A 56,236-nucleotide genomic window follows, 5' to 3' on the forward strand; every position below is an offset into this window, starting at 1 on the left:
GTGCCGTTCCCCCTCCCATACCCCCCCCCGTTTCCCAACAATTCACCACTGTGGGTTCCGGCATTGTCCCCCCGGTAGCCCGCCGGCCCCGCCCCCCCGGGCGCCGCCCCCGATGCCCACCACCGGTGCACTGCGGCACGGCCTTCGCGCCGCTGCAATCGGCTGGGTTGCGAGCGAGGCTGCTGGGCCGTCCCGGCTGAGCGGGTGCCGTACGTCCCCGCCGGTTGCGCGGCCATGGAACTCAGATCTGGTTCAGGCCGCCGTCGACGTACAGGCTCGAACCGGTGATGAAGCTGCTCTGCTCGGAGGCGAGGAAGGCCACGGCGGCGGCTATCTCCTCCGGGCGCCCGAGCCGGCCCAGCGGTACCTGCGCAGCCAGGTCCTGCCTGAGGCCGGCCGCCTGCTCCGGGTCGGGAGCGAGCCCCGACAGGCCAGGGGTATCGGTCGGGCCGGGCGTGACGGTGTTGACCCGGATGCCGCGTCCCTTGAGCTCGTTGGCCCAGGTGCGGGCGAACGATCGGGTGGCGGCCTTGGACGCCGCGTACACGCCGAACGCCTCCGCGCCGACGTCCACGTTGGTGGAGCCGTTCAAGATCACCGAGGCGCCCTCGTTGAGCAGTGGCAGTGCCTTCTGGACGGTGAACATCGTGCCCCGGACGTTGATATCGAAGAGGGCGTCGAAGTGCTGCTCGGTGATCTGTTCCAGCGTCGAGAAGGCGGCGACGGAGGCGTTCGCGAACAGGACGTCCAGGCCCCGTCCCCGGCTGCGGATCGTCTCGTAGAGGCGGTCCAGGTCGGCCAGGTTCGAGATGTCGCCGATCACCGCGGTAGCCGATGGCCCGATTGCTTCGACGGCCGCGTCGAGTTCTGTCTTGCGCCGGCCGGTGATGAACACGTGTGCCCCCTCGGCCCCCAGCCGGGCAGCGCTGGCCAGGCCGATTCCGGTGCCGCCCCCGGTGACGAGAGCGGTCTTACCCTCCAGCAGTCCCATGTGAATAGCCTCCTCGAGCTTCTGCACCGATCGATGCAGAAACGAACCGTACCTCTTCCGCATCGATCGATGCAGAAATTGACCGTACCTCTTCCGCAGCGATCGATGCGGAAGAGGTACGGTGGGGGAGTGGAGAGCAAACAAAGCGGCCCGATCGGCCGGCCGCGAGGATTCGACGTCGACGAAGCTCTCGAGCGCGCCGTGCTGGTCTTCTGGGACCAGGGCTACGAAGGCGCCAGCCTGGCCAACCTGACCGACGCGATGGGCATCTCCACCACCAGCATGTACGCAGCCTTCGGTAACAAGGAGGAGCTGTTCCGTAAGGCGCTGGAGCGCTACACCGAAGGTCCGGGCGGATATCTGACCCGGGCCCTGGAAGAGCCGACCGCCCGAGGCGTCGCCACCGCGATCCTGGCCGGCACGGTCCGAACCACCACCCGCCCTGCCCACCCCCAGGGATGCCTGGGCGTCCAGGGTGCCCTGGCCACCGGCGACCCCGGGCGTGGAGTCCGTGACCTTCTCGTCGCCTGGCGCAACAACGGCTGCTCCTGCGTCCGAGAGCGGTTCCAGCGAGCCGTCGACGACGGCGACTTGCCTCGGGAGACCGATCCGGGGCTACTGGCCCGCTACATCACCACCTTGGCATTCGGCATCGCCGTGCAGGCCGCGAGCGGTGTCGGCCGCGATGAACTCCAGGAGATGGCCGACGCCGCCCTGCGCAACTGGCCGCTCTCCTGAGAACCGACCGGCGTTCGTCTTCGCGAGCTTCGTCTTCGCGAGCAACTGCTCGCCGTAACGGCCGGTTCTCACACGGATCACATCGGGCCCAGCACCTCGCGGGGCTCGGCGTCCAGTTCGAGCGTTTCGAGTACAGCGAGCAGTTGCCGCTCCTCGTAGCGGAAATGGCTCTCCATGATCGCGGCGACGCCGTCGAGGTGCTGATCGAGCTCCTCGGGCGGTGCGGCTCGGTCGACCGCAGCGCGGAGACTGCCGAGCAGATGGGCGATCATCGAGTGATCCTGCTCAAGTGAACGCAGTACCGGCCGCAGCTCCGGGTGCGCGGCCGCGATGGCAGGGAACAGGGTGCGGTCTTCGCCCTGATGGTGGCCGTCGAGAGCCGTGCAGAAGCCGTGGCAGTACAGCAGCAGTTCACGGGTTGCTGCTTCGCCGGGAGTGCCGTCGGCGAGGGAAGCGCGGGTCACGGACAGCGCATCGCGCAGCCGGAGGTGCACCTGACGGAGTTCTTGGCTCCAGGCGACGAGCCTGGTCGTCTCGCGCTCAGTCACGCGAGAGCGAAGGGTTCGACGAGTGCATCGTCGGCCTCCTTCGGTCCGGCGCCTCCATGCCTGACACGGTCTGCCACCGGCACGCGACGCTGCCGGCACTCTACCGCGCCTGTCACGCAGGTCGACATCGCTGCCGCTCCGGTCCAGGAACAGGCACGGAGCGCAGCCGACCGCTGCGTGGTGCCGTCTTCCGCCCCCAGGCGTCACGGGCACGCCCAGCCGCTCAGCGCGGCTCAGTCGCTGCGGGTCCCGCCGGGGTGGGACCGGTGAGGAGCGATTGGGCGAGTGCGCGGAAGGCTGCGACGAGCCGGCTGCGTTCGTCGGCGCGAACGGCGAGTACGACGTGGCTCGGTTCGACATCGCGCAGGGGGACGGTGGTGAGGTAGGGGCGGCTGGGGCCCTCGATTCCCGGCACGATGGACACGGCACGCCCCGAGGCGATGAGTTCGAGCTTGTCCTCCAGATCCTCGACAAGGGGACCGTCGGGGGCGCGGCTCCCGTCAGGGCGAGGGTCGACGCGCCAGAAGGCATCCCGCGCCGGGTCGCTCGCCCGGATCAGGGGCTCGTCCGCGAAGTCGGCGAGAGCGACCGACTCCCTGCCTGCCAGACGGTGGTCGATGGGGACGACGAGGACTCGTGGTTCGTCGTACAGGATTGTCACGTGCAGCTTGGCGGTCTGCAGCGGCAGCCGGGTGACCACGGCGTCCACCCGGCGGTCCAGCAGTGCGGGACGTACTTGGTCCCAGGAGAGGTGCGCGGTGTTCACATCGGCCTCCGGATGCCGGCGCCGCAGTTCGCGTGCCGCAGGAGTGACGATGATGTTCGTGGTGTAGCCGATGGTGATGCGGGCAGGCTCGGCTGCGGCCCGGGCGAGGGCGGCGGTCGTGCCCGCGGTACGCAGCAGCGCCTTGGCCCCGGGCAGGAAGACCTCGCCCGCCGCCGTCAGGCGGCTGCCTTGCGGGGTGCGGTCCAGCAGCCGCGCTCCCAACTGCTGTTCGAGGCGGCGGATCTGCCGGCTCAGGGACGGCTGCGTGAGGTGAAGGGCCTCCGCAGCGCGGGCGAAGGTCCGGTGCTCGGCCAGGGTGACGAAGTACCGCAGCACTCGAAGGTCGAAGTCTGTGTGAGGTGTCGTGTCGGGCACCTTCGCAGCGTAGCCCGGGATGGTCCGACTCTCGTCAGAACGGGCGATGAGCTGTGGCTATGCCTGAAACGTATGTTCTCTTGCGATATGAGCCTTGGACGCGGACCGGCAGAGCTTCTTAGCGTGGAGCCGTGAGCTCAGGGGCCCGAAAGGGCTGCGGCTCGCCGGCCCGTGCGCATCGCGCTGCAAGGGCCGCGGGCAAGCGCCCCAGCCTGCCCGGAACCCAGTTGTGCAAGCAAGGAGAGACACCCCATGTCCGCACCCACAGCATTGATCACCGGTGGAACCAGCGGAATCGGCAGGGCGACCGCCGAACTGCTCCTCGAACGGGGGTACCGGGTGATGGTCACCGGGCTCGGCAACGTCGCCGAGGCGGAGAAGAACCTGCCCTCCGAGATCGCCGTCGTACGCGCCGACGCCCGCTCCCTGACTGACATCGACCATGCCGTGGACGAGGTCAGGGAACGATTCGGCGCTCTCGACGTGCTGTTCCTGAACGCCGGTATCTCACGCGTGAAACCACTGGCGGCCACGGACGAAGCCGACTTCGACGCGCTGTTCGACACCAACGTCAAGGGCAACTTCTTCACGCTGCAGAAGTCTCTTCCCCTGCTCAACGACGGCGCGTCCGTCATCTTCACCATCGGAGCCGGCACCGGCACCGGCGCACCCGCCCTGAGTGCCGCGAAGGGCTCCCTTCTTCCGCTGATGCGCAGCGCGGCCATGGAGCTGGCACCCCGTGGGATCCGCGTCAACGCCGTCAGCCCCGGCATGATCGACACACCGGTCTACAGCCGGATGGGAATCTCCCGGGAGACCCTGGAGCTGTGGAGCGCGGACATCCCCCTCGGCCGGGTGGGCCTGCCCACCGACATCGCCCAGGCCGTGGCCTTCCTGGCCTCCGATGCCTCCAGCTACATCACCGGGGACAACATCGTCGTCGGCGGAGGCATGGGAGTCGGCGCCTGACCGCACGAGCCGGCTCCGCGGGGCCGGCTCCGCGGGGCCGACTCCGGGCATGCCGCCTCGGGGGACGGCCGGAGCGGATGATCGTGCACAGTGGAGGAATGACCGAGTCGTTCCTGCCTGGTGGCTTCATCAACAACGTGGTGCGTGTCGGCGCCACCGTGCGCCGGCCCGCGTCCATCCGTACAGGGTTCACCGGCGAACTGCTTGAGATGCTGGAGGCCGGCGGCTGGTCCGGCGCGCCGCGCTACCGAGGCCTCGACGAGGAGGGCCGGGAGGTGCTCACCTACCTCGACGGGCATGTGGCCTGGGAACCGCGACAGCCGCCGGCCGTGTACTGCGACGAGAGTCTGCGGCGGGTCACGCAGCTTGTGCGGGAGTTCCACGACCTGACGGCGGCATCGGCACTTGCCGGATCACACGAGGTCGTGTGCCATAACGACCTCTCGCCCAAGAACACGGTCTACCGACCTGCTGGCGGCGCTTTGCGCCCAGTGGCTTTCATCGACTGGGATCTGGCGGCACCGGGCGCGCGAATCCATGACGTCGCCCACGTCTGCTGGCAGTACCTACGACTCGGGCCGGACATCAGGGACAGTTCCGAAGCTGCGCGACGCGTGCGGCTGATCGCGGACAGCTATGAGCTCGTGGACCGGCGTGATCTCCCCTCCGTCATCTTGTGGTGGCAGGACAGGTGCTGGCGCGGCATCGAGTCTGCTGCGAACGCCGGCGACCTCGCGATGATCCGGCTCCGTGACGCCGGGGCGGTGACGGAGGTTCAGAAGGCGTACCAATGGGTCTCCGATCAACGGGTCACCCTGGATCGTGCCCTGCGCTGACCAGGGGGCCCAGGCCCGCCAGAAGCCCGGGATCCTGCCGGTCAGGAAGTTCGCCCGGTCCGCGACGGGTTGCGGCAACACCGCATTCCGAGCGATGGGCAGGCGAGCTGACGTCCGGCGATCGGCAGCTCGGTCATGGGGGTTGTGGGTGCGGTGGCAGGATGGCGGCCCCGACGATCCTGAGAGGTCATCCCCGTGTCCACGCCTGCCGCCTACCTCGCACTGGCGCACACCGAGAGGGACGATTCGGCGCTGCGGCGACTCGCGCAGTGTCCGTACCCTTTCGTATGGCAGGCGCTGGCCACCAATCTGCACACTCCGCCCGCGGTTCTCCTGGAACTGAGCGCAGCACGCGACAGCGTCTGGAACGACAACAGGCTTCTGCACCTTCTGGCACAGCACCCCGGCGCGAACCGCACCGTCCTTCGGGCTGTACTCGACGCCGTGGCCGCGAAGCTCGAACAGGGCGAACGGCCCTACGCCGCCGTGCTCGCTCTCGCAGACCGTCCGGAGTTCGAGCCGGAGGAGGTGAGGACGCTCGGAACTCTTCGCGGGGCATCTGCTCGTCTGCGCCGACTGCTTGCCCGGCAGTTGAGCACCCGGGGCTGATCCCACGCCGCTGCCGAGAGGACGGTGACCGCACCGTGCCACTGGCGCGACGGGCACGGCGCGCCAGGGCCGACCGGAGAATCTGCCGTCGCGAACCGGGCCGGGGCCCGCCGCCAGCGGCGTGGGCCGCCGCCCGGATATGGATGATGGGGGGATGCTGGTGCGCACGGAGCAGTTGTCGCAGGCCTCGCGACGGCCGATGAGAGTGCGGGTGCACACACCCGTCGGCGTCGCCGAGACGCTGTGGCGCGGCGATCCGGACGAAGCCGACGGGCACCATCTCATCGAGTGGACCGTCGACGACGCCATCGTCTGGGGGCAGAACACGCAGACAGCCCCACTGGCCCAGCCAGGGCTCCGGCAGGAGGGCGACCGAGTGGTCATGCGCGGCCGGCTCCATCTGACCGAGGACGGCGCCGCGCACCTGGAGATGGGCGGCTCACCGATCCTGTTCGATCTTGCGTCGCCAACGCCTGCCTGCGCAGACGGCGCATGGGTGGAGATCGGCGTCGACGCCGGCAGCATCGCCGTTTACCCCTACCCGGCCTGACGCGACCCGCTGCCGATGCACGTCGCAGCCCCCCGGCGGTCGGAGGCATCGGCCGATGAGGGGTGAGGTTGTCGGCGATCGGGCCGAGGATGAAGCGAATCCGGGCGCATGTCGGTCATCTGTCGGGGGCTGTCGGCACATGTCGGTCCCCTGTCGGCCGTGCCTGACACCTTTCGAGCCTGACCGCCGGAGATCACCGGACGGTCCTGACTCGGAGGAGCTCCCATGCCCATCCCCGTTACGATCATCGGCGCAGGCCTCGGCGGACTCGTGCTGGCCAGGGTTCTGCACGTCCACGGAATCCCCGTCACGGTGTACGAGGCCGAGCGCTCCCCGACAGCACGTGCGCAGGGCGGGATGCTTGACATCCACGACTACAACGGACAGCTCGCCCTCGAAGCGGCCGGCCTGATGGAAGAGTTCCGCGCCATCGTCATCGAGGGCCGTCAGACGATCCGGCTCGTCGAGAAGGACGGGGTTGTCCTGCACGAGATGGCCGACGACGGGACGGGCGGACGCCCTGAGGTGCAGCGCGGTGAGCTGCGGCGGATCCTGCTCGACTCGCTTCCGGCAGGCACTGTCCGGTGGGGCCGGAAGGCGGGCAGTACCCGGACCCTCGGTGGGGGCCGCCACGAGGTGACGTTCGACGACGGCAGCACCGTTGTCACCAACCTGTTGATCGGCGCGGACGGCGCGTGGTCGCGGGTCCGGCCGCTGCTCTCCACCGCCACACCCGAGTACGCCGGCACGTCGTTCGTCGAGACCTACCTGCTCGACGCCGATACGCGGCACGCCGCGACCGCGAAGGTGGTCGGCGGCGGCTCGATGATCGCGCCCTCCCCAGGCATCGAGATCAGCGCTCACCGGGAGAGCGGCGACACCCTGCATGCCTACGTGGCCTTGTCCAGGCCGGAGCAATGGTTCGCCGGGATCGACTTCACGGATGCCGCCGCCGCGACAGCACGGATCGCGCGGGAGTTCGAGGGCTGGGCGCCGGAGCTGACCGCGCTGATCACGGACACCGATACCAATCCCGTTCTGCGCCCGCACTTCGCGCTGCCGGCCGGGCAACGGTGGGACCGGGTACCAGGAGTGACCCTGATCGGCGACGCCGCCCACCTCTCGGTCCCGAACGGCGAGGGAGCCAACCTGGCCATGCTCGACGGCGCCGAACTCGGCAAGAGCCTCGCCGCGCACCCCGACGACATCGGCGCAGCCCTGACCGAGTACGAGCAAGCCATGTTCGCCCGCAGCGCCGAGCCCGTCACCTTCGAAGGCGCCGAGGTCTTCGGAATCGACTCCGAGAACAACACCGCCCAGGCCATGCTCAAGCTGATCACCGACCCGGGCCGACCGGAGGCGTAGGCGTGGGGACGGCACGAGAACGGCCGCCCGCCGGACGCCGCCGCGACCGGCGGGCGAGGGGTACGAGCCGAATGCGGAACTCCCGGCCCTCAGCTGTAATAGGCGATCTTGTCGTCGAGGACCTCCATGGCCCGGGACAGCGCCTTCACCCGTTCCTCCAGAGCGGCACGGCGCTCGCGCAGGAAAACGACCCGGTCCTGCGGAGAGTGTTCGCCGCGCAGGATGGCGACGAACTCCCGCAGATCCGCGATGCCGAGGCCGGCCTCGCGGAAACAGGTGACCAGGCCTATCCAGAAGACGTCGCTCTCCGTGTACTCCCTGCGCCCGCCGACGGAGCGTTGGATCGGCCCGATGAGTCCCTCACGCTCGTAGTACCGCAAGGTGTCGATGGAGACACCGGTGCGGTCGGCGGCCGCCGCCGGCGTGAGGGTGGCCGTGGAGGTCATCGAGGCTCCTTCCGAGACTGCAGCTTCCGTCGTCACCGCGCCTCGACGAAGCGCGCCAGGTGCTCGTCACCGAGACGCACCCGACGTGCGGCGAGTGCCTCCTGGATCTGTTCCGCCCGGCTCGCGCCGACGATGGGATCGATTCCCTGATGCATCAGCCACGCGAGAACGACCTGGTTCCTCGTGGCAGAGAGCTCGCCGGCGATGTCGTCCAGGGCCGCGAGCACCCGGGAGGTCCCGGGGTGATCATAGGTCGGCGGAAGCGGCTTGTCCGGGCGCACATAAGAACCCCACATCAGCGAGCTGTACGACCATACGGCGAGCCCTTCCGACCGGGCGAAGTCCAGATCCTCGGCGGTGAGCATACGGTGGCCGGACTCCGCGACGGGAGTGAACGGGCGCGGTTGGACGAGTGAGTGGCGCAGTTGCAGGGACGTCCACGGTGCGACGCCCTGCTCCCGCGCGAGCGAACGGGCCCGCCCGACGCGCCAGGCGGCGTGGTTGGCCGCCCCCACCTGCAGAGCCACTCCCTTCGCGACCAGCTCACCGAAGGCGCCGACGGTCTCCGCCAGCGGAACGGTGCGGTCCTCGGCGTGAGCCCAGAGCAGATCGACGTGGTCGACGCCGAGACGTTCCAGGCTCTCCTCCACGCCGGTACTGATGGCGCGGCCGGACAGCCCTTCGGCGCTCTCGGGCCAGGAGTGGGGGACAAGTGGGTTCTGCCGGACCTTCGTTGCGATCCGCACCATGTCGCGCGCACCCGGGCGGGCGCTGAGCCACGCGCCGATGACCCGCTCGCTGGCACCACCGACACCACTGGGGTCGGCCCAGAAGGAGTAGCAGTTGGCGGTGTCGAGCCAGACACCGCCGTCGGCGACGAAGGAGTCGAGGATCGCGAAGGCCTGGTCGGGGGAGACCCGGGTACCGAAGTCCATGGTCCCGAGGACGATGTGCGGGTTGCTGGTATCCATGCCGCCCATCCTCGGATCTGGAGCGCGCTCCAGGTCAAGCAGCTGCCGCAAGATCCTGCGTTGGCAGGCCGGCCGGCCGAGGGGGGGGCGGGTGCGTGATGATGCACGGAACGGGACGAGGAGAACACCCCGCTGCTTCTGCTCAGCCGTTTCGCGCCGTCGAAGGTTCGGCTTGCCGGGGACGTTGTCGCTCATCTCCTGCCAGGTGGACACCACCAACGGGGCTGCGGCGCCTCCGCCGTCTTCGGTACCCCCGATTTCAGGGCCGAGCGCTCGGGCCCGGGGGACGGCCCCGAGGCCGACCCGTACGGAGTACGTCGATGGAGACGCGCATGTAGGTGGCCGGCGACGCCGCGAGCGGGACCGCGACCCGTTCCTGAACGCGGCCGGGCCGCCTCCGGTCCTGGACCAGGCGGCCGGATGACAGGGTTCGGCCGTCTCAGCCGCCGGAGTGTGTCCGGTGGCGCGCGGGGCATGACGGCGGCGGCGTCGGCCACGAGACGTACGCGGGGGCGCGAGAGCGTACGAACTCGTCAAAGGACGTCGTAGGTCAGGTGTGTCGCGGTCGACGTCGAGGTCACGCTTCGCTGTACGAGAGTGCGCGGCGACCCTCCGGTGAACAGTGGCGTCCCGGCGCCCAGCACGACGGGGGCGAGGTGCAGGGTCAGCGCATCGACAAGTCCGGCGTCGAGGGCCGACGCGATCGTGGCGCCGCCGCCCATGAGGACGACGTCCAGGTCCTTGCCGTTGCGCATCGATGCCGCCTCGGCGCGCTCGCGCGCAGCGGTCACGGCATCGGGGAGGCCTGTTGTCACGAACGTCCAGTCGAGGCCGGTGAGCCGCACCGACTCCGGCGGTGTGCTCGTCACGACGAGGAACGCGGGCTTGCCGACCTCCCCTGCGCCGTAGCCGGTCGTGTCGTCCCAGCCACCCGGACCGTCGACCACGTCGAAGAGCTGACGGCCCAGGATGACGGCACCCGAGCGGGCGGTCCCCTCCCGCAGATAGCGACGGTCCTCGGGGTCCTCGGAGAACGCCCAGGTGTGCAAGGCCTCGCCGCCGGTGCCCAGACCATTCTGCGGGCCGGGGTCGGGCCCGGTGACGAAGCCGTCGAGAGAGACCGAGATGTCCGCGATAATTCGAGTCATACCAGTGCAGACTTGGTTCGCCGCTCATACTCATCGCTCACCACGGCGTGCACTTCTTCTGAGGATCCTCCGGAAGAAGTGCACGCGAAAGGTACGCGTAGGGGCCCGGCCGGGGCGCGGGTTCGGCAGGTGCCCTGCGGTGGGGCGGCCAACGGGCGGTCCCGGTACGTCCGAGCGGCTCAGACGAACGCACCGAGGCCGGTGATCGCGCGGCCGGTGATGAGGGTGTTGATCTCCCTGGTCCCCTCGTACGAGTACAGCGCCTCCGCGTCGGCGACGAAACGGCCGATGCTGTAGTCGAGCACGATTCCGTTGCCGGCCAGGAGCTCGCGTCCCCAGCCGACGACCTCGCGCATACGCGTGGTGCAGTGAGCCTTGGCCATCGCCGAGTGCTCGTCGCGGAAGGTGCCCGCGTCCTCCAGCTGGGCGAGCCTCACCACCATCCCGAGGCACGAGGTGGCGTCGCTGAGCATGCGGACCAGGAGGTCCTGGACCAGCTGGAAGCGTGCGACGGGGCCACCGAACTGCTCGCGCTCACGGGTGTAGTCCAGGGCGATGCGGTACGCCGCCAGCATCACTCCCACAGCCTCCCAGGCCACGCCGCTCCTGGTGTGCCTGAGGACATCGGCGGTGTCCCGGAACCCGTGAGCCTCCTGGAGCCGGTTCTCCTCGGGGACCCGGCAGTCCTTGAGGACGATGTCGGCGTTCTCCACCGTCCGCAAGGCGATCTTGTTCTCGATGAGACTCGCTGAGAAGCCGGGCGTCGAGCTGTCGACAACGAACCCGAGAACGCCGCCCTCGCCTCCGTCCTCCCTGGCCCAGACGACCACGAGATCGGCGAAGGTGGCGTTGCCGATCCATCGCTTCTCACCGTTGAGCACCCAGGTGTCGCCCTCACGCCTCGCCGTCGTCCGCAGCCCTGCCGCGACATCGGACCCGCCTTGCGGTTCGGTCAGCGCGAACGCGCCGATCTGTTCCATCCGCCCCATCGCGGGCAGCCAGCGGCCGCGCTGCTCGGCGGAACCGCAGCGGGCGATACTGCCCATGGCCAGTCCGGCGTGCACGCCGTAGAACGTGGCCATCGACGCGTCGACGCGCGCCATCTCCATCGCGATGAAGCCGCTCAGCAGACTGCCGGCCGTAGTGGCGCCGCACTCCTCGAACGCCAGACCGGCGATGCCCAGTTCTCCGTACCGCGGGATCAGGTGGTGCGGGAACGACGCCTTCCCCCACCAGGTGTCCGCATGCGGGGCCACCTCCTCACGAAGGAACTCCCGGACGCGGTGGAGCGTCTTGCGCTCTCCGTCGTCCAGCAGTTCCTCGAACCGGTACAGGTCCTCTTCCAGCATGCCGTCAGCCATCTGTCCGCCCTCGTGCCGCGTGATCGGGTCGAGCTCGTACGCTGCCCGACCACCTACCCGGTGATCCACCAGGGATACCGGGCGGCATCCACCCGGACCCACGAGCGCCCGTCGTCGGCGGGTTCGCCCCGACGACGGGCCGGACACAGTGGTCCTCAGTACGGGCGGTCCCCGGCGATGGCGACGCGTTCGGCCACCCGTCGGTGCGGGGCGTAGTCGTTGACCGCGTAGTGCTGGGTGGACCGGTTGTCCCAGAACGCCACGTCGCCCGCGCGCCAGCTGAACCTGACCTGGAACTCCGGGGCATGGGCCTGCTGGAACAGCAGCCGCAGCAGGCGGTCGCTCTCCTCCCTGGCGAAGCCCACGATCCGGGTCGTGAACGAGGCGTTGACGAAGAGGGTCCGGCGTCCCGTACCGGGATGACGTCGTACCACCGGGTGTTCCACCGGAGGGAACTGCTCCTGGTGGGGCACCAGACGGTCAGCCGGGTAGAAGCGGGAGAAGCCGGGGATGAAGTCGTGCACCGCCCGTGCCCCCTCGATGCGCTCCTTCACCTCCTGAGGCAGGTTGTCGTAGGCAGCGGCCATGTCCGCCCACAGGGTGTCGCCGCCGACGGGAGGCACCTCGCGCAGTTGGAGGACCGCCCCGAGGGCGGGACGCTCGCGGAAGGTCACATCGGCGTGCCAGACGTTCTCGAACGTTGGTACGGCTGTCCGGTCCAGTCGGACCACCTCGGGATCGTCGCCCGTGGCGAGCAGCGGGTTGGTCTCCAGTTCCCCCCAGTGTCCGGCGAAGTCACGCTGCTGCCGGGAGGTCAGGTGCTGGTCGCGGAAGAACAGCACCTTCCACTCGAGCAGGGCCCTGTCGAGTTCGGCCTGCAGGTCCGGGCCGACGGGCCGGGACAGGTCGACACCGTGGATCTCGGCGCCGATGACCCGGCCCAAGGGCACCACGGTGAACAGATCGTAGGACCGGTCGGTCCATCCTTCGGGCACCCGCCGCAGAGTGCGCGGGCCTTCGTACAGCCCGTCGGCGGGGATGCGGTGGTCGCGCAGGGCGGGCGGTGTGCCGGTCGCGGTTTCGGTGGTGGCGGTCATGTTGCTCCTCCGGGTTGAGCGGTGTGCGATCAGCGGGCGGCGTTGCGTACCGCCGTTCCGATCTCGGCGCGCAGCGCCGCGTACTCGGGCAGCCCTCGCAGGTCGTCGGGTTCGACGCCGGTACGGGGCAGGCCGATGGGGATGTCGAGGGCGATGGTTCCCGGCCTGCTGGAGAGGACGACGGTGCGGGTGCCGAGGAAGACCGCCTCGTCCACGCTGTGCGTGACGAAGACCGAGGTGGTGCCGGTCTCCGCGCTGACCGTCCGCAGGTCCTCCTGAAGCCGTTCGCGGGTCAGTGCGTCGAGCGCGGCGAAGGGTTCGTCGAGCAGCAGCAGGCGTTTGCCGCCCGCCAGGGCGCGAGCGATGGCCACGCGCTGCTGCTGACCGCCGGAAATCTGCCAGATGCGGCGGCTGGCGGTGTCGGCCAGACCGACACGTTCCAGCAACTCGGCTGTGCGCCCCGCACGTTCCACGCGGGGAACGCCGGCGTACTTGAGGGCCTGGCCGATGTTGTCGCCGACCGTGCGCCACGGGAAGAGGCGGGGCTGCTGGAAGACGATTCCCGCCTGGCGGCCCGGCTCGGGGGTCTCGCCGTTGACGGTGACCTCCCCCTCGGTGGCCCGCTCGAAGCCTGCGATCAGCCGCAACAGGGTGCTCTTGCCGCACCCGGACGGGCCGACGAGGACCAGGAACTCACCGGCCGGTATCTCCAGGGAGACGGGACCGAGAGCGGTCACCGCCTCAGCACCGCGGCCGTACGTATGGCGCACGTCCCGCACGGAGACGGCCGTCGGCGACTCGCTGCCCCCTGCGCCGGCCCGCGCTGTCCCGGCTGCGGCACCCCTCTCCAACGCGCTGTCCTCCCTGCCGACGTGGGCGAACTCCCCGGCGGCGTTGCGGCTGTCCTTGTCGACGTCAGGGAGAGACGGCATCGGTGAGCCCTTCCACGTAGACGGACTTGCGCAGCGTATCGAGGTCCGGAGCCGTGTCGATCTGCTTCTGGTCGACCAGGAACCGGGCGGAGCTCTGCAGGTTGTCCGCCAGTCCACCGACCTTGCCCGGCGTGCCGAGCCACTTTGCGTCAGCCTGGTCGGCCGGCTTGAGGAAGATGCCCTGCTTGATCTGAGCGGCGGCTTCGCCGGAGCTTATACCGAGCTGTCTGCCCACGGCGGTGGAGGCGGCGGTGGGATCGTCGTGGATCAGGTCGAGTGCCTGGGCCTGTGCCTTCCGCCAGGCGGGCAGCACATCGGGGTGTGCCTTGATGAAGGCGGTGGCAGCGACCCCGAGGTCGAGCGTGGGATTGCCGGAGGCGGCGAGCTCGCGGCTGGAGATGAGCACCTTGCCGGTCTTCTTCAGCTCGTCGAGGGTCGGCAGCCAGACATACGAGGCGTCGATGTCGCCCCGCGTCCAGGCCGCCAGGATGTCCTGCGGTTCGAGGTCGAGGAGCTGGACCTTCGAGGCGTCCACCCCGGCCTTGTGGAGTGCGGCGAGCAGGCTGTAGTGCGAGGTGGAGCTGAACGGGGTCGCCACCTTGTGCCCCTCCAGGTCCTTGACCGAGGAGATCTTCGAGCCGTCGCGGGCGACCAGGGCCTCGTTCTCTCCGGCCACATCCAGGACCCAGGTGACCTGGTAGGGAATGTTCAGCGGCTTCGAGAGCCCTCGGGCGACCGGGCTCGAACCGATGGCGGCGAGGTCCACGGCTCCGGCGACGAACGCGGTGTTGATGCTGGCACCCGAGTCGAACTTGGTCCATTTGATCGTGTAGTCCGGCAGCGCCTTCTCCAGCCACCCCTTCTCCTTGACGATCAAGTCGCCGCTGGGGAAGGCCTGGTAGGCGATCCGAACGGTCTTGCCGCCGCCCTTGCCGCCCGCTCCGGAACCGCCCTGGCCGCACGCGGTCACCACCAGCAGGGCTCCCAGTGCCGCGGCGAGCGAGGAGGTGCGGAGCCAACCGCGTGTTCTGGGCATAGGTGTGTCCTTCATACGAGTACGGGTGTGGGCGGGTGTGTTTGCGGGCCGGTCACACGTGCCGCCGCCACGGAGCGAGCCGGTTCTCCAGCGCGCGCAGTGCGGCGTCGATGAGCAGACCGGAGATTCCGATGGCGAAGAGGCCGAGCACGACCGTGTCGGACTGGTTGTAGCGCTGGGCGTCGCGGATCATGCCGCCGATCCCCGGCAGTCCGTTCACCGTCTCGGCGGCCACCACCGAGGAGTACGCGATGCCGAATGCGAGCCGGACACCGATGAGGATCTCGGGCAGTGCGGACGGCAGCACGACCGAGGCGACGACCTGTCCGCGCCCGGCCCCGATCGCTCGGGCGGCCTCCACCAGAGCGGTCGGGGCGGATGCGACGGCCGATGCGGTGGCCACCGCGACCGGCGGCATGGCCGCGATGGCCAGCAGCCAGAGCTTGGGCGCCTCGTCGATGCCGAACCAGATGATCAGCAGGCTGAAGTAGGCGAGCGGCGGCAGCGTACGCAGGAACGCCACCGCGGGCTCCAGCACGACCCGCACCCAGGGCAGCGTGCCCATGAGGAGCCCGATGACGAGACCGGCGACGACCCCCGCGCCGGCGCCGATCAAGATACGGCGCAGACTGATCCCGAGGTGTTCGATCAGGGTGTGACCCTGGTAGCCGCGCACCCCGTCGTGGGTCCCGGAGGTCTCCAGCAGTGCCCGCCACACGGCGGCGGGCGACGGCACGAGCACCGTCGACCACACCTGGAGCGAGACCACCGACTGCCACAGGGCGAGAAGGGCGACCAGCGCCACCAGGCGGAGCCCCACGCGGCGCAACCGGGCGGCACGTTCCGGCCGCCGTACGACCGGAGCCTGCTCACTGGACGGGCCCGCCTCGGCGGACCGCTCCTGTACGGATATGGGCGTGGACATGAAGAGCTCTCCGGGGGGCATGGAGTGGCGCCGGGCCTGAGGACAGATCGGCAGGGCGGATTGCGCGTGCAGAGCAAGGTGAGGGACGCGGCGAAGGCGAGAGGTACGCGGCCTATCGGGAGGCGAGATCCGTACGGCCCGTGAGCATGACGGGCACGTCACTCAGGCATCGCTGAAGATGCCGCGGCAGGCTTCAACAGGAAGCGCTGGAAACACGGCAGAGATCGATGTGGAGACACTCCACCAGAAGACGATCGGCTGTCACGGCAGTTGTTCTAGCACAGTGGCCCAGGTGACACCAGATGACCTCCGAGGACTGAGACGCCGCTGCAGGGCTTCGGCCGGTATGTGCGGCCCTGGATGCGGGGGCGGGCCGGCCCCGAAAGCCGGGGAGCCGACCGCCGACGCAGCGGCATCCATCCGGACCGCCCGTGGGCCTGCAGGACGTGCCCGCGTCCACACCCTCGGTCACGGACGGGGCGTCGAGAGCAAGGGTGCGGTCGGACGGCGCTACGAGAAGGGAGCCGGGCCATCACCCGAAACCGGCACGACGGTGAACTCGCTCTCGTGAGCATGGCTGGCCGGCTCCAGGTGGACCTGCCGTACCTGACCGTCCGGCATGCAGAGGCGCAGCCGGTCACTGTCGTGCAGGTCGAAGATCCGGCTGGTGGGAACACCCCGCAGACTGCCGCGCCACCCGTCGGGCCCAACCCTGACCAGATGAGCCTCCACCGGGATCTGCAGGCGCCCGGCGACAAGCACCGCGTCTCCCTCGTACCGAGTCGTCATAACCACCACGGTCGCGCCGCCCTCACCGCGCAGCAACCGCAGCGCCCGTCACGAGGCGTGGCACGGCCGGGCGCACCGCCCGGGGCGAGTGCCACACGTAGCGAACACCGGCAGATGCCGGTGACATCGGTGGCGAAGCGCCACATGTTCCGGGACCACCTTGTGGTCCAAGGGTGACGGGCATGCAGCCGCCCGGTCCGCGGTCGGCGGGGGAGCGGAACCGCGTGCCATGGGCTGTACTCGGTAGCGACTCTCCGCAAACAGTTCTCGAAGTCTCGTGGAAGGTGGTTCCTCGTGGTCAGCATCAAGGGTGTGTGCACGCGTCGGTTGGTCACGGGTGTTCTGCCGGCGGTGACAGCGGGCGTGGCGCTCGGCGCGTTCTCCCTCGCAGGGTCCGCAAGCGGAGCTCAGCAGGAGGCGGCGACAAGCCGTCCGGGCCAGCCGACCATCGTGCTGGAACACGGCGCGTTCGCGGACGCCTCCAGCTGGAACGGGGTGGTGGGGGAGCTGCGCCGGGACGGCTACCCGGTCGTGGCGGCGGCCAACCCGCTGCGCGGCCCGGCCTACGACGCTGCCGCCCTGCGCGGCGTTCTCGACCATGTCAAGGGCCCCAAGATCGTTGTCGGACACTCGTACGGCGGCAACGTCATCAGTGCGGCCGCCACCGACGATCCGCAGGTGAAGGCCCTCGTCTATGTTGCCGCGTTCCTGCCCGCCCCCGGGGAGAGCGCCCTGGAACTCACCGACAAGTACCCCGGCTCCACCCTCTCCGACACGCTCGACCCCGTCCCGTACACCCTGCCGGACGGCACCACCGGGACCGACCTGTACATCCAGCAGGACAAGTACCGCCACCAGTTCGCCGCCGATGTCCCTCGCGCCACCGCTGACCTCGCCGCCGCCACTCAGCGCCCCGTCGCCCAGGCCGCCCTTGAGGAGAAGGCCACATCTGCCGCGTGGAAGCACAAGCCCGTCTGGGACATCGTCACCACACAGGACCTCAACATTCCCCCGGCTGTCCAGCGCTACATGGCGCGTCGCGCCCATGCGCACACCACTGAGGTCGCCGCCTCCCACGCCGTCGCGGTCTCGCACCCCCACCGGGTCGCCGACGTCATCGAGCAAGCCGCGACCGGCTCCGTCACAGCGTCCTGACACCGGTCCCCGAGGGCGGTACCTCCCCTCCGATGCTGCCGGGTGCCCTTGCCAGGGCACTGGCTGGTCCTGGTAGTTGAGGAATTTCAGGCCCGGTTCCCCGCTGTGGTGGTGGTTCGTGTCCACCACGCCCGGGATGAGCTGGTCGATGGTCAGCGGTGTGTCCGGACCACCGAGTTCGGTGCGGACATGCCTGGGGCGGACGCCCCCTCCTCACCGTGACATAACCCAACCCAACCCGGCCCAGTCGCCCGGTCAGCGCACCAGACCTTCGGCCTTTTGACTGACTAGCCACTCTCCTACATGGTGTCACTCATGCCCAGGCCGAAAAGTGACGACAAACGCGCGGCGATCATGGCCGCCGCCACACAGATCATCGCCACTCAGGGGCTGGGGGCGGCGACGGCGGCGATCGCGAAGGAGGCCGGCGTCTCGAACGGTTCACTGTTCACCTACTTCGACACCAAGGCGGATCTGCTCAATCAGCTCTACCTGGAGCTGAAAGGCGAGATGGGGGCAGCCGCACTCGGCGGCCTGCCCGACGCCGATGGGCGCGCCCAAATGCTGCACATGTGGTCACGCTGGCTGGATTGGGCGACGACCAACCCCCACAAGCGCCGCACCCTTGCGCAGCTCCAAGTCTCCGATGAGATCACGGCGTCCACCCATGGAGTCGCGGGCCAGACGCTGGCGGGCATGGGAGAGATCCTGGAGCGCAGCCGGGCGAGCGGTCCGATGCGCGATGTCCCGGCGGCCTTGGTGTTCACGCTGTGCAATGCCCTGGCCGAGGCCACCATCGATTACATCATCCGCGACCCGGGTCACACCGAGCAGCACAAGCGGTCCGGTTTCGACGCGCTCTGGCGCATGATCGGCTAGCTGACCGCGCGCCCGGTACATCTCCGCCGAGGCGAGCACCCGTGGCGAGTGGAAGCCCGGCGGCCCGAAACTGCCCGGCGGGGACGCATACGCCACTTCCAAGCAATGCAACCTGGCAACGGTGCTTGCCTTCGCCCGCGAGACACCCCGGCTGCGGTTCAACGCCATTGAACCCGGCTTCGCCCGCGGTACGGATCTCGGCCGTGACGCCGGCCTGTTCCTGCGTCTGCTCTCGAAGTACCTGCTCTCACCACTGGCCCCGCTCATCAAGTACTGGACCAACCCGGGCACCGCCGCGCGCATGATCACCCGAGTGCTCACCCACGATTCGGACGCCACCGGCGTCTACTACGACGAGAAAGGACGCCCCATGCAGGGTTCAGCACAGGTGCATGACCCGGCAGTCAGGGCCCGGGTCATCGCCGAGACCCGCGCACTCCTCAAGACAGTTCCCGCCTGAGGGAACGACCTGGGCATGCGCTCCGTCACCATCTGCTCAAGCACATCGGGCTTCTCTTCGAGCCACGTCGGGCCTCGGGCCGATCGTCGCGAACGTCATCTGAACGAGCCCCGCTCGCCCCGCGGTGCCCCCGGCGGTTCAGCAGGCGCGGCCCCGCAGCCGGTGCGCGTGCGCCGGATACGCCCCGAGAATGCGCACCTCGGACGAGAAGAAGTGCAATTCCTGCAGGGCGAGGGCGACGCGGGGCTCGTCGGGGTGGCCCTCGACCTCCACGTAGAACCGGCTGGGGCTCAGCCCGGCGCCGATCTGGTAACTCTCGATCTTGGTGAGGTTCACGGCGTTGCTGGCGAATCCGCCGAGCGCCTTGTAGAGCGCGCTGGGAATGTTCCGCACGCAGAAGAACAGGCTTGTCATCGTCGGCTCGCCCGTGTCCGGTGCGAGGGCCGAGTCCCGGGAGAGCACAACGAAGCGCGTGGTGTTGTCCGGATCGTCCTCGACCTCGGACCGCAGGACGTCCAGCCCGTAGAGCCGTGCAGCGGCAGGCGGTGCGAGCGCAGCGTGCCGTGGATCGCCCAGCTCCGCCACCTCACGCGCCGCCCCGGCCGTGTCATCGCTGACGAGGGTGCGCCAGCCGCCCTCCCGCAGTACTTTCCGGCACTGCCCCAGGGCATGTACGTGGCTGCGAACACACTCCACCTGGTCGAGGGCCGTACCGGGGACCCCCATCAGGTCGAAGCGGATGGCGAGGAAGTATTCGGCGACGATGAACAGCCCCGATTCCGGCAGCAGATGGTGTACGTCGGCCACGCGTCCGGCGGCGGAGTTGTCCACCGGGATCACCGCGACATCGGCGGTACCCAGGGTGACGGCGTCCAGGGCCTGCTCGAATCCCGTGCAGGCGAGCTCGCGGCCTCCGGGAAACAGGACATGGGATGCCATCGACGAGTTGGATCCGGGTTCACCCTGATATGCGACGGTGGTCACCGTGTTCAGCCTTCCGCTGTGGGGCTCTGGGGCAGGGCGGCAGAAGCTCCACCGCGAAGCGTGTGAACTGCAGTATCGGTGAGCTGTCCACTACCGGGCGAACCAGGTGGCTCTGTTCATGAGTGTGCGGTTCTGGCGCAGATCTCCGGGAGCCGTCACGGAGCGTCACCTCGATGTTCAATTGGGAGGGGACTGTTCGCGTAAGACCGCTGCGGGGCCGGCGGACTGCCCGCGCCGGACATGCGCCGAGCCGTTCTCCCGGCTGGAGTTGGCAGCAGAAGACCTCAGACTGCGACGGAGAGCAGGTCCACCACGAAGACGAGTGTCGAGCCCGCCGGGATCAACGGCGAGGGTGACTGGTTGCCGTAGCCGAGGCGCGGGGGAACGATGATCTCGCGCCGGCCGCCGACCTTCATCCCTCTGACTCCGCGGTCCCAGCCCTTGATGACCTTGCCACCGCCCACGGCGAACTTGAACGCCTGTCCCCGGTGCCAGGAGGTGTCGAATTCCTTTCCCGACTCGAAGGTGACCCCGACGTAGTGAACCTGGACAACCCTGCCCGGCTTCGCCTCAAGCCCGTCCCCGACGACCAGGTCGCGGACAGTCAGCTCGGTGGGAGCGTCACCCTCCGGAATGTCGATCTCGGGCTTCGTCACTTCAGTCATTGCAGCCTCATTCGCTCCCCGCCGGGAGCCCTCATGCAGACCAGCCGGGCGCATGGTCACTCCGTAAAGTAGATCATCATGCTGCCGTGAGGGCTGCCGGCTCCGTCAGGTGCCGCATGGTTGGCCGCGATCCACCTCTACTCGCAGCCGGACGTAGTCGCTGTCCATCGGCCCTGCACGGCGCGCACCGTCCGGCCGCCAGCCGTGCCGGGCGTAAAAGCGCTGCGCTCGAGTGTTGGACGCCCAGCACTCGAGCACGCCCTCGGCACACCCGGCGGCGGCCGCCCGCACGATGAACTCCCTGTGCAGGGCCCCGCCGACCCCGTTTCCCCAGGCACGCGGCAGCACCCCGATCTGATACAGCTCATAGTGCGTGGCGGCGTCGAGCTTCTCATGGTGCGGCGGGCCGGCGGTGAGCAGGCCGACCACCGAACCGCCCGGGCCTTCCGCACACAGCGTGGTCCGCGTCGGCGTGGAGAGCACACGCGCCCAGGCATCGCGCCGCTCCGCCCGCCCCGCCGGGTCGGTGAGCTCCTGACCCGGCATGCCGCCCGCGGTGTAGTACGCGGATCGGGCCCGGGTGTGCACCTCTGTCAGGATGTCGACGTCCTGGATGGTTGCCTCGCGGAGGCGGAATCCCTTGTCCATGCCCCTCCGGACGCCCACACCGTTCCGACCGGTTCCCCCGCGTGAAGCCGAGCGGGTCGTCGACGAGGTTACCCAGGGGCCCCGCACCGGGCCGGGCCCCTGGGATACTTCCGTGCTGTGAGTCCCTCAGAAATTGCCCTGCAGATCCGCGCCGCTTCCCACCTGACGGGTGACTTTGTCCTCCGCTCAGGCCGTAGAGCCTCGGAGTACTTCGACAAGTACCGCTTCGAGAGTGACCCCGTTCTGCTCGATTCCATTGCCCGGGCGATGGTTGCGCTCGTGCCGGAGGACACTGAGGTACTGGCCGGCCTCGAGATGGGTGGCATCCCGGTGGTTACCGCGCTGAGCTGGCACACCGGCCTTCCCTGCGCCTTCGTCCGCAAGCAGGCCAAGTCGTATGGAACGTGCCGTCTGGCTGAAGGCGCGGACATCGCCCGGCGGCGAGTGCTGGTCGTGGAAGACGTGGCCACCAGCGGTGGGCAGATTGCGCTCTCCGCCGCCGACTTGCGTGATCTGGGTGCAGATGTACGCGAAGCGCTCTGCGTCATCGACCGCCAACAGGGCGGGGCCGAGGCGCTTGCGTCCGAGCGCATCCAACTGCTGTCACTGCTGACTGCGGACGATCTGAGGACTGGATGAGGGCCGGAACTCAACCACGGACGAAGCTACTGCGTGTACCGACGGACCGGACCCGGGCCCAAGGTCAGGAGCCCGCGCGGTGGGGCAGCTGCCAGCCGGGGCGGGGGAAGTGGCAGGTGTAGCCGTCCGGGTAGCGCTGCAGGTAGTCCTGGTGGTCCGGTTCGGCCTCCCAGAACGCGCCCGCCGGCACGACCTCGGTGACGACCGGACCCGGCCAGAGCCCGGAGGCATCGACATCGGCGATGGTGTCCTGGGCGACCCGCCGCTGCTCGTCGTCCAGATAGAAGACGGCGGACCGGTAGCTGAGGCCCACGTCATTGCCCTGCCGGTTCCTTGTGGACGGATCGTGGATCTGGAAGAAGTACTCCAGGAGGGCCCGGTAGTCGGTGACCACGGGATCGTAGGTGATCTCGATCGCCTCGGCGTGCTTTCCGTGGTTCCGGTAGGTCGGCTCGGGCATGTCGTCGCCGCTGTATCCCACCCGGGTGGTCACCACTCCGGGCAGTGTCCGGATCAGCTCCTGCATTCCCCAGAAGCAGCCACCCGCCAGCAGGGCCTTCTTCTCGCTGTCAGCCATCACAGGTCACCTTTTCTTTCATCCGTGAAACAGCCTTGCATTACCTGACGCAGCCGCTCATCATCCAATGTTCAGCCGCCGGCGGCGGGCCGTGCGGCCCGCTCGGGGACATACGCCGTGCCGATCCCCGTGCGCCTGTGCGTCTGAGGGAGTCCATGCTGACGACGACCGCCGCCGCCGTGGGAGAACCCTGGAGATCGCGTTGCCGCAGACCGTTCATTGAGCGGCCGGGGCGGTAGTGGTCCGCTTTCGGGCACGGTACGCGGCTGCCTTGATCTTGTTCCCGCAGGAGTCCATGCCGCACCACTGCCGCCGCATGCCGCGGGACCTGTCGATGTAGACGCGGGTGCACTCCGGGTTGCCGCATTCCTTCATCAGAGGCACGTCCGGCCCGCTGAGCAGCTCGACGGCGCAGCGGGCGACGCTGGACAGGGCCTGCTCGGGGGTCGCCTCGGTCCGGCGCCCGGTCGCGGTCAGCTGCGGCGTCGCGGGCGGCTTGCGGGCGGCGTCGTTCAGTACTCCGAGCGACTCCGCGTCGAACCCGCCCCCGAGACGACGGTCCGTGACCAGCTGGTAGATGGCTTCTCGTACGGTCGTGGCCTGCTCGACGCCATCCTCCGTACCGGGGACGATCATGTCGACGACTCCGGACTCCAGATACCAGGCGTTCAGCCGGTCCGGCGTCACGAACATCTCGAAACGCGCCGAACGACGGGCGCGGAGGGTCGCCGCGAAGTCGAGGGCGGGGTTTCCGCAGACGAAGACATGATTCAGGTTCACATCACCATTCTGGCAGGTGACTGTCGTGTGGAGCAAGACCATCACCTGTCAAGGCGGTGAACTGTCCGGAAGTCTGCGCTCGCTCCGCCGCCGCGTCAGAGCCTGTCCTTCCCGGCCCCGGGGCAGGCTGCGGAACCAGTGACGGCGCTCTGTGTCCCGCCGGTGTCCAACCGTAGCTCGCGCCCCCGCCAGCGCTTCCGCAGCCAGCGGTCGTGACTCGCGACCACGATCGCGCCGGGGCCCGTACCCATGGCCTCCTCCAGTTCGTCGGACAGGCGCGGAGACAGGTGGTTCGTGGGCTCGTCGAGCAGCAGCAGCTGCGGAGGGTGCGCCACCAGGAGGGCGAGCGCCAGCCGGCGGCGCTGTCCGACCGAAAGAAGCCCGACCGGTTTGTCCATGTCCGCTTCTTGCATCAGACCGAGCGAGCCGAGTGTGACCGCCTCGGCCCGTTCCGCGCCCAGGGACGGCTCGTAGGTGTCCCGGACCGTACGGTCCGGCCGGTCGAACACCGTGTCCTGAGCGAGCATTCCCACCGTCAGCCCCGCCCGTCGGCGGATGTCCCCCTCGGCCGTGAGGCGGCCGGCGAGAACGGCGAGCAGTGTCGACTTGCCCGCCCCGTTGCCTCCCGTGATCAGCAGGCGGTCGTTCGCCGACACCTCCAAGTCGTCCAGCACGAGCCGGCCCGGGACCCGCACACCGTGGAGGGCCACCAGCGGGTCCTGGCTCGCCTCGACGGATACGGAGAGCGTCGGTCCGGAGAAGCGCAGCGGCCGCGGCGGCTCACCGACCTGGGTCCGTTCCAGCTCCTCGAGCCTGCGGCCGGCGTTGCGCACCCGGCGTGAGATCTGGCTCTGCACACGCCCGGCCCGGAGGCCGTACCCCATCTTCTCGTTGTCCCGCCGCCCTCGGTCGGGTGCCACGCGATGCGCCGTGACGCCGGCTGAATGACGTAGCGCCTCCAGGTCCTCCTGTTCCTCGGCGTAGCGCTGCTCCCAGCGTTCCCGCTCCGCACGCTTCTCAGCGAGATAGGCGGTGTAGTTGCCGCCGTAGCGGACGGGGCCGGACACTGCGGGATCGAGGTCGATCAGGTCCGTGCAGACGGCGTCGAGGAAGGCCCGGTCGTGGCTGGCCACCACCACGGCCCCGGGCAGGTCGCTCACCTGCTCCTCGACGAAGGCGGCGGCAGCGTCGTCGAGGTGGTTGGTCGGCTCGTCCAGCAGCAGCGCCGAAGGACGCCGGATCAGCAGCGCTGCGATGGCCAGGCGGCCCCGCTGCCCGCCGGACAGGGAACCGAGCGTCCGCTCGTGTCCGAACGCGCCGAGGCCGAGGCCCTCCAGCACGAGGGTCGCGCGCCGGTCGGCGTCCCAGGCCTCCAAGTGCTGGGCCTCCTCCAGCCGCCTGCCATACGCGTCGAGCAGTTCGGGGTAACCGGGCTCGTCTTCCGCGGCGCGGGCGAGTTCCCCGGTGAGCCGATCGAGGTCGGCGAGGGCCTCGCGGACCTCGGAGAGTGCCTCGTCCAGCACCGCGGCGATCGTCGACGTGGTCTCGAACGGTGTCTCCTGTTGCAGGAAGCCCAGGTCGGGCGGGCGAGTGACGCTGCCCGCGTCGGGCTCGTCCGCCCCTGCGAGCAGCCGCAGCAGGGTGGTTTTGCCGACGCCGTTCTCCCCGATCAGGCCGATGCGGTGGCCGGGGGACGCGGTCAGGGAGACGCCGTCGAGCACCCGGCGGTCGCCAAGGCTGCGGATGAGGTCGTGGGCGGTCAGAGCGGGGTGAGGCATGAGCAGCCATCCAAGGTGTTCGGTGTCTGGCCCGCCGGGCGCGAGCCTCGGACGCGGGTCACATCGGCACACCGGCGGCTCACACCTCGGGAGCCCTCATCTCCCTGAGCGTGCCGTCGGCCAGCCGGAGCCACCGGTTCACGCCGATCCCGGTGAGGAACCGCTCGTCGTGGCTGACCACCACGAACGCGCCCCGGTAGGAGTTCAGGGCGCTCTCCAGCTGACCCGCGCTGACCAGGTCGAGGTTGTTCGTCGGCTCGTCGAGGAGCAGCAGCTGGGGTGCCGGCTCGGCGCACAGCACGCAGGCCAGGGTGGCGCGCAGCAGCTCACCGCCGGAGAGCACCCGTACGGGGAGATGGGCCCGGGCACCCCGGAAGAGGAAGCGGGCGAGCAGATTCATGCGCTCGGCCTCGGGCCGGTCCGGGGCGAACGCGGTGAAGTTCTCGGCGACGGTCCGGTCCACATCCAGTAGATCAAGCCGCTGCGAGAGGTAGGCGGCGCGTCCTTCGGCCCGCTTGATCCGTCCGCTGTCCAGGTCCAGGTCTCCGTTGAGCAGGCGTAGCAGCGTGGTCTTGCCGGCGCCGTTGGGGCCGGTCAGGGCAATGCGTTCGGGACCCCGGACGGACAACTCGACACCTTGGTCCGCGAACACCGCCCGCACGCCGAGGTGGACCTGCATCTCCTCCCCGAGGAAGAGGCCGCGCCCGGCGGGCACGATGGTGTCGGGCAGGTCCAGGGCGATGCGCTGCTCGTCGCGCAGCGAACGCCCGGCCTCGTCGAGGCGGGTCTTCGCCTCACTGACCCGGGAGGCGTGCATCTGCCCCGCCCGGCCCGCCGACTCCTGCGCGCCGCGCTTCATGTTTCCGGCGAAGATGCGCGGGAGGCCGGCGTTCTTGAGGTTGCGTGAGGCGTTGCTCGCGCGGCGCTCGGCGCGTTCACGGGCCTGCTGAAGCTCCCGCTTCTCACGCTTCACCTCCTGCTCGGCGTTGCGGACGTTCTTCTCGGCGACCTCCTGCTCGGCCTGCACGGCCTCCTCGTACGCGGTGAAGCTGCCGCCGTACAGGCGGAGTTCGTCACTTCCGAGCTCGGCGATGCGCTCCATTCGGCCCAGCAGCGCCCGGTCGTGACTGACCAGCAGCAGGCAGCCGCTGAAGTCCTCCAGCACGTCGTAGAGCTTGTGACGGGCGTCGAGGTCGAGGTTGTTGGTGGGCTCGTCGAGCAGCAGCACATCGGGCCGCTTCAACAGCTCGGCGGCCAGGCCGAGCGAGATGACCTGGCCGCCGCTGAGTGTGGTCAGGCTACGGTCGAGAGCGAGGCCGGTCAGGCCGAGGCGGTCGAGCTGGGCGCGTGTGCGTTCCTCGATGTCCCAGTCGTCGCCGATGACGGTGAAGTGTTCCTCGCTGACGTCCCCGGACTCGACGGCGTCCAGAGCCTGGATGACCGATGCGACACCGAGTACCTCGGCGACCGTGAGATCGCGTGACAGCGGGAGGCTCTGCGGGAGGTAGCCCAGTGTGCCGCCTGTGGACACCGACCCGGCGCCGGGCCTGAGTTGGCCGGCGATCAGTTTGAGCAGTGTGCTCTTGCCCGAGCCGTTGGGGGCAACGAGACCCGTACGGCCGGTGCCCATGGTGAAGGACAGGTCATGGAAGACGGGGGTGTCGTCCGGCCACGCGAAGGACAGGTTCGAACAGGTGATGGAAATGTTGGACATGGGAGTGACCTCGGACTGAGTGAGGGCAGACAGACCTCTGCCCAGGGCAGACATGGGAAAAAGGGCACAACGACGAGGCCAGGACAGCGGCGCTCCACGCGCCGGTCGGTGGCCCATCAGATCCGGGTATCACCCGGAGATGTCGTCGTCACCCGCCATGTCGGCTACTCCTTCGGTGCGTGGTCGATGCCGGGAGCAGTTTAGCAGCGTAGGCGCGACGGCTGCCGTGTTCTCTTGGGGTGCAAGGACGCATGCGTGTGAGTCATCCGGTCGGCCTTGTGCTCGGCGGCCGTTCAGAGGGGTTACGGTCCCGATATGAAGGCGATCATTTACAGCAGCAATGGCGGAAGCGACGTCCTGCAGGCAGTGGAGCGACCCGTACTCGAGCCCGGCCCGGGCGAGGTGCGGGTGAAGGTGCACGTCTCCGGCGTCAATCCGACAGACTGGAAATCCCGGCAGGGCTCGACCGGGAGTCTGGCCGAAGGCGACGAGCAGGTGCCCAATCAGGACGGCGCAGGACGGATCGAAGCGGTGGGCGAGGGTGTTGACGCCTCGCGGATCGGCGAGCGGGTCTGGCTCTACGAGGCCGCGCACGGGCGCCCGCACGGTGGCACGGCTCAGGAGTTCACCACCATTCCGGCCGGCCAGGCCGTCCCGCTGCCCGACACCGCAACGTTCGACCTGGGCGCGGGCCTGGGTGTTCCGGCGCTGACCGCGCACCGTGCGTTGACACTGGCCGAGGACGGTCCGCGACGGCTGGCTCCGGGCGCGCTGGCAGGCCGGTCGGTGCTGGTGGCCGGCGGGGCCGGCGCCGTTGGCAACGCGGCCATCCAGCTCGCGCGATGGGCCGGTGCGACTGTGCTGTCCACAGTGAGCAGCCCGCAGAAGGCCGAGCTCGCGACCGCGGCCGGCGCCGAACACGTCGTCAACTACCGCACAGGGCGCGCGGTGGATGCCATCCGCGCCATCGTCCCGGACGGCGTGGACCTGGTCGTGGAGGTTGCCCCGGCGGTGAACGCCGCGCTGGATGCCGGAGTGCTGCGGAACAACGGCACGGTCGCCTACTACGCCAACAACGGCGGCGACAGTCTCACGTTGCCGGTGCGCGACGTCATGGGCCGGAACCTGGCTTGGCACGGGCTGCTGCTCTACACCCTCCCAGCGGCGGCCAAGGCTGACGCGGTGGCCGCCGTCTCGGCGGCTGTCGCCGCAGGCGCGATGCGCATCGGCGAGGACGCGGGGCTGCCGCTGCACCGCTTTCCGCTGGCGGAGACAGCGAAGGCGCACGAGGCCGTCGAGGGTGGCGCGGTGGGCAAGGTCCTCATCGACGTAGCCGACGCCTGACCACGCTCCTGCCGATACGTGGTCGCGACCGACGTGGACGGCGCCCCCGGCGGACGGCCCTGACCAGCTGACACCTGAAGCATGTGTGCGACGGTCGGCCGCGTCCCGTCGGCGGCGCTGACGGGCCGCGCTGCCCGCGTACGACCTGCCATCCGACCATGATCCACTGGTCGGGCGGACGGCGTCCCGCTACGGCAGCGACGTCGACCAGTCGCCGACGTTCCGCCGGTGAGTATGCGGGGAACGGGACCCGGCCTCGTTCGGCGATGACGTTGCCGAGACCGCCGAACAGCACCGCCCGCGCACGCTGCTCTCCTCCTCGGTCAGCGGCGTGAGGTCGCCTTCCTCGGGCTGCGCCCGGACGTCGTACGGGTCTCGGACCACTGGCTTCTCGGAATTCTCCGGGTCTGCGTGGAGAGGATATCGGCGCAGCCGGTGGCCGCAGCTGCCGGAACGGCCGAGCTGCCCCCTCATCGGGTTTCTTCCGCCGCTCGGCCTGCGGCACAGGACGCCATGGGCCTCGCCGATGTCACTTCGACGACGGGTCCTAGAGGCCCAGATCGAAGGCGAGGCAGTTGAAGTGGTTCCACGACCCTTCGGGGTTGTAGCGGTTGTTCACCGAGTCGTTGGGACCGGCCACCTGGTCCTGGACCATGTCCTCGTAGTGGATGCGCTCGGGAAGCCTCCCGAAGCGGGCCTGCCGGGCTGCCGCGGCGCTGTCCGTCGTTTCCTCGCTGATCACGGTTGGTCTCCGCTCGTCTCAGATGCGGATGTGCGCCGTAGCGCTTGGACGATTCAAGAATGCACCTCATCTCGTCACCGGTCAAGGCGGTGATGCGGGTGGTGGCGGGCGCACGACGGCAGCTGCTTTCCCAAGCTCTCGGCCGCGCTCAAGCAGGGGAGACCCCATGCCTGCCGGATGCCGGAACGCCCGAATCCATCCAGGATGCGGACGTCCCTCCGCCGCGCGATGCACCGCATCTGACGCCGTGCCCTGATCCACCAGGGACTACGTGGCAGCCCCTACCCTGCGAGCCTGTCCAGAACTTCTGCGACCGGGATGGGATCCAGAGGGCCGACGTGTGACGCCCCGGGAAAGTCGTGCACGTGGAAGCTGTTGCCGGGCGTGAACGCGTCGGCTTCCGCGATCATTCTGTCCTGGAGTGCGGTGGCGATCGTCCGGTCCTTGCCGAAACGCAGGTAGGTGCGGGGAACGCGTCCCCAGCTGCCGGCCCGGCCGACCGCTCGGCCCGCGTAAGCGGCGATGGGCTCGTCGGTCTGCATTTCGGCCAGGATCCGGCGGAAATCTGCGTCGGGGTAGTCCGCGCAGATCATCTCCTTCAGGAGGGCCAGTTCACGGCTTACGCCTGTCCGGAAGTTCAGTCGTAGTACACCGAGCCGGTCCGGGTCACCCACCGTCAGCCCGACCGGACTGACGGCGTTCGCATTCTCGGGTGCCGCCGTGCAGGCGTCCGCCGTGGGCATGACACGGCTGGGACAGAAGGCCGCCATATAGCAAATGTGGTGAAGCAGATGCGGGACGGCATCGCCGACACGGCTGACCGACACGCCGCCCAGGCTGTGCCCGACCAGTACCACCGGGCCGTTGCGTGCCGCCCGCCGCACGATGCCCGTGACGCGCGCCTCGTAGTCCTCCAGCCCGAGACCCTTCAGCGGGGAAAGCTCGGCCGCCATCGCTTTGAGGTCCTGCCGTTGATACGACTCCGGCACGAAGGCCTCCGCGCCATGCAGCGGCTGGTCCACCATGACGACACGGTGACCGCGCAGCGTCAGCTCACGCGCGATCGGCGTCCAGAACGCGCCGGCGCTGTGGGTGCCGTGCACCAGTACGTAAGTGGTGAGCCCGCGACGCGGGTCCGCCGCGGCCGGCGAGGTTCCCAGCCCGGTGGCCAACGCCGCACCCCCCACCGCGAGTCCCAGCCCACGCAATGCTGACCGCCGGGTGGCACCTGTTCGTTGTTCGTTCGTCGTGTTCTTCATGAGCACGACGCTATGAAAGGCCCAACCGGCCCGCCAGCGGGCCAGCACCACTTCAGGGGTAGACCCAACACCACCTTCGAGTGGAGCCGTTCCGCGTGTTCCGGGGTGTGGAACTCCCGTGGTCACGGACAGAGGTGCCGAACTCGGCGTTCCCTGCGTGGCAGCAGCGGTTCTGTCCGCTCCCACAGGCCATCCGGCACGGCCGGGCCCGCATCGGCAGGTCCGGTCATGCTTCTCCCACAGCCTTCCAGCCGGTCTCGGCGGCCCATCGTTCGGCCACCCCCATCAGCACATCCGTTGCGGGGGCCTTGATCTGCCCGTATTCCGACAGGTCCGGCACGCGCAGGGCCAGCTGCTGTTTGAACGCTCCCCACGCCCGGCACGCAGCCTCGTCCGCGCGCAGGTAGTCCCGGAACAGCAGCGCGAAGCGGGCATTGGGTCCGGTGCCCTCCCGCAGGTGGATGTTGCACGAGCACGCGTCGATCGGCGGCGCGAAGACGAGCTTGTGGCAACGCCGGCCACCGGATACCTCGATGCGGTTCCACGGCTCGGGGCGGCACCGGAAGCCGGCCGCCGCGAGCATCGGTACATCGCGTGCCTCATCGATCGAGCTCATCCGCACCTGCGCATCGATGCAGTCCTTGGCCGGCAGGCCCGGTACCGACGTGGAGCCCACGTGGTCGATTCCCGATGCCAGGTCGCCCAGAACATCGCGCAGGCCCCCGGCAAGCAATTCGAACTCTGCCGGCCACTGGGACCGGTACTCCACCACAGCAACCTGACTGCGCTCATCGGCAAAGGGCATATCGCCACACGCTACAACCCTGAACGGCAATTCTGCCGACATCCGGAGCTATACGAACAAGATCACGATCTACGACGGGAGCGACAGGAATGATCGAGGATATGACGTCCCCTCAGGTCTTGCGTGCGGTTACCAGGGCGAAGGACAGGAATGCTCCTCCGTCTGCGGAAAGCAGTCGATGACAGGCTGGTTTCTGCGTCGGCCGTCCGGCTGGTACTCGGCGCATGCCCGCGCCCACAGACGCCGGTCCTGCCAGGCGTCTTGCTGCAGCGTCGCGGACGTGACCTTCAGCATTTCGGTGATCGCCCGCTGGAAGCGCCACCATTCCGCCGTGTGCCACGCGATCGCTTCCCGCAGGCTTCTGCAATACGCTTCGGGGAGCGTTTGGGAAGGTGACGCATGCTACTGCGGCAAGTAATGGCGGTAGTTCAGTTGCGAGTCGGCCCAGGCGACGCGCGGGTCGATCCGGCGGGTGAGTGTGTAGCGGGCAGGGGTGAAGCCATGACCGCGCCAGAAGGTGTCACTGAGCAGATTCGGCGATGTCCACTCGGTCCCGCAGGTGCTGAAGCCGTGACCTGCAGCCCAGTCCATCACCCCGGACAGCAGGGCAGTACCGATGCCTTCGGCCCGGGCGGCGGCGGTCACGACGGCGATACCGATCGTCGCCGCTTCGGGAGAGCGGTTGTCGGGGTCGGCCACCATCACCCCTGCGGGACGTCCGTCCACCTCGGCGACCAGGACAAGCCGCCGTTCGTTCATGATGGCTGCGTGAAGGTCGTCCTTGACCGCCAGCGGGTCGATCAGAGCGGGCCTGAGCATCGGCGCTGCGGCATGAAACCGCTGCAACTCCAGGGTGAGAAGGACAAGTTCCGCAAGGTCGCCCGGGCGGGCCTGGCGCAGTTGGACCTGCGGCGCGGGGCGGTGTGGCGGGATCAGGGGGCGGAATCCCTTGATCTGATCGATGCCGAAGCCGAGCTCCACGAGGCAGGCGACGGTGTCGTGGTGGCCGGCGGCGACCACCACGGTGTGCTCGAAGCAGCCGATGTCGACAAGGTCCTGGGAGAGAGCCTGGTACAGGCGGCGGTAGGTCGGGCGTACGCCGTTCGCAGCGGCCGCGTGGTGCGGCAGACGAACGCGCCCGAGCTGATCGCCGGGGAGCTTCCCCACGGTGGCTGCCATGAAGCCAATGGGAGTCCCGTCACTCAGCGCAGCCACCGCCGGGCCCGCGGTACTCCACCCGTCCAGCTGCGCACGGGCCGCGCCGGGATCAGCCAGGTCTACGGCGGGCACGTCTTCCCCGGCCGGCGCGTGGGCGGCGGCCAGCAGATCCACGGCCTGGTCAACGAATCGGTCCTCGAACGGAACGATGTGCAGCGTCACCGGTCTCCCCTCGGTTCTCCGTGCCGCGAACCACCCCAAAGGCTGTCCCGTACCCTGCGGGCTCTCGGCGATCTGACGGGTGGACAGGGGGAGCGGCTGGACTCGCTGCGCCGCCGATACCGAAACGGGGACGGCCGTCACGAGACGGTCGGCAGGTCTTCGACGGGATCCGGTGGCGGGCGCGGACCGGATTCGCCCCGGCAGGATATCCCGGAGCGGTCCGCACCTTCCGCACGGGGCGGGTGCGGAGCGTGACGAGACATGTCAGGTGCCGAGGCGATCGGCTGGATCCACCGGCGGCCGGTCAGCGTCTCCCCGAAGCAAACCGGGGGAGACGCTGAACCGCCCGCCGGCCAATGCCGCTACGCCTGTTCCCGGTCCCGCTCCTCGATCGCGGCCGAGCCGAGCTGCGCGGCCCGGATGCGTGCGACGTCGAGCTTGGGGCTGCGGTCGAAGCGGTAGATGCCGTTCTGCTCCTGGAAGACGTCGGTCAACTGGGTGTAGCAGTAGCCGAACATGTCGCGGTCCCGCAGCAGCACTTCGGTGAGTCCGGCGAACCGGGTGTGGAACTCCTCCTCGTTGCGGACCCGCTCACCGTAGCCCCAGGAAAGGCTCCGGTCCTGGCCGGACTGGGCGGCTGCTTCGGGGTCCCACCAGATGCCGCCGAACTCGCTGACGAAGTACGGCTGGCCGCGGTAGGGCTGTGAGTAGGGGCCGCCGTCCTCGTAGGAGTTGACGAAGGGGGTGCCATCGGCGAGCCCCGCCATCAGCTCGCGGAAGGCCGCCGGGTCCTGCTCGTAGTTGTGGGCGTCGTAGATGTCCGTCTCGGCGACCCGGTGTGCGTAGCCGGATGCGTCGATGACCGGGCGGGTGGTGTCCATCGCCTTGCTGGCGAGGAACATCGCACGGGTCACGTCGTCGAGTTGCGTGACCCTGTCGTGCAGCTTCTGGTAGGTCTCGTTGAGCGGGCACCAGCCGATCACCGAGGGGTGCGAGTAGTCGCGTTCCAGAGCTTCCAGCCATTGGGCGACGTAGGAGGCGTCCGGCTTCTGGTTGTCCCCGGAGGAGCCGCCGGTCTCGCATCCCCAGTCACCGAACTCCCCCCAGACCAGGTAGCCGAGGCGGTCGGCGTGGTACAGGAATCGCTCCTCGAACACCTTCTGGTGCAGCCGCGCTCCGTTGAAGCCGGCTGCCATGCCCAGCTCGATGTCCCGTACCAGGGCCTCGTCGGTGGGCGCTGTCATCAGCCCGTCCGGGTACCACCCCTGGTCGAGTACCAGGCGCTGGAAGACCGGGCGGCCGTTGAGGACGACGGCCTTGCCGCGCAGCCCCACCGCACGCAGCCCCGCGTAGCTCCCGGCGCTGTCGGCCACCTGTCCCTCCGCGTCCAGGAGCTCGATACGGAGGCTGTACAGGTGCGGGTCACCGGGCCCCCATTCGCGTCGTCTGCCGGCCGGCACCGGGAGGTGGAGACGTGGCGTCAGGTCCAGGTCGGCACGTGCCTCGGCGCGGGTCACTTCGCCGTCGGCGTCGCTGAGGACAGCACGCACCCGGTATCCGGGACGGTTGCCGGACAGGGGCAGTTCGAGGTGGAAGGCGGAACCGGCGAGGTCGGGAGTGATCCGGGGGCGCCGCAGATGCAGGTCGGGGACGGGTTCCAGCCATACGGTCTGCCAGATGCCGGTCACCCGAGTGTAGTTGCAGTCGTGGTTGGCGTACCGGACGGCCTGCTTGCCACGCGCCTGAGGGCCGGACCTGGGGTCACGGGCCCGTACGGTGATGACGACCTCCTTCCCGGCTCCCGCGATGTCGCCGAGGTCGGCGGTGAAGGGCGTGAAGCCGCCGCGGTGCCGCGCGACCTCCGCCCCGTCGGCCCACACCGTGGTGTCGTGGTCGACCGCGCCGAAGTGCAGGAGCACGCGGCGTCCGGCCCAGGCCGTCGGAAGAGTGAGGGAGCGGCGGTACCAGACCGCCTCCAGGAAGTCGGTTTCACCGACGCCCGACAGCTCGGACTCGGGAGGGAACGGGACAAGGATCTCGTCGCGCAGCTCGCGGCCCAGGAGACCGCGTTCGAGGCCGCTGTCGCCCCGGTCGGTCTCGAACTGCCAGGCGCCGTTCAGATTGAGCCAGTCGCTCCGCACGAACTGCGGGCGCGGGTACTCGGGGCGCGGGATGGGATGAGCGGGCACACAGACTCCTGTTGATCGGATGGCCGGCGGAGAACCGCCCGGCCTGCGTGTACGGGGCCCCGGGCGGGGTCAGGAACCGCCGAGGCCGGTGGTGGCGACGGAGTTGACGATGCGGCGCTGGAAGAGGAGAAACACCACGATCAGCGGGAGAGCCGCGAGCAGCGCGGACGCCATGGACTGCGCGTACTGGATGCCGTAGGCGTCCTTCACGGTGGCCAGGCCGACCGGAAGCGTCATCAGATCGGGGTCGTTGGTGACGATGAACGGCCACATGAAGTTGTTCCAGGCCCCGATGAAGACGAAGATCGACACCGCGGCCATGATGGGCCGCGACAGCGGCAGCACGATCGAGAGGAAGAGCCGGAACTCGGATGCGCCGTCGATGCGGGCCGCGTCCTCCAGCTCCCGGGGGATGCCGTCGAAGAAGCGCTTCAGGACGAACACCATCATCGGGGCGACGACCTGGGGCAGGATGACCGCCGCGTAGGTGTCCACCATGTTGAAGAGAAGCATCTGCTTGAACAGGGGCACGACGAGCAGTTGCGGCGGAACCATGATGGCGGCCACGGTCATGGCCAGCAGGGCCCGGCGCCCGCGGAACGTTCCGCGCGAGAAGCCGTAGGCCGCGAGCGCGGAGACGGCCACCGTGATGAGCGTGACCAGGCCGGCGATGAGGAAGCTGTTGAGAGCCCAGGTGGTCACGTTCCCGCGTTCCAGGATCTGCCGGAACGCCTGCATCGTGAAGGCGCCCTTGAGCGGTGACAGCCCGGGGGCGGACACATCCTCCTCGCTCTGGAACGACGTGGCGATCGCCCACAGGAACGGCAGCAGCCAGACAGCCGCCAGGACGGCCAGCGCGGTCCCGGCGAGCACCCGCGGCAGCCGGCCGTGGCCGAGGAGCAAGGGGGAGCCGGCCGCTTCCCGGGGTGGACGGGGCATTCTGCGGACGGTCGGCGGGTTCATTGCGGACACGGTCAGTCCTCCCGGCGGAAAAGGCGCATCTGTACGAGCGAGGCGACGATGACGAGCGCGAAGAAGAGATAGGAGACGGCGGAGGCGTAACCGAGCCGGTATCCGGTGAATCCGGTGTCGTAGACGTACTCCAGGACCGGCCGGGTCGAGCCGTTCGGTCCGCCCCGGGTCAGGATGTAGATCTGGTCGAACACCTTGAGTGAGGCGAGGATCTGGAGCATGGCCACCAGCGCGGTGGTCCTGCGCAGCTGCGGCAGAGTGATCGACCACAGCCGCCGCCACGCACCGGCACCGTCCAGCGCCGCGGCTTCGTCGTACGTCGAGGGCAGGGACTGCAGTGCCGCGAGGTAGAGCAGGAAGTTGAAGCCGACCGTCCACCAGACGGTGAGGGCGGCGACCGACCACATCGCGACGGATTCGTCGGACAGCCAGCCGACCGAGTCGAAGCCGAGCTTGTTCAGGAGCTGGTTTCCCAGGCCGAGGTCCGGCTGGTACAGCCAGGCCCAGATGAGCGTCACCACGGTCACGGGAAGGAGGTAGGGGGCGAAGAAGGCCAGCCGCCACACCCACTGCCCGGCGAGCCCGCTGTGTACCAGGAGCGCCATCGCCAGCGCGACCAGCACCAGGGGCACGCTGGAGATGGCGGTGAAGAAGACGGTATTGCCCAGGCTGCTCCAGACATCCGGATCGCCCAGGGCCTCGGCGTAGTTGTCGAAGCCGACGAAGGATGGCTCGTGCAGGGCCAGCGAGGTGTCGGTGAAGCTCATCCACAGGCCCTGTACGACGGGCCACACCAGGAACAGACCGAAGACGAGCAGGAACGGCAGGACGAACACCAGCCCCTTGCCGGGGGTTGGCAGCCACCGGCGGGTAGTGGTGCGACGGGAGTCGGCCGGGCGCGCGGGCGGACGGGCCTGAGCCTTGGTGCCAGGGGGTGCGGTGGTGCTCATGTCTTCACTCCTTCTGCTGGTCAGGCCACCGGGTTTGGCTGCTGCAGCAGCGTGTTCGCCTCGCGGACCATCTGGCGTACCGCCTTCTCGGCGGACATGTTGCCCAGCAGCGCCGCCTGGAGCGGCTGGCACATCAGGTTCTGGAAGTTCGAACCGGCACCGGCGAACCAGTTGGGCGGATCCAGCACCGCCACCTTCGCGGCATCGGCGTAGGAGGACTGCGGGTCCAGCGAGGCGTACTCCGGCTCGGCGAGCACGGGCTGATACGCGGGTATGTGGCCGGCACTCGCCCAGGTGAGGCTCTGCTTCAGGATCTCCGCGATGTACCGGTGGGCTTCGCGGCGCCGCGCCGGATCGGGGTTCTCCTGATGGGGCAGCACGAAGCTGTGGCTGTCCGTGTAGACGGCCGGTTTGTCGAAGACCTGAGGAAAGGGGGCGGCGCCGAGGGAGATGCCGGACTTCTTCAGCGTCGGCAGTTCCCACTCGCCGAGCATCGCCATGCCGCCACGGCCGTCGAGGAAGCCGGCCATGGCACCGTTGTAGTCCAGGTTGTTGGGGTTGGTCCTGCCGTCGAACAGCTGCTGCATGAAGGTCACGACCCGCACGGCGGCATCGATGTCGATGCGCGCCGGTCCGCCGTCCGGCAAGGTGAAGGAGGCGCCGGTCTGGGCGTAGAAGGCGGCGAACTGCCGCCAGTTCTGCGCCGTGTCCGTGATGTGGCCGAACAGGATGCCCGACTTTCCGGTCACTTCGGCGAGGGCCTTGCCCGCGTCGAGCAGCGCCTTCGGGGAGCCCATGGGCGCGAGCTTTCCCGACGGATCGAGGAGCCCCGCCTTGGCGGCCACCTTCTTGTCGTAGAACACGATGAACGGGTGGACATCCAGTGGGATGGCGTAGACGGTGTTGTCGTGCTGGGTCCGCGCCCAGACGGCGGCTGTGAAATGGCGGGGTGTGACCCCGAATTCGGCCAGGAGATCCAGATCGATGGGGTCCAGCAGGCCGCCCGGGGCGTACCCGGCGAGCCGGGACAGATGCAGGACCGCCACGTCGGACGCCCGGCCCCCGGCGGCGGACATGGCGAGCTTGGTGTAGTAGGACGGGCCCCAGTCCAGGATCGTTCGATCAATGTCGAAGCCCTGCGCGCCGCCCGAGACAGCCGTGATCATCTCGTCCATCAGCATGCCGTCGCCGCCCTGGAACAGGTCCCAGACGCTCAGTGCCGAGGCATCGTCCGACGCCGAGGCCGGCGACGCGCAGCCGGACAGAGGTCCGGCCGCGATGAGTGTGCCGGCCGCGGCCGCGGTGTTGCGCATCAGACTCCGGCGGGAGAGGCCGCGTGCCGGCCCGGCCGGGCCAACTGCTTCTGGGACAGGGGAGCGGGAAGACATCACAGACCTTTCGACGGCCGGACACGCTTGCCGAACGGAGCAGGGCAGGGGGAGCTCACTGCGCACGGCAGGCGGGGAGACGTCGGCTGCTGCGGCGCGGTGAGATGTTTTTACATCGATGTACATCGGCTGTAAAGAGCCTGGGACATAAGACTGGTAGCCGGGGGCCGGACCGGATCCGGGCAGCCTGAGCCGGGTGCACCGAGTGCCGCGACATAGACTCGGCGACCGCGAGGGGCAGGGAGGTTCCGGTGGCACGACCAAGGATCAAGGACGTCGCACGGCACGCTGGAGTGTCGGAGAAGACGGTGTCCAACGTGATCAACGACTACGAGCACGTGTCCGACCGGACCAGGCGCGTGGTTCAGGAAGCCATCGAACAGCTCGGCTACAAGGTGAACCTGGCGGGGCGACATCTGCGCAGGGGGCGCACCGGCATCATCGCCCTCGTCGTGCCCGAGCTGGACGTCCCGTACTTCGCCGAACTCTCCCGGCACGTCGTTCGCGAGGCCGAGCAGCGCTCTCTGACCGTGCTGATCCACCAGACCGGCGCCGACCGTGATCACGAGCTGAGAGCGCTGGCAGGTCTGGGCACCGCCTTCGTCGACGGGGTCATCCTCAGCCCCCTGGCGCTGACCGCCGACGATCTGCGCGATCACACGGACGGGCCTCCTACCGTGCTGCTCGGGGAGTTGCTGGAAGAGGGCGCCGACCATGTCGCGATCGACAACGAGAAGGCCGCACGGGAAGCGACCGAGCACCTGATCGGCCTCGGACGCCGCACCATCCTCGTCATAGGCGGGTGCGATGAGGCGGGCTTGGGCACGGCCGAGGCCCGGACCCGTGGTTACCGAGCCGCCCTGGCCGAAGCCGGCATCGCCCATGACCCGGCCTCGCTGCTGTCTGTCACGTCCTTTCGGATGCCGGACGGTGCGCAGGCCGTGACCCGTGCACTTCAGGGCGGGGTGCGACCCGACGCGCTCCTGTGCCTGAACGACCAGCTGGCGCTGGGTGCGTTGCGCGCGCTGTACGAACAGGGGGTGCGTGTGCCCGAGGACATTGCCGTCATCGGCTTCGACGACGTGGAGGGCGGACGGTTCAGTGTGCCGACACTGAGCACGGTGGCCCCCGACAAGGTTGCAGTGGCCAGGGTCGCCGTCGAGCTCCTGCAGAGCCGAATGGACGAAGCGGCGGCTACGGCGGGGCCCGGAGCCGGGCCGGCGGGCAGTCGGTCGACGCGCGATCTCGTGGTGCCGCACCAACTCGTACTGCGCGAAAGCACCGAAGGCGCGGAGCGCGCCTGATCCCGGGGGCGCGGACTTGGAGGCGGCGCTCACCACGGACACGCGGTGCTGCTCAGGCGCGGGGCTGACCAGGGGCGAGGTGTTGCTCCCGGTGCCGCGCAGACGGCCCCGACTTCCCGCGCTGCTCCGACCCCTGCCGGTCGCGTGGCCTCCCGGGCGGCACCGATCCCGCCCCGGCGAAGGCGTCGAGTGCGGCGCCGGCTCCAGGGGCTCCGTTGACAGGCCATGGCGCTGTCCTTAGCGTGTGCCCCCGTATTACATCGATGTAATGGCGCCATGTCCCTTCCAGGAGTGAGCATTTCCGGCCAAAGGAGCCGTCCATGCGCCCAGCCCAGACCCCACAGCAGGTTGTCCTCCGCCCCCTCGCGCCCGGCCGCACCCGGGCCTCGCGCCGGGTGGCCGCTGTGGTGATCGCCCTTGTCGCCGTCCTGTCGGCCCTGCTGCCCACATCGACAACTGCTGTGGCGGACGCGGCCCCCGCGGCGGTGCCGGCCGCCGCAGGTACGTTCCGCAATCCGCTGAACACCGGCCCCGACCCGTACATGACGCACTGGAACGGTTCCTACTACCTGACCACCACTCAGGGCGACAGCATCCGCATGTGGCGCTCGCCCTCGCTGAGCACCCTGCTCGACGCCGACCCGGTGACGGTGTGGACGGACTCCGACCCTTCCCGCAACCGCAACATCTGGGCCCCGGAGTTCTACCGCTTCGGCGACCGCTGGTACCTCTACTACACCGCGGACGACGGCGTCGACGATCATCACCGCCTGCACGTCCTGGAGTCCGAGGGCGACGACCCGGCCGGCCCGTACCACTACAAGGCGAAGCTGGCCCCGCCCAACCACGCGGACGAGTTCGCCATCGACGCCGGCATCCTGCAGCACAACGGCCGTCTCTACCTGGCCTACAGCGGCATCAACCAGTACCAGCACAACGGGCTCAACATCGCCCCGATGTCGGACCCGTACACCGTCTCGGGTGACGCGGTCGCGATCGACGGGGCCGGGGGCTGTCCCGAGGTGCGGGAGGGGCCGGAGTTCCTCTACCGCAACGGCCGGACCTGGATGACCTACTCCACCTGTGACACGGGCAAGCCCGACTACCAGATCTGGATGATGTCCCTGCCCGACACCGCCGACCCGCTCGTGCCCGGCAACTGGACCCAGCACCCCGGCCCGGTCTTCTCCCGCGCAGACGACCGCGGCGTGTTCGGCCCCGGCCACCACGCCTTCTTCAGCTCACCCGACGGCACCGAGGACTGGATCGTCTACCACGCCAAGACGACCTCCGCCCTCACCTACTCCAACCGCACCACCAGGGCCCAGCGGTTCACATGGAAGGCCGACGGCAGCCCGGACTTCGGCCGGCCGCTCGCACTCGGCGCCACCCAGGACCTTCCGTCGGGTGACCCCGGGTCCGGCAACTACTGGATCAACGACGACGGCCGCTCCAGCGGCGGGGGAACCGTCTCCTACACCGGCACCTGGAACTCCGGCACCGGCTGCGCCGCCCAGTGCTTCTGGAGCGACGACCACTGGAGCGACGTCGCGGGCAACACAGCAACCTTCACCTTCGACGGCGCCCGCATCGCCCTGCTGTCCGTCCGCGACACCGGCAACGGCATCGCAGCACTGAGCATCGACGGAGGGGCCGAACAACGCGTCGACTTCCACGGGGCCACGCGCACGGGCGAGACGCTCCAGTACCTCAGCCCCCGGCTGCCGGTCGGCCCGCACACACTGCGCGTACGGGTCACCGGTGAGCACAACGCGGATTCGGGCGCCTCCTTCGTGAGTGTGGACCGCGCCGAGGTCTACACCGACTGAGGACGGGACGGGGACGCACGGAAGGGACGACAGGACGACGTCCATACCGAGGGTGCCCGGGCCGGCGCTTCGTACCGGTGTGGACGGCGGCCGTCGATCACGGCGCAACGGCAGCAGCGGCGAACCTCCGGGTCGCCGACCCCTGATGACGTCGCGCCGGTTCAGCGGTCTGCCCGCAAGGCGTGCAGGAGCATCGGCAGCGAGGAGTGCAGCTCACGCTGCCAGTACGCCCAGCCGTGGGTGCCGGGGCCGTAGAAGTGGGTGGTCACGTGCCGTGCGCCGAGCCGTTGGAGTTCGCCGGCAAGGGCATGGTTCTGCCTGTTGAAGTCCGCCTCCAGCGCGCTCGTGGTGCCGGGCGGGTCCAGGGGGCCGGTGGTGCCGTCACCGCAGGACAGGTAGAGGGGGATCGACTTGAGGCGTTTGGCCAGGTGGAACGGGTCATGGGCCGCCCAGACATCGCGTTGCGCGACAGGATCGCCCCAGACCTTCAACGGGTCGTCGCCCTGGCCGGCGAAGAACTCCATGATGCGGTTCACCGACTCGTCGTTGAGCAGCGGGTGCGCGGAGCCGGAGAACGCCGCGGCAGCCTTGAACATGCCGGGGTGCCGGGCCGCGTACAGCAGCGCACCCTGGCCACCCATGGACAGTCCCGCCACGACGCGGTTCCCGCTCGCTCCCCAGCCGTGCTCAAGGAGGACACGCAACTCCTTGGTGTGGAAGGTCTCCCATGCCGGGTCACCGCCCTGGCCGTAGTTCCACCAGTCGCTGTACCAGCCGTTCCAGCCCGCCTCCGGCATGACCACGAGGACGTTGCGCAGGCTGTCGGTCCGTGCGATGTCGGTCTGGGCGGTCCACGACGTGTAGTCGCCGGAGCAGCCGTGCAGGAGCCACAGGGTCGGCCAGTGCCGGCTCCGGTCGCCGGGGCGCCAGCCGTCGGGCGTCAGCAGACGCACGTTCACCGTCCGGCCGCCGAGGGCCGGTGAACGGACCGACAGGTCGACCTGCCGGTCGGCGACCTGCGTGACCGCGACGACCTCGGCCCCCTGCGACGCGGCGGGCGCGTCTGCTCCCGCGGTGGGTGTCACGGCTGCGGCGTCGGCCCGCACCGCCGGGGCCGACACCAAGGTGAGCAGCAGCGCGGCAACAACGAGCAAGAGGCGGGCTCGTGGAATCGGGATGGCGGTCATGGCTTCTCCTGGTGGATGGTCACCGGCTCCGGCCTTCTCGGACCGGACGGGGTGCGTCCCGGGCGGGCGGATCGGGCGGGTCACTCCCGGGCGGGCAGAATCAGCAGCGCGTCCCCGACGGGGCGTTCGCCGGCCGCGTCGGAGGGGTGATTGATCACTTCTGCGCCGACCGTCATGGTGGTCGACCCGCCGCCGTCGAGATTCACTGCGTCGCGCAGGCCGAGGGACCGGGCGACGGCGGCGCTCTCCGGGATGCTCAGCCCGAGTGCGTCCGTGCCGCGTCCGTCGGCCGTGACCAGTACGGTTCGGCCTGCGGCGTCAACTCCCGCCAGTGTGCGCGGATTACGCTTGTGCATCCAGCCGTAGTAGAAGCTCTCGTTGCCGGGCTGCACCATTCCATCGGTCGCGGGCGTGATGTGCACTCGTCCGTCGCGGACCAGTTCGGGACCCCCGTTGAGGATGCTGGTCGTCGATGACGGTGAGATCTTGTGGCCACTGCCGTCCCGCAGAGTCCGCTCGACGCGCAGGGGACGGCCGACTCGAGCCAGCGCGGTCAGCTCGGCGACACTGCTGCCGGTCGCCTGTACGGAGCTGCCTCCGGCCGGCAGTGGCCCGCCGCGTGGTGAGCGCAGCTCCAGGACCCGCCCGCGGGAATCCAGTACGGCCTCGAGTCCGTCGCCCCGCGGCGTCTGCCGGCCGTATTCAGGAGTGAAGGCGACGAGTTCGTCGTCATCGGTGCAGGTCGTGTCGTGCAGGGGCAGCGAGGTCGGTGTGTCGTCGGCGGTGCCGCCGCAGTTCCTGATCAGGCCCGGTACGCGGTCGATGCCGTCCAGGGGGTGCGAAGCGCCCCGGCCGACGACCCGCCCCCGCCAGGTGAGCCTGGAGACAGCGGTGTGCCGGCCGGTGTCGCTGATCACCAGAGCGGGGCGCCCGTTCACCGGTTCGCTCAGCAGCCGCCCGTCGTAGACGCCGACGCCGGCCGGATCGCCGGGTGCCCCGGCTTCCGGGTCGAGGACGAAGAACCCGGCGTTGACCGCCGCGGTGGCGCCGGCCGCGACCGCCAGCTCGCTGGTCCTCTCGCGGTTCTCCAGATCGGGGCCGTATGACGCCTTGAGGCCGCCGCGGAATCGGTCCGGGTCGATGGTGAGCATGTCGACCCGCCACGGTCCGCGGTCTGTGGGGTTCCCGTCCCAGCCGGTGTACGCGGCGGACCCCGCGTATCCGGCCTCTCTCAGCCTGGTGAGCTCGGCCGTCGCGGCGGACTGCGAGCCGAACCGTCCGACCCGGACCCGCCATCCGAGCGATCCACCGGCATAGTCGGCGACGGCCGGAGTCGTGACGTGCTCGACCCGGGCGTCGAAGGCGTCGGCCTGGATGCCGGCTGCGAGCTCGTCGGCGCTGGCCCGGTCCTTGAGCGCCGTAGGCGGCGCGTCGGGGTCCGGCGAGGTTGCACCGCCTGGGATGGAGATCTCGACCGTCCACGAGAGCGCCGGGGCGTCGGCGCCACGCACGATGCGAGTGAGGGTGACACCGGGCTGCAGCGTCCGTGTGCTGCGGGTCTCGGTCAGCCCGACGGCGCCCAGCGGCAGGGCACGAGCCGGGCCCGGACGCGGCTCGGAGGAGGCGGGCGCCGGCAGGCCGCCCACCAGGGCCACCACTGCCAGGGCCATGGACGCGCCGAGAACCTTGCTGTTCATGTGTCCCCCCGGGGAAAGATCGGCTCAGCAAAGGTGCGGGCAGGAGCAGCCGCCAGTCAAGGCATGTGCACGCCAATACTGCGGCTCGTCGACCTGCCTTCGTCGGATCATTTGTGCGAGCCCACGACATCGAGAAGGCTCCCCGGACCCGGCGCAGCGGACGCGGTGCCGATCAGGGCACGCAGACGCCGCCGGCTCACCTCCGGACACGCCGATGCCCTGCCCTGGGCGCCAGGTGCCATCGCGCGCCTCACGTGTGCGGGAGATACGGTGCCCGGATCGGCACGAAGGAGGGCACGGAACATGGCCAACACGGTGACTGCGGGACTGGCGCAGCTTCGCGAGGATCTCGCCGACCTCTATCGGGACCTGCACAGGAATCCGGAGCTGTCGCTGCAGGAGACCCGGACCGCGGCTCTGCTCGCCCGGCGCCTGCGGGATACGGGATTCGACGAGGTCGCCGAGCAGGTCGGTGTCACGGGGGTCGTGGGTGTCCTGCGCAACGGGGACGGTCCGGTGGTGATGCTGCGGGCCGACTTCGACGCGCTGCCGGTGCAGGAGAAGACCGGCCTGGCCTACGCCAGCACGGCCCGTGGCGTGGACGCCGACGGCAACGAAGTACCGGTGATGCACGCCTGCGGACACGACATGCATGCCGTCTGCCTGACCGGTGCCGCCGCACTGCTGGCCCGGAACCGCGAGCAGTGGAGCGGCACGCTGCTGGTGGTGTTCCAGCCGGCCGAGGAGCTGGCGGTCGGCGCCCGCGGAATGGTCGACGACGGCCTGTTCGAGCGCTTTCCCAAGCCGGACATCGTCCTCGGCCAGCACGTGGGGCCCTTGCCGGCAGGCATGATCGGCTACGGCCGCGGTCCGGTGATGGCGGCATCGGACTCCCTGAACGTGACGCTGCACGGCCGCGGTGGGCACGGGTCCCGTCCGGAGGCGACGACCGATCCGGTGCTGATGGCGGCGAACGTGGTCACGCGGCTGCAGGGCATCGTGGCCCGCGAGGTGCCACCGGCAGAGACCGCCGTCGTGACGGTGGGGCGCCTGCAGGCAGGCACGAAGGACAACATCATCCCGGACACGGCCGAACTGGGCATCAACATCCGCACCTTCACCGAGCCTGTGCGGGACCTGGTCCGCACCGCGGTCGAGCGGATCGTGGTGGGGGAGTCGCAGACGAGCGGCTCACAACAGCCGCCGGAACTGAAGTGGTTCGCCCCGGCACCCGCGCTCGTCAGCGATCCGGAGGCCACAGGGGCGACGGTGGCGGCGTTCACGGAGTACTTCGGCGAGCAGCGGATTCTGCCGATGCCACAGGTGAACGCCAGCGAAGACGTCGGCGTGTTCGGTGAGGTGCTCGGCGTGCCGACGGTGTTCTGGTTCTGGGGCGGCCTGGAGGCGGAGTCGACGATCGCCGCGTTCACCGAAGGGCGCATGGACGAACTGCCGAGCAACCACTCCCCGTCCTTCGCACCGGTCGTCGAACCGACGCTGAGCACCGGCGTGGAAGCCCTGGTCGTCGCCGCGTTGACCTGGCTCGACGAAGCGTGAGCGCGAACACGGGCCCTCAGGACCACACATCCAGGTCCTGAGGGCCCGCGTCTTCACTACGGTGCACCCGTGCCCCTGACGCGGGGCCGGACGTGCCGGCACCGGTACGCCGTCCGGCAGTCGGGTGTCACGGACGGAACGACATCATCTGGGCCGCGTCCGCGTCCTGCGGTGCGGTCGAGACCGAGCCGTGGCTGTCGACGCTCAGGGCGAGCCCGCTGTGGCGGTTGACCAAGCGGTACTCACCTGTGGCCTGTGAGGCGCCGCCCGTCGCGGGGGACTTCACGACCTGCTGGAGGTACCACTGGGAGGCGGCCGATACCTTGGCACCCTTCGTGCCGAGCGAGACCTGCGCGCCCCAGGCGCGGCCCTTCGTGCCGTCCGCGACACGCAGCGACCGCCCGTCGTGCCCGGTGACCGTGTAGAAGCCGTCGCCGGTGCCGGCGACCCTCCACTTCTGGTCCCTGCCGCCGGACAGTGCGAGCGGCCTGCCGTTCGCGGCCTTGATCTCCCGTGCCTTGCCACCGGTCGGGGAGACGGGCAGCGCGGTCTTCGACCTGGGCTCGATGGTGATGTCGGCGTACTCACCCGTGTACGTGTCGCAGTAGAAGGAGCAGTACGACCGGAACGTCCTGCCCACCACGCTGGACGTGGTCTTGCTCCCCGAGTCGAGGAACCACCGGTACCACGACGCGTTCTGGTTCTCCGCGACGCTGCCGATGTCCTCCCACTTCTGGGTCGCCAGGTCGTCCGTCGCGTAGAAGTGCAGCGGGGACTTGGTGTCGGTGGCCTGGGCGATGTTGTTCTGCGGGGTGCCGATGTACTTGCCCAGGTAGGCGCTCCAGGTGATGTTCATGACGGTCAGCTGGGAGTTGTCCGGCATGGTGCCCTGCGCGACCTGCTCCGCCGCCTTGCCGGCGGTGGACGGGTTGTACTCATTGGCGGGCGCCGTGTAGCCGGTGCCGTTGCCGTCCGCCGGGATGATGTTGGATTCCTCGCCGCCGGTGCCCGGCGACTGCCAGGCGCCGTCATGCCACTTCTTCCACGAGGCGGGCGCCATCTTCTCGGCGATGGGAGCGCGCGCCACATGCTGGTGCCAGACGCTGCCGCCGCCCGACTTGTTCAGCACCCGGTCGGCGTAGAAGACGTAGAAGTATCCTGAGGCGTTGTCCACGAACAGGCGCGGGTCACCGTCGCCGTAGTCGTAGGTGTCCTTCGGGAACTGGCCGGTGTCATCGCGCTTCGTGCTGTACGGCGAGGTGATGACGTGGTCCTCGACCGACCAGGTCTTCCCCTGGTCGGTGGAGACGGCGTAGTCGATCCCGTCGTAGTGCATGCCGTCGCCGAACGGCTGCGGCGTGAACTCGTTGTGCACCAGGCCGTACCAGTCGCCACTGGCCGGGTCGACCCACACGCCCGCCAGATCGCAGTAGTTGGGATGGGCGTAGCTCGACGTGTCCGAGGCCGACGTCGCTTCCTTGCCGGTGGGGCTGTTGTTGCAGCGCCAGGTGGTGTCATCGTTGCGGTCCTGCTCATTGGCGGGGTTCACCGCACCGGATATCGGGTCGAGCCGAGCGCTGTCGAAGTCGTCGCCGCTGAAGAAGCTCCACTTGCGCGGGTCGTCCGCGCTGTACAGCGCGTGCGCCTGCTGGTAGTAGAACCTGCCGTCCTTTGCCGTGAACACTCCGGCCGGGGTGTCATCGGGGTTGCTGTACTCGACGGGGGCACCGGCCGAGAGGCTGTACTCCGGGCCGGGCGCCGACTCGGCGGTCCAGTTCTGTGCCACCTGCTTCGGGTCGCACGGAGCGAGGCCGATCCGCGCGTTGTTCGCGACCTCTCCCAGTACCGCCACACACTTGCCGGACTTGGCACTGTAGATCGTGCCGTCGGGCAGGTACCGGAACTTCTGCTGATTCACCCGCGCGCAGTCGTAGAGCTGGACGAGTGCGCCGCTGGCATCGGAACCACCGGTCACATCAAGGCACTTGCCGAGCACCTGCGCCGTTCCGTCGTCCGCCCAGCTGAACTGCTGGGCGGCGCCGCCGTTGCAGTCGAACAGCTGGATGGCGGTGCCGTCGGCCGAGCTGCCGTCGGTGACGTCCAGACACTTCCCGCCGATGGTCACCGTCCCGGAGGCTCCGGCAGCGTTCGCGGCGGGCAGACCCACCGCTCCTGTCGCCACCGCCAGGCTGAGCGCGGAAACGGCCGCGAGACCGGCCCGTCGTCCTGTTCTCTGCTTCACAGTTTCTCCCTTGGAGACATACGGAATTGCAGGTGCTGCTGGGAACCGTCCGGAGCGTCCGCCACGAGGGCGCTCAGGTCTTGATGGGGGCCACGAGTCCGTCGATGAACTCGGCCCAGTCGGCGCGTGTCGCCGGTTTGCCGGGGACGCCGGGCCGGCTCTGCCACGGCAGCGGACCGTCCTTGCGGCGGTACTCGACGCCGAGTGCGTCGAGCCGGGCCAGATGGGTGCGCAGCCGTACGAGAAAGTTGTCGAAGTCGCGCTCGCCCCCGCTCCACAACGCTTCCGAGATGGCGCACAGGCGCGGGAACACGTAGTAGTCGACGGTCCGGGGCGAATCCATGTGCTCGGTCCAGACGTTGGCCTGCCCGCCCAGGATCCGGGCCGTCTCCCGCGCGGTCAGCCCCTCGGGCACCGGATCGAAGCCGTACGCGTCCGCAAGCGTCAGCGGCACAGCGAACGGGATCGGCTCGCTCTCCAGCTCCGACTGCCGGTAGTCCAGATACGTCTGGTCGTCGGGGCAGGAGATCACGTCGTACCCCCGGCGTGCCGCCGTACGGGCACCGGTCATGCCGCGCCACGAGGCGACCACGACACCCTCGGGGACAGCACCCTCCAGGATCTCGTCCCACCCGAACACCCGGCGTCCGCGCGCCGCGACGTGCGCGCCGATCCGGCCGAGGAACCACGCCTGGAGTTCCTTCGAGCCGGCGAGACCTCGCTCCCGCATCAGTTCCCGGGTGCGCGGATCGGCATCCCACTGGTCCTTCGGGCACTCGTCGCCGCCGATGCCGATGAAGGGCCCCGGGAAGAGGTCCATCACCTCGTCGAACACACCGAGGAAGAAGCCGAGCGTCGACTCCTCGGTGTTCAGGATGTTCGTGTTGATGCCCCACCGCGGGCTCGTCTCCAGCTGCTCTCCCCGTACGCCCAGTTCGGGGTAGGCGGCGATGGCGGCCTGCGAATGACCCGGTACGTCGATCTCCGGCATGACGGTGATGTGCCGCTGCGCGGCGTACGCGACGATCTCGCGCAGGTCGTCCTGGGTGTAGTAACCACCATGCGGGCGGCCGTCGTTGGGGGCACCGGGTGCCGCACCGAGCTGGGACTCGCGGCGCCAGGATCCCACCTCGGTCAGCCGGGGGTGGCGCAGGATCTCCACCCGCCAGCCCTGGTCGTCCGTCAGGTGCAGATGGAGCGTGTTGATGCGGTGCATGGCCAGCAGGTCGATGAGGCGCAGCACGTCGTGCTTGGGCATGAAGTGCCGGGCCACGTCCAGCATCATGCCGCGCCAGCGGAAACGTGGTGAGTCCTCGATGGTCCCGTAGGGCACCGTCCAGCGCACCCCGGCGGTTTCGGCTGCCCGGTAGATCTGTGGCGGCAGGAGCTGGCGCAGCGCCTGGCCGCCGTAGAACACGCCCGCGCAGTCGCCACCCGTGATGGTGACACCCCCCGGACCGCACTCCAGACGGTAGCTCTCGGAGGGCAGGTGCGGATCCAGGGCCAGCGCCAGCGTGGAGCCGGCGGGGGAGGGGGCGGCCATACCGGTCAGCGGCAGCGGCAGGCCCGTCGCCGGACGCAGCACCGACTGCAGCCAGCGGGCCGTCGGTGCCAGTTCGCCGGGTGCGGTGATCCAGGTGGACGTGTCCAGCGGAAACACACCGTTGCCGGACACGACCGAGTCGGGGCGGGGGAGCAGCATGATGCGGGTCATCCCTTCACGGCGCCGGCCGACATGCCGGACACCAGCTTGCGTTGGATGATCAGGAAGAAGACGACCACCGGCAGTGAGAAGACCACCGAGCCGGCCATCTGGCCGCCGAAGTCCGTTCCGGTGGCGGGGGTGGAGAACGACGCCAGCCAGACGGGCAGCGTGTAGTGGTCCTGGTCCTTCATGAAGGTGTAGGCCACCAGGTAGTCGTTCCACGCCGTGATGAAGGCGAAGATGCTGGAGGCGATCACACCCGGTGCCACCAGGGGGAACAGGATGCGGGTCAGCGTCTGCCAGGTGGTCGCGCCGTCGAGTCGCGCGGCCTCCTCGATCTCTGCCGGGACCGTGATGAAGAACCCGCGCATCACCCAGATCGAGAACGGCAGCACGGTTGCCACGTACGCGAGGATCAGCCCGATATAGGTGCCCAGCAGCCCGACTTCGTTGAAGATCAGGAAGGTCGGGATGAGTAGTGCCGTGACCGGCAGCATTTGCACGATCAGGATCGACACCATGATGGTGCGCCGGCCTCGGAAGCGGAACCGGGACAGCGCCGCCGCGGCGAACGTCCCCAGGACCACGGCGAGCAGCACAGCGCCGCCCACCACGATCAGGCTGTTGCGCAGGTCGGTCAGGAAACCGGTCTGGTTGATCGCCACGTCGAAGTTGTGCAGCGTGGGGGAGGAGGGCCAGAAGTGCGGGGTCGGTGTCATCGCCTCGGAACGCGGTTTGAAGGCGGTGTTGACCATCCAGTAGACCGGGAAGATCCACACGAGGCAGAACGCGATGGCGAGGGTGTTGTTCAGCCAGCCGCCCCGGGGGCTCCCCGCTCGGTAGCGGCGGCGGTTCTTCACTCGGCTTCCCGTGCGGCTCGTCACAGGTCCTCCCCCGAGCGCAGCAGATTGCGGATGTACACGGCGGTGATCCCCAGCAGGATTGCGGTGGTGATGACCGACAGGGCCGCGCCCTGGCCGATCCGGAAGGACACGAACGCCGTCTTGTACGCGAAGATCCCGAGCGTGCTCGTCGCCGAGTCGGGACCGCCGGCCGAGACCAGCCAGATCTGGTTGAAGACGTTGAAGTCCCAGATCACCGACATGATCGTGACGAGTAGCAGGGTCGGCCGCAGGAACGGCAGCGTCACCGACCACCACACCCGCCACTCGCCCGCACCGTCCAGCCGCGCGGCCTCCGGCAGCTCCACGGGCATCTGCGTGAGCGCCGCATACAGGGTCAGCGCGATGAACGGCACCGCCTGCCACACCACCAGCAGCCAGATTGACAGATACGCGAGTGAGGCGCTCTGCCCCCAGTCGGTGTTGGTCATGTCGCCGAACACGTGCACCTGGGTCAGCAGCCAGTTGACGACCCCGTAGCCGGGCTGGAACAGCCACTTCCACACCAGGGAGGAAGCAACGTTCGGCATCGCCCAGGCGAAGATCAGAACGACCGTCACCGTCATACGCATCGCGGTACGCAGCCGGGTCAGCAACTGGGCCATAGCCACACCCGTCGCGATGCTGCCCGCGACCATCGCCACGGTGAACAGCACACTGCGCACCAGGGACTTCCAGAACTCCGGGTCTTGGAACATGTCGGCGTACTGCTGGGCGCCGACCATGCTGAACTCGCCCGTGAACAGGGTGCGCTGGCTGTAGTCCGTGAACGAGGTGAAGACGAGGAACAGGACGGGCGCCACACTGAAGGCGGCCATCACCAGCCCGGCCGGCGAGAGCAGCCACACCACTGCCCACTGCCGTCGGCGTCCCACCGGCCGCTTCCCGGCCTCTCCCGTGCGAGCGCGCAGCGGCCTGCCGCTCAGCTCCCGTGCCGCGGGATCCGCATCGTCGGTGAGCAGGGCGCCGGAATCGGGCGCGCGGGGGAGGCCTGCTTCGTCAGCCGGCCGCATTGAGAGCCTTGTCCACTGCCGTGTCGAAGGTCCGTGCCGCGTCCGCCGGGGACTTCTTCCCGGATGCCACGCCCGAGAAGAGCTGGTTGACGGACTTGTCGGCCTCCAGCGACGCCCACTTCGGACTCGCCGGTGTCGCCCGGGAGTTCAGCGCTGCCTCGAAGAAGCCCTTCTTCAGTGGGGCGGCCTTGCTCATGGCCTTCTTGTTCGCTTCGGCGCTGTTCGGGTTCCAGCCGTCGTGCCCGCTGATCCAGGTGTCCTGGATTCCGGGGCTCGCGGCGGTCTTCATCCACTGGAGGGCCAGGTCCTGCTGCTTGCTCTTGGCCGCCACGCCCCATACGGCGCCGCCCAGCATGACCGGCTGAGCCGTGCCGGAGGTGCCCGGCAGCGGGAAGGATCCCAGATCCGCGTCGGTGAGCCGGGGGTTGGCCTTCTGGATCTGGGCGATCTGCCCGCTGGTCGCGGTGATGGCGCCGGCTTTGCCGTCGGCGAAGACCTGGAGCTGGTCCGGGTTCTGCGGATCAGCGGTGCGGGAGGCGGGTGCCGAGTAGGTGTTCTGGAACTTCCTGAACGCGGCGAGACCGGCCTGGCCCTTGGCGGAGCCGAAGCCGCCAGTCCACTTGTCGCCCTTCTCGGTGGCTATCTCGCCCCCCGCGTCCCAGATGAACTGCAGCCCGGTCGCCCAGTGCTGGCCCGGCAGGTAGAAGGGCGAGAAGTCGGACGCCTTGTTGGCTGCCTTGACCTTGCCGAGCGCCGCAGTGAGCTCGTCGTACGTCTTCGGCGCCTGTTTGACGCCGGCCTTCGCCCACATCGTCTTGTTGTAGATCACCGCGCGGGCAGCGGCGAAGCCCGGCACCGCGTACAGCCTGCCGTCGACCGTCGATGGCTCCTCCAGACCGGGAAGCCATTCCTGGCCCTGCCTGAGGTCCTTGGCGTACGGGGTCAGATCCATCAGGCCACCGCTGGCCGCATAGCTGGCGACCTGGGTGTTGCCGAGGTCGAGGACGTCCGGCGGAGTGTCGGTGGCCAGCGCCGTCGTGAGCTTGGTGGCGATCCCGTCCCAGCTCTGGGTCTCCATCCTGACCTCGGCGCCGGTCTTCTCGGAGAACGCCTGCTTCATCGCCTTGAGTGACTCGGGAGAGTAGTCGTCCTGCATGATCCAGACGGTCAGGGTCTTTCCCTCGCCCTTCGCGCCGGAGACCTTCTGCTCACCGCCACCGGAGCCACCCGTCCCGGAGCCGTTGCCGTTGCAGGCTGTCAGGGTGAGAGCACAAGCCAGTCCGAGGGCGCCGACCGCGGCGAACCGTGAGTGTTTCATCGCAACTCCTGTGAGTGAGAGGGAGGATCAAGCAGGGCGAAGGGCGAGGAGATGAGTGCGTCACAGCACCCCGAGCTCCCCGGCGAGCACCAGGCACGCACCGCCGAGCAGGGTCAGATCGGTGTCCCCGGCGAGGGAACGGATGTCGAGAGCGGCGTTGACCGGGCCCAGCGTGCGCGCCCGTACGACCTTCAGCGCGGCGTCGAGGAGCTCGCCGTCGACCAGTTCGGGAGGGCCGGTCAGCACGATCTCGTTCAGGTTCAGGACACTGATGATCGGGGCGAGTACCGTGCCCAGCGCCCGGCCCGCCTCCGCCCGCAGAGCAGGCCACCGCTCCTCTGCCGCGAGCTCCAGGCGACGGCTCAAGTGCCCTGCGTCAATGGTCAGATCGAGGCAGCCGCGCCGCCCGCACATACAGAGTTCGCCGCGCTCGTCGACTGTGACGTGCCCGATCTCGCCGGCCGCGAACTGTTCTCCCTCGACGCACTCGCCACCGACGATCAGCCCGGCGCCGACGCCGTGCTCGATCGAGATCACCATGAGGTTCTGTGTCCGTGCGTCCCGGAAATGCAGCACCCCAAGCGCCGCGAGGTTCACGTCGTTCCCGACGTATGCCGGGATGCCGAAGCGCTCGGCCAGCTCCGCCGCCAACGGCAGCTCCGTCCAGCCGAGATGGGCGGCGAGACGGATGATCCCGCTGTCGTCGATGATGCCGGGCGAGCCGACGCCGATCCCGAGCACCCGACGTGGCGCCGCCTCGAGCAGATCGGCGGCGAGCCGGAGCGCCAGCTCGTGGGCGGCCGCGCCCAGGGCGTCACCGAGCGGCACGTCCCGGCGCGCGACGGCCTCGCCCCGCAGGTTGAGCACAGCGCCGCTGAACCGGTCGCTGTGCGACAGGTCCAGCACCACGAGGTTCACCGCGTCGTCCTCGATGCGCACGAGACTGGCGGGTTTGCCGAGCCTGGCGCCGCCCTGCCGGGGGCCGATGTCGGCGACGAGCCCGTCCTCCTCCAGGTCCGCGACGAGCGCGGAGATCGTCGGGGCGGTCAGCCCGGAGGCCCGGGCGATCTCCGAACGGCTCTTGGGCCCCTCGTGGTACAGCGTCGCCAGCACAAGTGACCGGTTGTGCACCCGGCTGTCCAGCGTGCTCGCCTTTGTCCGCTCCGGAGGCCGCCGCTGCATCGCGGGAACCTGAAGCAGACTGCGCTGCGGACGACGGTGCCCGGCAGGGGGTACGGCGGATTCGGCCATGACGAGAAGCTGCTTCCTAAAGTGGCTTTACTTAAGATGCTTTAGATAGTCGGTCGCGCCATTGCCACCGTCAAGAGGAGCGCACGGAAATCTTTCGGCCACGGCTGCACCTGAACCCGGGCGGAAGGGTGGCTCGCCCCGGCCGGGAGAAACCTCCGCCGCGTCAACTCTCGTAGCGGGCAGCCAGGGCCCTTGCCGTCGCGGCGATGCGGTCGCGGAGCTCAGCCGGCGCCATGACCTCGACATCGGCGCCCAGCCGCAGGAACTCCCCGTGGGCGTGGTCCACCGACTCGATGGGCACCCGGGTCTCTGTCCATCCGGCACCGGTGGATGTGACACCGAGGCGACGGGCGCCTTCCGGGGTGAGCCGCACCAGGGCCTCCCCGGTGTGCAGGCGTGCCCGGAAGCCGTCCAGGTAGCTGTTCCAGTGCCTGACCAGGTCGAATCCGTCCGGAATATCGAACTCCTCCAGCAGCTGGAGGCCGAGGATCTGGTCGACCCGGTAGGTGCGGATCCCGGACGCCCCGCCCGCGACCACGTACCACCGCCCCGCCTTGAGCACGAGCCCGTACGGCTCCACCCGCCGCTCGATCTCCTCCGGCGCGCGCCAGCGCCGGTACCTCAGTGCCACCGCCCGCCGCGCCCACACCGCGGCGGCGACCGCGGCCAGATGAGGCGTACGGTCGGCGTCGCCGTACCAGCCGGGGGCGTCGAGCAGGAAGCGTTCCTGGATGTGCCCGGCGTGCTCGCGCAGCTCGGTGGGAAGGGCGGCCCGCAGCTTGAGCTGGGCGGTGGCGAGCGCCTCGCCGAGGCCGAGCTCGGCGGCGGCGCCGGGAAGTGCGGCGAGGAACGCGGCCTGCGACTCGTCCGTGGTCAGTCCGGTGAGCCGCGTCCGGTAGCCGTCGACCAGCCGGTAGCCGCCCGCGTGTCCAGCGGCACCGTACAGCGGGATGCCGGCGGCGCCGAGCGCCTCGACGTCCCTGTAGACCGTCCGGACGGAGACCTCCAGTTCCTCGGCCAGCTGCTGGGCCGTCATCCGGCCCCGGTTCTGGAGCAGCAGAAGCAGGGTGACCAGCCGGCTCGCGCGCATGCCGCCCAGTATCCACTGACAGCCGGTGTCAGTGGAGTGCCCCTAGCCTGCGGCGCATGGACGACTTCGACTTCCTGCACGGCTCCTGGGACGTGGCCAACCGCCGTCTCACCGCACCGCTCGGCTCCGGCCCCGGCACCTGGGCCGAGTTTCCCGGCCACGCGGTGATCCGGCCGCTGTTCGGGGGTGCCGGCAACATCGACGAGATCACTTTCCCGACGCTCGGGCGCCAGGGCGTGAGCCTGCGGCTGTTCGACCGGCAGGCGGGGCGCTGGTCGATCCACTGGTCCGACAGCCGGACGGGCCGACTGGATCCTCCGGTGGTCGGCGGCTTCACCGGTGACCGCGGCGATTTCCACGGTGAGGACACCTACGCCGGCCGCCCGGTCCGGGTGCACTTCACCTGGTACCGCCTCGGCCCGGAGACCGCCCGCTGGGAGCAGGAGTTCTCCGCCGACGACGGCCGCACCTGGGAGCTCAACTGGGTCATGGACCTCACCCGCACCGGGCGGGCCGGCGTATGAACATCGTCGAACTCCGGCAGTACACCTTGCACCCCGGGGCCCGTGACACGCTGATCGAACTGTTCGAGCGCGAGTTCGTGACCGGTCAGCAGTCGGCCGGGATCACCGTCGGCGGCCGATTCCGCGACCTGGACGACCCGGACCGCTTCGTCTGGCTGCGCGCGTTCCCCGACATGACGCACCGCCGGCGCGCGCTGGAGGCCTTCTACACCGGCCCGGGCTGGCGCAAGCACCGTGATACGGCCAACGCCACCATGAGCGACAGCACCAACGTCCTGCTGCTGCGCGGCCCGGGCTTCACGCCTCCGCCCGGCGCCGGTGAAGTGGTTGCGACCATCTGTCATCCGCCCGACGCGGACGCCTTCGATGCGTACGCCGCCCGGCACCTGGCCCCGGGCCACGCGCTGCACCGCACCGAGCACGCTGCGAACGACTATCCCCTCCTGCCCGTCCGCACGGGGGAGGACGTCAGGGTCTGGTTCGGCGCGGCGGAGGCACCGCCCTGGCCGGCGCGGCGACTGCGGCTCGAACCGGTACCGGCCCAGCGGGCCACGCCGCCCCCGGGCTGACTGCCCGACAGGTGATCAACTGAAGCGGGGCGGTTCTCCGGCCGCCGGCAAGGTCCGTCTCACTGCTCGGCGGCACGGAAACAGTGGTCGAGCCCCTCGCCCCGGTGGCGAGCGCCGGAAACCATCCGCAGCTCGCCGCCGACCTGTCTCTGCAACTTGGGTGTGAACTGCCTACTTGTGGTCATGGAGGAAGGCCGGGATGTCGGCTCGGGCCGGGTAGTCGGGCAGCGGTGCGGGCTTGTCCTGGAGGAATGCGGTGATGACGGCTGCTGCTCGTTGGTCGTTGTC

The 56,236-nt window shown here is 69.3% G+C and carries 53 protein-coding genes (1 of these 53 cut by a window edge); 16 read left to right on the forward strand and 37 right to left on the reverse strand.

Going from position 1 to position 56,236, the window contains the following annotated elements; all coding sequences use genetic code 11:
- Positions 1-241: 241 nt before the first annotated feature.
- Complete coding sequence (locus ACFVW8_RS10090; protein WP_389688039.1) at positions 242-991, reverse strand: SDR family oxidoreductase; 750 nt, start codon at positions 989-991, stop codon at positions 242-244.
- A gap of 105 nt (positions 992-1,096) precedes the next feature.
- Here ACFVW8_RS10090 and ACFVW8_RS10095 point away from each other — a divergent pair, with 105 nt between their 5' ends.
- The gene (locus tag ACFVW8_RS10095) at positions 1,097-1,729 is read left to right on the forward strand and encodes a TetR/AcrR family transcriptional regulator (protein ID WP_389688041.1); all 633 of its coding nucleotides are present in this window, start codon (positions 1,097-1,099) and stop codon (positions 1,727-1,729) included.
- Between the two features lie 77 nt (positions 1,730-1,806).
- On the opposite strand, the gene ACFVW8_RS10100 is transcribed toward ACFVW8_RS10095, so the two are convergent.
- Positions 1,807-2,277, reverse strand: coding sequence for a hemerythrin domain-containing protein (locus ACFVW8_RS10100; RefSeq protein WP_389688043.1), 471 nt, complete (start codon positions 2,275-2,277; stop codon positions 1,807-1,809).
- A 223-nt stretch (positions 2,278-2,500) separates the two neighbouring features.
- The gene (locus tag ACFVW8_RS10105) at positions 2,501-3,418 is read right to left on the reverse strand and encodes a LysR family transcriptional regulator (RefSeq protein WP_389688045.1); all 918 of its coding nucleotides are present in this window, start codon (positions 3,416-3,418) and stop codon (positions 2,501-2,503) included.
- 252 nt (positions 3,419-3,670) lie between these two features.
- On the opposite strand from ACFVW8_RS10105, the gene ACFVW8_RS10110 reads away from it, so the two are divergent.
- The 5 genes from ACFVW8_RS10110 to ACFVW8_RS10130 all read left to right on the forward strand — a co-directional run bounded on the left by ACFVW8_RS10110 (position 3,671) and on the right by ACFVW8_RS10130 (position 7,747).
- Positions 3,671-4,387, forward strand: a complete 717-nt coding sequence (locus tag ACFVW8_RS10110) for an SDR family oxidoreductase (protein WP_389688047.1) — start codon at positions 3,671-3,673, stop codon at positions 4,385-4,387.
- A 98-nt stretch (positions 4,388-4,485) separates the two neighbouring features.
- The gene (locus ACFVW8_RS10115; RefSeq protein ID WP_389688049.1) at positions 4,486-5,223 is read left to right on the forward strand and encodes a phosphotransferase family protein; all 738 of its coding nucleotides are present in this window, start codon (positions 4,486-4,488) and stop codon (positions 5,221-5,223) included.
- Positions 5,224-5,418: 195 nt separating this feature from the next.
- Positions 5,419-5,832: a hypothetical protein gene (locus tag ACFVW8_RS10120; protein ID WP_389688051.1), complete on the forward strand. Its 414-nt coding sequence runs from the start codon at positions 5,419-5,421 to the stop codon at positions 5,830-5,832.
- 154 nt (positions 5,833-5,986) lie between these two features.
- Positions 5,987-6,382: a hypothetical protein gene (locus tag ACFVW8_RS10125; RefSeq protein ID WP_389688053.1), complete on the forward strand. Its 396-nt coding sequence runs from the start codon at positions 5,987-5,989 to the stop codon at positions 6,380-6,382.
- Positions 6,383-6,607: 225 nt separating this feature from the next.
- Positions 6,608-7,747 (forward strand): FAD-dependent oxidoreductase, encoded by a 1,140-nt coding sequence (locus ACFVW8_RS10130; RefSeq protein WP_389688055.1) that lies wholly within the window; start codon positions 6,608-6,610, stop codon positions 7,745-7,747.
- Positions 7,748-7,836: 89 nt separating this feature from the next.
- On the opposite strand, the gene ACFVW8_RS10135 is transcribed toward ACFVW8_RS10130, so the two are convergent.
- The 9 genes from ACFVW8_RS10135 to ACFVW8_RS10175 form a co-directional block, all read right to left on the reverse strand.
- On the reverse strand, positions 7,837-8,193 hold the full coding sequence (locus tag ACFVW8_RS10135; RefSeq protein ID WP_389688057.1) for a MerR family transcriptional regulator: 357 nt from the start codon (positions 8,191-8,193) through the stop codon (positions 7,837-7,839).
- A gap of 32 nt (positions 8,194-8,225) precedes the next feature.
- Positions 8,226-9,173, reverse strand: a complete 948-nt coding sequence (locus tag ACFVW8_RS10140; RefSeq protein ID WP_389688059.1) for an aldo/keto reductase — start codon at positions 9,171-9,173, stop codon at positions 8,226-8,228.
- Between the two features lie 524 nt (positions 9,174-9,697).
- The gene (locus ACFVW8_RS10145) at positions 9,698-10,312 is read right to left on the reverse strand and encodes a dihydrofolate reductase family protein (protein WP_389688061.1); all 615 of its coding nucleotides are present in this window, start codon (positions 10,310-10,312) and stop codon (positions 9,698-9,700) included.
- Positions 10,313-10,491: 179 nt separating this feature from the next.
- A complete protein-coding gene (locus tag ACFVW8_RS10150) occupies positions 10,492-11,673 on the reverse strand; it encodes an acyl-CoA dehydrogenase family protein (protein WP_389688063.1) in 1,182 nt (393 codons plus the stop codon).
- 155 nt (positions 11,674-11,828) lie between these two features.
- Entirely contained in the window at positions 11,829-12,770 is a 942-nt protein-coding gene (locus ACFVW8_RS10155; RefSeq protein ID WP_389688065.1) for a TauD/TfdA dioxygenase family protein, read from the reverse strand.
- Positions 12,771-12,799: 29 nt separating this feature from the next.
- Positions 12,800-13,702, reverse strand: a complete 903-nt coding sequence (locus tag ACFVW8_RS10160; protein ID WP_389688067.1) for an ABC transporter ATP-binding protein — start codon at positions 13,700-13,702, stop codon at positions 12,800-12,802.
- Positions 13,686-14,738: an ABC transporter substrate-binding protein gene (locus ACFVW8_RS10165; RefSeq protein WP_389688069.1), complete on the reverse strand. Its 1,053-nt coding sequence runs from the start codon at positions 14,736-14,738 to the stop codon at positions 13,686-13,688. The genes ACFVW8_RS10160 and ACFVW8_RS10165 overlap by 17 nt, the downstream gene beginning before the upstream one ends.
- A gap of 52 nt (positions 14,739-14,790) precedes the next feature.
- The gene (locus tag ACFVW8_RS10170; protein WP_389688071.1) at positions 14,791-15,663 is read right to left on the reverse strand and encodes an ABC transporter permease; all 873 of its coding nucleotides are present in this window, start codon (positions 15,661-15,663) and stop codon (positions 14,791-14,793) included.
- A gap of 510 nt (positions 15,664-16,173) precedes the next feature.
- Positions 16,174-16,452, reverse strand: coding sequence for a hypothetical protein (locus tag ACFVW8_RS10175; RefSeq protein ID WP_389688073.1), 279 nt, complete (start codon positions 16,450-16,452; stop codon positions 16,174-16,176).
- Positions 16,453-16,746: 294 nt separating this feature from the next.
- Between ACFVW8_RS10175 and ACFVW8_RS10180 the strand changes: the two genes are divergently transcribed.
- The 3 genes from ACFVW8_RS10180 (at position 16,747) to ACFVW8_RS10190 (ending at position 18,946) form a co-directional block, all read left to right on the forward strand.
- Positions 16,747-17,607: an alpha/beta fold hydrolase gene (locus ACFVW8_RS10180; RefSeq protein WP_389688075.1), complete on the forward strand. Its 861-nt coding sequence runs from the start codon at positions 16,747-16,749 to the stop codon at positions 17,605-17,607.
- A 315-nt stretch (positions 17,608-17,922) separates the two neighbouring features.
- The gene (locus ACFVW8_RS10185) at positions 17,923-18,486 is read left to right on the forward strand and encodes a TetR/AcrR family transcriptional regulator (protein ID WP_389688077.1); all 564 of its coding nucleotides are present in this window, start codon (positions 17,923-17,925) and stop codon (positions 18,484-18,486) included.
- Between the two features lie 121 nt (positions 18,487-18,607).
- A complete protein-coding gene (locus ACFVW8_RS10190; protein WP_389688079.1) occupies positions 18,608-18,946 on the forward strand; it encodes a hypothetical protein in 339 nt (112 codons plus the stop codon).
- 138 nt (positions 18,947-19,084) lie between these two features.
- Here the strand turns inward: ACFVW8_RS10190 and ACFVW8_RS10195 are convergent, their stop codons facing one another.
- The 3 genes from ACFVW8_RS10195 to ACFVW8_RS10205 all read right to left on the reverse strand — a co-directional run bounded on the left by ACFVW8_RS10195 (position 19,085) and on the right by ACFVW8_RS10205 (position 21,243).
- Positions 19,085-19,930, reverse strand: coding sequence for a prephenate dehydratase (locus tag ACFVW8_RS10195; protein WP_389688081.1), 846 nt, complete (start codon positions 19,928-19,930; stop codon positions 19,085-19,087).
- A 284-nt stretch (positions 19,931-20,214) separates the two neighbouring features.
- On the reverse strand, positions 20,215-20,595 hold the full coding sequence (locus tag ACFVW8_RS10200) for an FKBP-type peptidyl-prolyl cis-trans isomerase (protein ID WP_389688083.1): 381 nt from the start codon (positions 20,593-20,595) through the stop codon (positions 20,215-20,217).
- Between the two features lie 105 nt (positions 20,596-20,700).
- Positions 20,701-21,243 (reverse strand): GNAT family N-acetyltransferase, encoded by a 543-nt coding sequence (locus ACFVW8_RS10205; RefSeq protein ID WP_389688085.1) that lies wholly within the window; start codon positions 21,241-21,243, stop codon positions 20,701-20,703.
- A gap of 117 nt (positions 21,244-21,360) precedes the next feature.
- Between ACFVW8_RS10205 and pyrE the strand changes: the two genes are divergently transcribed.
- On the forward strand, positions 21,361-21,882 hold the full coding sequence (pyrE, locus tag ACFVW8_RS10210; protein ID WP_389688087.1) for an orotate phosphoribosyltransferase: 522 nt from the start codon (positions 21,361-21,363) through the stop codon (positions 21,880-21,882).
- 64 nt (positions 21,883-21,946) lie between these two features.
- Here pyrE and msrA read toward each other — a convergent pair whose 3' ends face one another.
- The 4 genes from msrA to ACFVW8_RS10230 all read right to left on the reverse strand — a co-directional run bounded on the left by msrA (position 21,947) and on the right by ACFVW8_RS10230 (position 26,731).
- Complete coding sequence (gene msrA / locus ACFVW8_RS10215) at positions 21,947-22,459, reverse strand: peptide-methionine (S)-S-oxide reductase MsrA (RefSeq protein WP_389688089.1); 513 nt, start codon at positions 22,457-22,459, stop codon at positions 21,947-21,949.
- A gap of 216 nt (positions 22,460-22,675) precedes the next feature.
- Positions 22,676-23,239: a CGNR zinc finger domain-containing protein gene (locus ACFVW8_RS10220; RefSeq protein WP_389688091.1), complete on the reverse strand. Its 564-nt coding sequence runs from the start codon at positions 23,237-23,239 to the stop codon at positions 22,676-22,678.
- 95 nt (positions 23,240-23,334) lie between these two features.
- Positions 23,335-25,017 carry an ABC-F family ATP-binding cassette domain-containing protein gene (locus ACFVW8_RS10225; protein WP_389688093.1) on the reverse strand — a complete coding sequence of 561 codons (1,683 nt, stop codon included), beginning with the start codon at positions 25,015-25,017 and terminating at the stop codon, positions 23,335-23,337.
- Between the two features lie 79 nt (positions 25,018-25,096).
- Positions 25,097-26,731: an ABC-F family ATP-binding cassette domain-containing protein gene (locus ACFVW8_RS10230; protein ID WP_389688095.1), complete on the reverse strand. Its 1,635-nt coding sequence runs from the start codon at positions 26,729-26,731 to the stop codon at positions 25,097-25,099.
- A 315-nt stretch (positions 26,732-27,046) separates the two neighbouring features.
- On the opposite strand from ACFVW8_RS10230, the gene ACFVW8_RS10235 reads away from it, so the two are divergent.
- Complete coding sequence (locus ACFVW8_RS10235; RefSeq protein ID WP_389688097.1) at positions 27,047-28,075, forward strand: NADPH:quinone reductase; 1,029 nt, start codon at positions 27,047-27,049, stop codon at positions 28,073-28,075.
- A gap of 547 nt (positions 28,076-28,622) precedes the next feature.
- On the opposite strand, the gene ACFVW8_RS10240 is transcribed toward ACFVW8_RS10235, so the two are convergent.
- The 8 genes from ACFVW8_RS10240 to ACFVW8_RS10275 form a co-directional block, all read right to left on the reverse strand.
- A complete protein-coding gene (locus tag ACFVW8_RS10240) occupies positions 28,623-28,817 on the reverse strand; it encodes a hypothetical protein (RefSeq protein WP_389688099.1) in 195 nt (64 codons plus the stop codon).
- Positions 28,818-29,098: 281 nt separating this feature from the next.
- Positions 29,099-30,004 carry an alpha/beta hydrolase gene (locus tag ACFVW8_RS10245; protein WP_389688167.1) on the reverse strand — a complete coding sequence of 302 codons (906 nt, stop codon included), beginning with the start codon at positions 30,002-30,004 and terminating at the stop codon, positions 29,099-29,101.
- Positions 30,005-30,302: 298 nt separating this feature from the next.
- Positions 30,303-30,881, reverse strand: coding sequence for a GrpB family protein (locus tag ACFVW8_RS10250; RefSeq protein WP_389688101.1), 579 nt, complete (start codon positions 30,879-30,881; stop codon positions 30,303-30,305).
- Between the two features lie 402 nt (positions 30,882-31,283).
- Positions 31,284-32,261 (reverse strand): GNAT family N-acetyltransferase, encoded by a 978-nt coding sequence (locus tag ACFVW8_RS10255; RefSeq protein ID WP_389688103.1) that lies wholly within the window; start codon positions 32,259-32,261, stop codon positions 31,284-31,286.
- 362 nt (positions 32,262-32,623) lie between these two features.
- On the reverse strand, positions 32,624-34,450 hold the full coding sequence (locus tag ACFVW8_RS10260; RefSeq protein WP_389688107.1) for a glycoside hydrolase family 2 protein: 1,827 nt from the start codon (positions 34,448-34,450) through the stop codon (positions 32,624-32,626).
- A 69-nt stretch (positions 34,451-34,519) separates the two neighbouring features.
- Positions 34,520-35,413, reverse strand: coding sequence for a carbohydrate ABC transporter permease (locus ACFVW8_RS10265; protein WP_389688109.1), 894 nt, complete (start codon positions 35,411-35,413; stop codon positions 34,520-34,522).
- Between the two features lie 11 nt (positions 35,414-35,424).
- Entirely contained in the window at positions 35,425-36,372 is a 948-nt protein-coding gene (locus ACFVW8_RS10270) for a carbohydrate ABC transporter permease (protein WP_389688111.1), read from the reverse strand.
- 20 nt (positions 36,373-36,392) lie between these two features.
- Positions 36,393-37,760, reverse strand: coding sequence for an extracellular solute-binding protein (locus ACFVW8_RS10275; protein ID WP_389688113.1), 1,368 nt, complete (start codon positions 37,758-37,760; stop codon positions 36,393-36,395).
- Positions 37,761-38,011: 251 nt separating this feature from the next.
- Between ACFVW8_RS10275 and ACFVW8_RS10280 the strand changes: the two genes are divergently transcribed.
- Positions 38,012-39,064 (forward strand): LacI family DNA-binding transcriptional regulator, encoded by a 1,053-nt coding sequence (locus ACFVW8_RS10280; protein ID WP_389688115.1) that lies wholly within the window; start codon positions 38,012-38,014, stop codon positions 39,062-39,064.
- 320 nt (positions 39,065-39,384) lie between these two features.
- Positions 39,385-40,893, forward strand: coding sequence for a glycoside hydrolase family 43 protein (locus tag ACFVW8_RS10285; protein ID WP_389688117.1), 1,509 nt, complete (start codon positions 39,385-39,387; stop codon positions 40,891-40,893).
- Positions 40,894-41,054: 161 nt separating this feature from the next.
- Here the strand turns inward: ACFVW8_RS10285 and ACFVW8_RS10290 are convergent, their stop codons facing one another.
- Together ACFVW8_RS10290 and ACFVW8_RS10295 are read right to left on the reverse strand one after the other, a co-directional pair.
- Positions 41,055-42,080 carry an alpha/beta hydrolase gene (locus tag ACFVW8_RS10290; RefSeq protein WP_389688119.1) on the reverse strand — a complete coding sequence of 342 codons (1,026 nt, stop codon included), beginning with the start codon at positions 42,078-42,080 and terminating at the stop codon, positions 41,055-41,057.
- An 80-nt stretch (positions 42,081-42,160) separates the two neighbouring features.
- Positions 42,161-43,777, reverse strand: coding sequence for a phosphodiester glycosidase family protein (locus tag ACFVW8_RS10295; protein WP_389688121.1), 1,617 nt, complete (start codon positions 43,775-43,777; stop codon positions 42,161-42,163).
- A 303-nt stretch (positions 43,778-44,080) separates the two neighbouring features.
- Here ACFVW8_RS10295 and ACFVW8_RS10300 point away from each other — a divergent pair, with 303 nt between their 5' ends.
- A complete protein-coding gene (locus ACFVW8_RS10300; RefSeq protein ID WP_389688123.1) occupies positions 44,081-45,334 on the forward strand; it encodes an amidohydrolase in 1,254 nt (417 codons plus the stop codon).
- A 127-nt stretch (positions 45,335-45,461) separates the two neighbouring features.
- Here ACFVW8_RS10300 and ACFVW8_RS10305 read toward each other — a convergent pair whose 3' ends face one another.
- From ACFVW8_RS10305 to ACFVW8_RS10335, 7 genes are all read right to left on the reverse strand, one after another.
- Complete coding sequence (locus ACFVW8_RS10305) at positions 45,462-47,576, reverse strand: ricin-type beta-trefoil lectin domain protein (protein ID WP_389688125.1); 2,115 nt, start codon at positions 47,574-47,576, stop codon at positions 45,462-45,464.
- A 73-nt stretch (positions 47,577-47,649) separates the two neighbouring features.
- Positions 47,650-49,290: a beta-N-acetylhexosaminidase gene (locus ACFVW8_RS10310; protein ID WP_389688127.1), complete on the reverse strand. Its 1,641-nt coding sequence runs from the start codon at positions 49,288-49,290 to the stop codon at positions 47,650-47,652.
- Positions 49,287-50,165, reverse strand: coding sequence for a carbohydrate ABC transporter permease (locus ACFVW8_RS10315; protein WP_389688129.1), 879 nt, complete (start codon positions 50,163-50,165; stop codon positions 49,287-49,289). Before ACFVW8_RS10315 ends, ACFVW8_RS10310 begins: the two co-directional genes overlap by 4 nt.
- A complete protein-coding gene (locus ACFVW8_RS10320; RefSeq protein WP_389688131.1) occupies positions 50,162-51,196 on the reverse strand; it encodes a carbohydrate ABC transporter permease in 1,035 nt (344 codons plus the stop codon). Before ACFVW8_RS10320 ends, ACFVW8_RS10315 begins: the two co-directional genes overlap by 4 nt.
- Positions 51,183-52,514 (reverse strand): extracellular solute-binding protein, encoded by a 1,332-nt coding sequence (locus tag ACFVW8_RS10325; RefSeq protein WP_389688133.1) that lies wholly within the window; start codon positions 52,512-52,514, stop codon positions 51,183-51,185. Before ACFVW8_RS10325 ends, ACFVW8_RS10320 begins: the two co-directional genes overlap by 14 nt.
- A gap of 60 nt (positions 52,515-52,574) precedes the next feature.
- A complete protein-coding gene (locus tag ACFVW8_RS10330; RefSeq protein ID WP_389688135.1) occupies positions 52,575-53,765 on the reverse strand; it encodes an ROK family protein in 1,191 nt (396 codons plus the stop codon).
- Positions 53,766-53,928: 163 nt separating this feature from the next.
- Entirely contained in the window at positions 53,929-54,855 is a 927-nt protein-coding gene (locus ACFVW8_RS10335) for a helix-turn-helix transcriptional regulator (protein ID WP_389688137.1), read from the reverse strand.
- A gap of 56 nt (positions 54,856-54,911) precedes the next feature.
- On the opposite strand from ACFVW8_RS10335, the gene ACFVW8_RS10340 reads away from it, so the two are divergent.
- Together ACFVW8_RS10340 and ACFVW8_RS10345 are read left to right on the forward strand one after the other, a co-directional pair.
- Complete coding sequence (locus ACFVW8_RS10340) at positions 54,912-55,379, forward strand: hypothetical protein (protein ID WP_389688139.1); 468 nt, start codon at positions 54,912-54,914, stop codon at positions 55,377-55,379.
- Positions 55,376-55,948, forward strand: coding sequence for an NIPSNAP family protein (locus tag ACFVW8_RS10345; protein WP_389688141.1), 573 nt, complete (start codon positions 55,376-55,378; stop codon positions 55,946-55,948). The genes ACFVW8_RS10340 and ACFVW8_RS10345 overlap by 4 nt, the downstream gene beginning before the upstream one ends.
- Before the next feature lie 171 nt (positions 55,949-56,119).
- Here ACFVW8_RS10345 and ACFVW8_RS10350 read toward each other — a convergent pair whose 3' ends face one another.
- On the reverse strand, positions 56,120-56,236 hold the 3' portion of the coding sequence (locus tag ACFVW8_RS10350; RefSeq protein WP_389688143.1) for an alpha/beta fold hydrolase. 1,218 nt of this gene lie beyond the right edge of the window; the window shows 117 of its 1,335 coding nt (coding positions 1,219-1,335); its start codon lies off the right edge, out of view — the gene reads right to left on this strand; its stop codon occupies positions 56,120-56,122.

This window comes from Streptomyces sp. NPDC058221 (assembly GCF_042882365.1).
Taxonomy (GTDB): domain Bacteria; phylum Actinomycetota; class Actinomycetes; order Streptomycetales; family Streptomycetaceae; genus Streptomyces.

What these genes read in the sequence shown, in the direction of transcription:
- ACFVW8_RS10090 (WP_389688039.1), bottom strand. Translation starts at nt 991, where the DNA reads ATGGGACTGCTGGAGGGTAAGACCGCTCTCGTCACCGGGGGCGGCACC.
- ACFVW8_RS10095 (WP_389688041.1), top strand. Translation starts at nt 1,097, where the DNA reads ATGCGGAAGAGGTACGGTGGGGGAGTGGAGAGCAAACAAAGCGGCCCG.
- ACFVW8_RS10110 (WP_389688047.1), top strand. Translation starts at nt 3,671, where the DNA reads ATGTCCGCACCCACAGCATTGATCACCGGTGGAACCAGCGGAATCGGC.
- ACFVW8_RS10115 (WP_389688049.1), top strand. Translation starts at nt 4,486, where the DNA reads ATGACCGAGTCGTTCCTGCCTGGTGGCTTCATCAACAACGTGGTGCGT.
- ACFVW8_RS10125 (WP_389688053.1), top strand. Translation starts at nt 5,987, where the DNA reads ATGCTGGTGCGCACGGAGCAGTTGTCGCAGGCCTCGCGACGGCCGATG.
- ACFVW8_RS10130 (WP_389688055.1), top strand. Translation starts at nt 6,608, where the DNA reads ATGCCCATCCCCGTTACGATCATCGGCGCAGGCCTCGGCGGACTCGTG.
- ACFVW8_RS10135 (WP_389688057.1), bottom strand. Translation starts at nt 8,193, where the DNA reads ATGACCTCCACGGCCACCCTCACGCCGGCGGCGGCCGCCGACCGCACC.
- ACFVW8_RS10140 (WP_389688059.1), bottom strand. Translation starts at nt 9,173, where the DNA reads ATGGGCGGCATGGATACCAGCAACCCGCACATCGTCCTCGGGACCATG.
- ACFVW8_RS10145 (WP_389688061.1), bottom strand. Translation starts at nt 10,312, where the DNA reads ATGACTCGAATTATCGCGGACATCTCGGTCTCTCTCGACGGCTTCGTC.
- ACFVW8_RS10150 (WP_389688063.1), bottom strand. Translation starts at nt 11,673, where the DNA reads ATGGCTGACGGCATGCTGGAAGAGGACCTGTACCGGTTCGAGGAACTG.
- ACFVW8_RS10155 (WP_389688065.1), bottom strand. Translation starts at nt 12,770, where the DNA reads ATGACCGCCACCACCGAAACCGCGACCGGCACACCGCCCGCCCTGCGC.
- ACFVW8_RS10160 (WP_389688067.1), bottom strand. Translation starts at nt 13,702, where the DNA reads ATGCCGTCTCTCCCTGACGTCGACAAGGACAGCCGCAACGCCGCCGGG.
- ACFVW8_RS10165 (WP_389688069.1), bottom strand. Translation starts at nt 14,738, where the DNA reads ATGCCCAGAACACGCGGTTGGCTCCGCACCTCCTCGCTCGCCGCGGCA.
- ACFVW8_RS10170 (WP_389688071.1), bottom strand. Translation starts at nt 15,663, where the DNA reads ATGTCCACGCCCATATCCGTACAGGAGCGGTCCGCCGAGGCGGGCCCG.
- ACFVW8_RS10175 (WP_389688073.1), bottom strand. Translation starts at nt 16,452, where the DNA reads ATGACGACTCGGTACGAGGGAGACGCGGTGCTTGTCGCCGGGCGCCTG.
- ACFVW8_RS10185 (WP_389688077.1), top strand. Translation starts at nt 17,923, where the DNA reads ATGCCCAGGCCGAAAAGTGACGACAAACGCGCGGCGATCATGGCCGCC.
- ACFVW8_RS10200 (WP_389688083.1), bottom strand. Translation starts at nt 20,595, where the DNA reads ATGACTGAAGTGACGAAGCCCGAGATCGACATTCCGGAGGGTGACGCT.
- ACFVW8_RS10205 (WP_389688085.1), bottom strand. Translation starts at nt 21,243, where the DNA reads ATGGACAAGGGATTCCGCCTCCGCGAGGCAACCATCCAGGACGTCGAC.
- msrA (WP_389688089.1), bottom strand. Translation starts at nt 22,459, where the DNA reads ATGGCTGACAGCGAGAAGAAGGCCCTGCTGGCGGGTGGCTGCTTCTGG.
- ACFVW8_RS10225 (WP_389688093.1), bottom strand. Translation starts at nt 25,017, where the DNA reads ATGCCTCACCCCGCTCTGACCGCCCACGACCTCATCCGCAGCCTTGGC.
- ACFVW8_RS10230 (WP_389688095.1), bottom strand. Translation starts at nt 26,731, where the DNA reads ATGTCCAACATTTCCATCACCTGTTCGAACCTGTCCTTCGCGTGGCCG.
- ACFVW8_RS10235 (WP_389688097.1), top strand. Translation starts at nt 27,047, where the DNA reads ATGAAGGCGATCATTTACAGCAGCAATGGCGGAAGCGACGTCCTGCAG.
- ACFVW8_RS10250 (WP_389688101.1), bottom strand. Translation starts at nt 30,881, where the DNA reads ATGCCCTTTGCCGATGAGCGCAGTCAGGTTGCTGTGGTGGAGTACCGG.
- ACFVW8_RS10265 (WP_389688109.1), bottom strand. Translation starts at nt 35,413, where the DNA reads ATGAACCCGCCGACCGTCCGCAGAATGCCCCGTCCACCCCGGGAAGCG.
- ACFVW8_RS10270 (WP_389688111.1), bottom strand. Translation starts at nt 36,372, where the DNA reads ATGAGCACCACCGCACCCCCTGGCACCAAGGCTCAGGCCCGTCCGCCC.
- ACFVW8_RS10275 (WP_389688113.1), bottom strand. Translation starts at nt 37,760, where the DNA reads ATGTCTTCCCGCTCCCCTGTCCCAGAAGCAGTTGGCCCGGCCGGGCCG.
- ACFVW8_RS10285 (WP_389688117.1), top strand. Translation starts at nt 39,385, where the DNA reads ATGCGCCCAGCCCAGACCCCACAGCAGGTTGTCCTCCGCCCCCTCGCG.
- ACFVW8_RS10290 (WP_389688119.1), bottom strand. Translation starts at nt 42,080, where the DNA reads ATGACCGCCATCCCGATTCCACGAGCCCGCCTCTTGCTCGTTGTTGCC.
- ACFVW8_RS10295 (WP_389688121.1), bottom strand. Translation starts at nt 43,777, where the DNA reads ATGAACAGCAAGGTTCTCGGCGCGTCCATGGCCCTGGCAGTGGTGGCC.
- ACFVW8_RS10300 (WP_389688123.1), top strand. Translation starts at nt 44,081, where the DNA reads ATGGCCAACACGGTGACTGCGGGACTGGCGCAGCTTCGCGAGGATCTC.
- ACFVW8_RS10310 (WP_389688127.1), bottom strand. Translation starts at nt 49,290, where the DNA reads ATGACCCGCATCATGCTGCTCCCCCGCCCCGACTCGGTCGTGTCCGGC.
- ACFVW8_RS10320 (WP_389688131.1), bottom strand. Translation starts at nt 51,196, where the DNA reads ATGCGGCCGGCTGACGAAGCAGGCCTCCCCCGCGCGCCCGATTCCGGC.
- ACFVW8_RS10325 (WP_389688133.1), bottom strand. Translation starts at nt 52,514, where the DNA reads ATGAAACACTCACGGTTCGCCGCGGTCGGCGCCCTCGGACTGGCTTGT.
- ACFVW8_RS10330 (WP_389688135.1), bottom strand. Translation starts at nt 53,765, where the DNA reads ATGGCCGAATCCGCCGTACCCCCTGCCGGGCACCGTCGTCCGCAGCGC.
- ACFVW8_RS10335 (WP_389688137.1), bottom strand. Translation starts at nt 54,855, where the DNA reads ATGCGCGCGAGCCGGCTGGTCACCCTGCTTCTGCTGCTCCAGAACCGG.
- ACFVW8_RS10340 (WP_389688139.1), top strand. Translation starts at nt 54,912, where the DNA reads ATGGACGACTTCGACTTCCTGCACGGCTCCTGGGACGTGGCCAACCGC.
- ACFVW8_RS10345 (WP_389688141.1), top strand. Translation starts at nt 55,376, where the DNA reads ATGAACATCGTCGAACTCCGGCAGTACACCTTGCACCCCGGGGCCCGT.